Here is a 57,671-nt window from a genome sequence, read left to right on the forward strand (position 1 = left end):
TGTCACCCAGCAGGCTGGTCTGGCATGGCGTCGGCGGTGGGCCGGGCAGCAACGCCAACGTTTCGCGGAAGCACAGGGTCGAGCTGCTGTCAGCCTTGGCGAATACTTCGGTGCGCACGCCCGCCGAGGTCCGGCGATAGGTCGCGCGATCAAGTTCGACATGGGTCTGCTGACGATTGTCGAGGACCTTGCCGGCGACGGTGAACAGGGCAGTCTGAATCGAGCCTGCACCCGAGGGACCGTCGATCCGTACGAAGTTGGTATTGAACGGGCTGCCGGTCACCGCTTCAGTGAGGTTCGGGTCACCGACGAAGGTTTCGACGTTGCCTGTGTCCGGGTTCACTTCGGTGTACGGGCCGTTGATGCTGCGCAGGAACGGCCCGATGGCGCCGTTAAGCGCGCCGCTGAAATTGCCGGGAGCGCCGATGCCGACGTCCTTGGTGATGTTGATCGCCCGTCGGCCTGGCGTTGTGACAGTCACCGTTTCCACGCCATAGGGGTGGGTGATGGTGTAGGTGCCGGCAACCGGGACGTTCACCCGGATACGGATCCGCGCGAAGCTTTGCTGATCACCGTCCACCGGGTTTCCCGAGGCAAATGCGGCTTCTACCCCGGCGACATAGGCGTCCATACCGAAACCGGCGCCGTTGTTCGGGATGTTGGTTTCCGCCAGGAACCAGAAGGCTTCCGGTGGCCAGTTGTCGGGAAACACCATCGGCAGAGTGTCATCGAACACGCCCGGTTCCGGCAGCAGGGTGCACATGTATGCCGGCGGGGTACTGACCGGCACCCGCGAACTGGCGGCGCGGGACTGGCAGAGCTCCATCGACAGTTGATTGTTGTCCTGGTACCACATCGGGAATTTCCCGGTGGCGAAGGTGTAGGGGCCGGGATCGACGGCGGCCAGTTGCGCGAACGCACTGCCGGTCAGCGAGATTGTCAGCCCGAGCGCGTTGAGCGCGAAGCGTGGCCACTTGTTCATGATGCCTCCTGATGCGGATCTGGGCATGTGAGCGTTCATTGCACGATGACCACTTCTTCGGTATCGCTGCCGCCGTTGGACGACGTCACCCGGACCCTGGCCGGTGGAATCGGCGTGATCCCGGTGGACAGGGTTTTCACTGCGCCGTCACCGCCAAGGGCTCCAATGGCGGCGCCGGTGCCGGAGGTGGCGGTGAGCACCGGTGGCGAGGTTTCGTCACTGGTCGAGGCCACCACGGTCAGTTGCCCGGAGCTCAGGCTGTACTCGGCGCGCTGGATCACCACCAGGTCGGTCAGGGGCATGGGCAGAGTGGTCGGTGAACTGGTGGCGATCGCCAGGTGGTTGTCGGCGGTCACTTGCAGCACGGTCGGCAAGGTCGGGTTGACCTGCGATTGCGCGTACCAGCTGCCGGTGCTGTCGGCTTCTGTCATGTTCACCACGGGTGTGCTGCTGGTGATGGCAGCGGTGCCCGGCGCTGGGGGCGCCTGGACGAACACGTCTTGCTGGGCCACCGGCGCACTGTCGCCGGGTTTGCGCGAGTAGGTGCTGCGCTGTGCAATCAGCGGGGTTGGCCGTACCACCGTCGACAACTTGCCGGACACGGCGAAGGTCGTGGTGCGCAGGTCAATGCCCCCCGGGCCTTCGATCCGCACGTAGTTGGTGTTGAACGGGCTGCCGGTCACCGCTTCGTTGAGGTTCGGGTCGCCGACAAACTGCTCGGCCGCACCGGTCAATGGGTTGGTTTCGGTGTAAGGCCCGTTGACGCTGCGCAGGAACGGCCCGACGTCACCCTTGAGCGCGCCGTCGTAGGTTTTCGGGCTGCCGATGCCGATGTCGCGGGTCATGTTGATCGCGCGACGACCGGGGGTGTCCACGTTGAACACTTCGACGCCGTACGGGTGAGTGATCACGTAGGTGCCGGCGGTGGGCACATCGACCCGGATGCGGATGCGCGCGAAGCTGATCTGGTCGCCCTCTACCGGATCACCGCCACTGAACGCCGCTTCGACGGCCGAGCCATAGGACAGGTTGATGCCCCGGGCCGCATCGACCACGGTGCCGTCGGCGGTGAACCAGAACGCTTCGTCGGGAAAATTGCCCGGGAAGACGATCGGCTGGGTGTCATCGAATACTCCCGGCGCGGGGATCAGCGAGCACATGTACGAAGGGGCACCGGGCGTACTCGGCACCCGCGAGCTGAGCGCTTTGGACAGGCACAGGTCCAGGGTGCGTCCGTGGGTGTCCTGATACCAACTGGCAAATCCGCCGGTCGCCGGGGCATAGGGTCCGGGATCGACGGCGAACAGAGCGGCCTGGGCAATGCCCTGGGCCAGGGCGCTCACGACCAGGACGGTCGCGGTTTTGGACAGTAAAGGGTGCATGAGTTAATCCCTCTATCGAAGTGCCTGCCCCTTGGGGGTGGGTCAGTTGCAGAGGGGCTTTACAACTTCCATACCAACGGCCGGGCAATGGGCGGGAGAGGCCCGTGGTGCAAGGGTTGGCGAGTGAGGGTGGGGATTTTTTGCAGTACGGCCATCGGGCGACAGTCCCCAGGATTGGGGGGTGTGGGGATCCATCGGCAACCCGGATTTGCAGATCGGTGATCGTGGGGCCGTTCAACCCCCGCATCCGGGCAATCACCCAACCGTGGGCTATAAACTTATAGGGACGTATCGGGAAGTCGCCGCCATGAACATGTATTCAAAATCGCTACCGGTCGAGGAGAGCAGTCTGCGGCTGGGCTCGCGCAAGCAGCCGTTCAATCTGCTGCGCTGGTTTTCGTTGATCAGCATGGCGGTGATCGGCACGGTGGCCGTGGCGCTCGGCACGGTGTCCACGCGTTTCGTGATCGAGGAAAGCGTGCAGCGTGATGCGTTGCTGACGGCGCAATTCATTCAGGCCATCGCTTCGGCGGAAGTGCGTCACGTCTCGATCCCCAATATCCGCACCATGGGCGACTTGCTGGACCCGCGCCAGGACCGGGACTTTCCCGACGTCGACCCGGCGGCCCGAGCCAGCGCCCGGGGCGAGTTTCTCGATCACATCGAGCATCTGCCGGACGTGATCCTCGCCAACGTTTACGCGCCGGATCGCCTGGTGATCTGGTCGACCAACCCTGCGCTGGTCAACACCCGTATCCATGCCGATGAAGACCTCGATCGTGCGTTCAACGAGAAGATTCCGGTGTCGGCCAGTTACCACAACGTCGACAAGGGCCGTGAAGAACAGAAGTTCGTGGTGCCGCCGGATTACATCTTCATCGAGAACTACATTCCATTGTTCGACGCCGATGGCAAGAACGTCACGGCGATGGTCGAGATCTACAAGGAACCCAAAGACCTGATCGCCCGCATGGGTCGCGGTCTGGCGCTGATCTGGCTGGCCACCGCGCTGGGCGGCGGCCTGATTTATCTGGGGTTGTACTGGATCGTGCGACGGGCGGCGATCCTGCTGGCGGTGCAACAGAAACAACTGATTGCCAATGAAACCTTTGTCGCACTGGGCGAGATGTCCTCGGCGGTGGCGCACAGCCTGCGCAACCCGTTGGCGACCATCCGTTCCAGCGCCGAACTGGCCCTGGAATTCGACGCGGGGCCGGCGCAGAAGAACATCAAGGACATCATCGGTCAGGTCGATCGAATGTCGAAATGGGTGCGCGAACTGCTGCAGTCGCTGCGACCGCTCAATGACGAGCCGGAGCCGGTAAACCTGGTGGCGGCGTTGCACGAAAGTCTGGTCGCGTTCGAACAGCAGATCGCCAAAAATGCGGTAAACGTGGTGTTTCATCCGCAACAAACGCCGATGGTGTTGAGCCAACCGGTGCAACTGACGCAAATCCTCAACAGCCTGCTGGCCAACGCACTGGAGGCCATGGACAAGGGCGGCACGTTGACCATTACCCTCGAACCCACAAACAACGGCGGCGTCAGCGTCATGCTCAGTGACACCGGCAAAGGCATGAACGAAGAACAGCGCAGCATGGCGTTCCGGCCGTTCTTCACCACCAAGCAGGGTGGGCTCGGCGTAGGGCTGGTGCTGGTCAAACGGATCATGGAGCGCTTCGGTGGCGGCGTGACCCTGCACAGCCGCGAAGGTGAGGGCACCACCGTTCGTCTGGCGTTTCAGCTCATTCAGTAAGCTGGGGTGAACTTTCCCCCAGTAGCGGGTGTCAGGCCCCGGTCACTGGGGAGTGGGAAATCCAACAGCGTCTGTAACAGCTTGTTTCAACGGGGATTAATACTTTGGCGAGCTAATTGCAAAACACCATCACCCCTTCCTTAGATGAGGCGGCTGGTGATGGACAGAACAACGCGTGACCCCAAAAAGCTGTTTCTTCTGACGCCTTTGAGCGTCTTTCTGATGTTGGCTCTGGGCAATATGGCCGGGGTCCGAGCGAGCCCGATCGACGACGAAAACCAGCCGGAAGCCTCCGACCCGTCGGCATACTATGACGAGCCGGCCGATGAACCGGCGGCCCTCAACGCCATCCTGACCATGCCCGAGGCCAACGAAAATTCTTTCGATCTGCCTGACGGGGTGAAAGGGACGCGCAACACCACGCGTTCGGAAAACATCCTGCCGCCGACCGTGCAGACAAGTTTCAATTACCCCACCAACGGCAAACCGAGCCCGTTGTTTGGCGCGCAGCCGTTCACCCAGCAACTCGTACTGTTCGAAGAGTTCGGCCCGGAAAAACTCGACCCGACCACCCCGGCCGCGCCGCTGGGCTTTCCGCCCGCCGCCATCGGACCGGCACCGGCCCAGGACCCGAACAGCGTTGCCCGCAGCGCCCCCCCTGGTGCCGCGCTGGACGCGTTCCTGCGGCAACCCGGGCTGACGCCGTTCCCGAGCCAGTTCTCCAACGTGGTCGACCGCAACCCGTGGCAGTCGCAAATCGAATTGTTCCTCAACCGTCACATCGGCTCCTCCGCCGAAGGCCGTCCACCGGGAAAAGGCTGGGCTCATCAGCGCTGGAACGAGTTCTACCCGCAAGTCGCCTACAAGACTGTGCAGACCGGCGCGCGTCTGAATGGCGGCCTGCGTGACAGCCGGCAGATGCACGGTTATGCCGTCGGTGAGTTCGGCCCTGGCGGTCTGTACCACAACGTCGCCGGCGTGCCGGCGACGGATGGCACGGCCAAGGGCGTCGATGCACGTTTCCACCCGGCGATGCCGGTGCAAAACCACAACTCGGTGTGGACCTTCGACGGCACGCTGCCGCCAAAACTGCTGATGGTGCGCTACGGGCAACCGGTGATGATGCGTCACTACAACGGCTTGCCGATCGATCCGTCGGCCAACCGTGGTTTCGGCCTGCACACGATCACTACCCACGAGCACAATGGCCACGCGCCGGCGGAAAGCGACGGCTATGCCAACGCGTTTTTCTTCCCCGGTCAGTATTACGACTATCGCTGGCCGATCCAGCTCGCCGGTTACGACAGCATCAACACCAAGGCTGAAGACCCACGCGCGGCGTTCCCGTGCGCGCCGGGGGAAACCCTGTGGGTCAACGACCTGCAGCCTGCGAAAAAGACCTGTGACCACGGCACCATCAAGATTCGTGGCGACTGGCGCGAAACCATGAGCACCCACTGGTTCCACGACCACATGCTCGATTTCACCGCGCAGAACGTCTACAAGGGCAACGCGGCGATGATGAACTACTACAGCGCCCTGGATCGCGGCAACGAATCGGTAAACGACGGGGTGAACCTGCGTTTCCCCAGCGGCAGCGCCTTGCCGTGGGGCAACCGCGACTACGACGTCAACCTGGTGTTCGCCGATAAGGCCTGGGATCAGGAAGGCCAGTTGTGGTTCAACCCGTTCAACACCGACGGATTCATCGGCGATCAGGTGCTGGTCAACTGGCAGTGGAAACCGACCCTCGACGTGCGTGCACGCAGCTATCGGTTCCGCATCCTCAACGGTTCGGTGTCGCGCTACTTCAAGCTCGCGCTGGTACGGGAAATCAAAGGCACCAGCGGTGAATTCCAAGGGCCGAAAAACTCCGGTGTTTCCTACAGCCGCGTGCCGTTCCACATGATTGCCAACGACGGCAACATCATGGAACACAGCGTGCCGTTCGACGGCTCGATGGACCTGGATGCCGACGGCGACAAGCAAAACCACAACGCGATCCTGCCAACTCAAGGCATCGCCGAGCGCTTCGATATCATCGTCAACTTCTCGAAAAACGGCATCAAACCGGGCGACAAGCTGTTCTTCGTCAACCTCCAGGCCCAGGACGACGGCAAAGGCCCGAAAGAGGTGATTCCGTTGGCCGATGTGCTGTCCGAGAAATACCTGGCGGTCATCAAACAAACCAGCAAGGGTCCGCAATGGGATCGCGGCGATCCGGTGGTTGGCAAGGTGTTGCAGCTCAACGTCAAGGCCTACACCGGCCAGGACCTGGCCATGGATCCGGCAGCCTACGAACCGGCCAAACCGGGCAAGGCTGAAGGCATGGTGATGATCCCGCTGAAGATCCACCGCGACAACGCTGCCGACAAGGCGCTGCTGGCCAACGCCCGTCACCGCACCTTCACCTTCGGCCGCAGCGACGGCACCGATGAAGCACCGTGGACGGTCAAGACCGATGGCGGCTTCGGCTTCCACATGGACCCACGCCGGTTGAACGCGTCAACGAAACTGGCCAGCGGCCCGACCGATGCAGGCACTGCCGGATTCGGCACTCTGGAAGTGTGGAACATCAAGCTTGGCGGCAAGGGCTGGAGCCATCCGGTGCACGTGCACTTCGAGGAAGGGATCATCCTCAGCCGTGGCGGCAAGGCCCCGCCTGAGTGGGAAAAGTGGGCGCGAAAGGACGTCTATCGCATCGGCTCCGAAGCCGACGGGCTGGACAGCGTGGAAATGGCGATCAACTTTCGCGAGTTCGCCGGGACGTACATGGAGCACTGCCACAACACTCAGCATGAGGACAACTCGATGCTGCTGCGTTGGGACCTTGAGAAGCCCGGACAACTGCAGTTGATGCCGACGCCGCTGCCGAGCTGGGATGGCGTGCGCTACGTCAACTCCGCCGCACTGCCGACCTTCCGCACGGGCGATGGTTTCGGTCCGCAAGTGACTGTGAAGCCATGAGCAGGGAGGGAGCCGACATGACACAGCCAACGCCGCGCTCCCGCGCCCTGGGCATGCACTTGATCCTGGTGCTGGTCACCTGCCTGCTCGGCAGTCAGGTGCTCATCGCCCATCAAGCGCTGCCCGAAGGCGCCAGCGAATCCGCCACCCCGTGGGGTGGCGACTATTTCCCCAACACCCTGCTGACCGATCAGGACGGCCGGCAGGTGCGTTTTTTCGATGACCTGATCAAAGACAAAGTGGTGGTGATCAACTTCATCTTCACTTCCTGCAGCGACTCCTGCCCGCTGGAAACCGCACGCCTGCGCCAAGTGCAGAAACTGCTGGGGGACCGGGTCGGCCAGGACATCTTTTTCTACTCGATCAGCATTGATCCTTTGAGCGACACCCCCGAAGTGCTCAAGGCCTATTCACAACGCTTCAAGGTCGGCCCCGGCTGGAAATTCCTCACCGGCGAATTCGAAGACGTCACCGACTTGCGCAAGAAACTCGGGCTGTTCATTGAGGGCGTCGACAACGGTCGCACCAAGGATCACAACCTGAGCCTGATCGTCGGCAATCAGAGCACCGGGCGCTGGATGAAGGCCTCGCCGTTCGAAAATCCGTGGATCCTCGCCGATCAACTGGCCAACACCTTGCAGAACTGGAAGCAGCCGAGCATCGAGCAAAGTTACGCCAATGCGCCGCAGATTCGTCCGCCGAGCAACGGCGAAGAACTGTTCCGCACCCGTTGCGCCTCCTGCCACAGTCTTGGCCCGCAGGACGGTGAAGGCATCGGCATGCGCAACATCGGCCCGGACCTGATCGGCGTGACCCGTCAGCGTGACCCGGCCTGGCTCAACCGCTGGATCCGCGAACCGGATCGGGTACTGGCGGAGAAGGACCCGATCGCACTGCAACTGTTCGAACAATACGAGCGGATTCCGATGCCCAACCTGCGCCTCGACGAACAGTCGGCGCAGTCGATCATCGACTTTCTGCGCGATGAAACCGAGCGCCAGCACCCGACCACGCAGCCCTTGGCTGACGGGGCGTTGGCGCCAACCCGTGCGGCCGCGAGCAGCGAAACGGTGAGCCGTATGCGCTAGCGACCAAATAGTGACTTTGAGTCCTGTATTGCGGTGATAGCCACCTACACTCATTCGAGAGGTGGCTGTAACCGGTTCGATACAAAAAAACGCCAGGGCACCCCCATGCAACGACTGGAAGAACAACAAACACCGGCGCCAAACGTCGCGGCGGCCGCCATCAAGGGTTGGGGCGCGCAGTTCAATCTGCTGCGCTGGTTCTCGCTGGCGAGTTTTTTCATCATTGCCGCGGTGGCGCTGGGGCTGGGTTATATCTCCACGCGCTTCGTAGTCACCGAAAGCGTCGAACGCGATGCGTTGCTGACGGCGCAATTCGTCCAGGCCATCGGCGATGCGGAAATGCGCCATGCCGGCATCACGCCGCTGCGCACCATGGGGGAAATGCTCGACCCGCGTCAGGACGAAAACTTTCCCGACGTCGATCCGCTGGCCCATGGCGCGGCCCGGGCCGAGTTTCTCGATCACGTCGAACACTTGCCGGATGTGCTGCTGGCGACGGTCTATGCCCTGGATCGGTCGGTGATCTGGTCGACCAACCCGGAACTCATCGGCGTCAAGTTCGAGGACGATGACGAGCTGGACGAGTCGTTCGAAATGAAAGTCCCGGTGTCCTCCAGCTATCACAAGATCGACGACGAGAAACCCGAGCAGAAACTGTCGCGGGAACCCAAGTATCTGTTCATCGAGAACTACATCCCGATGTTCAATGCCGACAAAAGCAAAGTCATCGCCATGGTCGAGATCTACAAGGAACCGGCGGATCTGGTGGATCGCATCGACCGCGGGTTTGCCTCGATCTGGGCGGCGACGATTCTCGGCGGGGCGGCGATTTACCTGGGCCTGTTCTGGATCGTGCGGCGTGCCTCGACCTTGCTGCACAGCCAGCAACAGCAACTGATCAGCAACGAAACCTTCGTTGCGTTGGGGGAGATGTCCTCGGCGGTGGCCCACAGCCTGCGCAATCCGCTGGCAACCATTCGCTCCAGCGCCGAACTGGCTCAGGAAGTGGCCAGCCAGAGCGCCCAGCGCAACATCGGCGACATCATCAGTCAGGTGGACCGCATGTCGCGCTGGGTTCGGGAGTTGCTGGTTTCGCTGCGGCCGATGAGTGACGACGGCGAGGCGCTCGAGCTGCGCACCGCCGTGGAAGATTCCCTCGGCGCGTTCGAGGCGCTGATCCGGCGCAACGGTGTCGAGGTGCGATTCAACCTGCAGGACTGCCCGCCGGTGGTCAGCCACAAGGTGCTGCTGACGCAGATTCTCAATAGCCTGTTCGCCAACGCCCTGGAAGCCATGCCCAAGGGCGGCGTGCTGAGTGTCGAGATTGATGTACCCCACGCCGGCCAGGTCTGCATGACGGTGGGGGACACCGGCAAAGGCATGAACGCGCAGCAGCAACAACTGGTGTTCAAACCATTTTTCACCACCAAGCAGGGCGGCCTCGGGGTTGGCCTGGCACTGGTCAAAAGAATCATGGAGCGTTTTCAGGGCTCGGTCGTGCTGACCAGTCGCGAGCAGGAAGGAACCCGCGTCAGTCTCAACTTTAAAGTGGCATCGGGAGGGGAATATGGAACACAGCATTCTGCTGGTCGAGGATGACGAGCTGTTGGCCGACAATATTCAGACCTACCTGGAGCGCAAAGACTTCGAGGTGACGGTTTGCCATTCGGCTGAAGACGCGCTGGGGCAACTGGAAAGCTTCATGCCGGACATCGTGCTGACCGACAACTCGCTGCCGGGCATGAGCGGTCACGATCTGATCCAGAAGCTGCGCATCAGCGCGCCGGATCTGAAAGTGATCATGATGACCGGTTACGGCAACGTCGAAGATGCGGTGGTCGCGATGAAGGAGGGCGCCTTTCATTACGTCACCAAACCGGTCGCGTTGCCGGAACTCAAGCTGCTGCTGGACAAGGCCCTGGCCACCGAACGGATGGAACGCACGCTGTCGTTTTATCAGGAGCGCGAGGCGCAAAAGTCCGGGGTGCAGGCGCTGATTGGCGAATCAGAGCCGATGTTGCATCTGAAGAACACCATCGGCCAGTTGCTCGAAGCCGAACGCCGGATGACCAACGGCGATCTGCCGCCGGTGCTGGTGGAAGGCGAGACCGGCACCGGCAAGGAACTGGTGGCGCGTGCGCTGCATTTCGACGGTGCGCGCAGCAAAGGCCCGTTCATTGAATTCAACTGCGCGTCGATTCCTGCCAACCTGGTGGAATCGGAGCTGTTCGGCCACGAGAAAGGTGCGTTCACCGATGCCAAGGATCGCCGCGTCGGGCTGGTGGAAGCGGCGGACGGCGGTACGCTGTTTCTCGATGAAATCGGCGAAATGGATCTGGTGCTGCAGGCCAAATTGCTGAAGCTGCTGGAGGACCGAACCATTCGCCGGGTCGGCTCGGTGAAAGAGCGCAAGGTCAACCTGCGGGTGATCAGCGCCACCAACTGCAACCTCGAACAGATGGTGCAGCAGGGCAAGTTTCGCCGCGACCTGTTCTTCCGCCTGCGGATCATCTCGATCAAGGTGCCGCGCCTGTATGCCCGGGGCGATGACGCGTTGTTGCTGGCCCGGCATTTTCTCGCCAGCCACGGCAAGCGCTACGGCAAGCCGAATCTGCATTTCAGCCAGCAGGCCGAAGAGTTGCTGCTCAATTACACCTGGCCGGGCAACGTGCGCGAACTGCGCAACATGCTCGAACAGACCGTGCTGCTGGCACCGAGCGACACCATCGCCGCGCACCAGTTGAACGTGTGCATGAGCCTGGTGGACGAACCGTCGCTGCATCAGCATCACGAGGTGCCGCACTTCGAGCCGCGTCCGGCGAGCAACACCGAGTCGATGAATCTGCCGGAAGTCGAGCGCGACATGGTGCGCAAGATGCTCGACAAGACCGACTGGAACGTCACCAAGTCCGCCCGCTTGTTGGGCCTGAGCCGCGACATGCTGCGCTATCGCATCGAGAAGCTTGGCCTGGCGCGACCGGACAAGCGTCAGTGGTAGACCGCATTACTCCGGGGATTCGGCGGACTCAGGCACTCCAGCAGGCACGTCGGGTCCAGCACCTCGTCATTGACGTAGATGCCGCGTTCGGCGTCGTACGTGCGGATAAACACCCGCACCGTCGCATCGGCCACGGTCGGCAGTTGTGAGTCATGGAACACGTGGCGATCCGGGATGACGATGAAATCCCGCGGCGGTGTGTCATCGAACGCGCGCGGCGGCTGTGCATTCAGCGACGGCGGAGCGGGGTGGGCGAAGGGCTGGTCCGCCCCGTAGTAATTGAAGTTGCTGTCGAGGGCTTGCGCCTGTGTGGCGGCGAGCAGACAGGCGGATAACAGCAGCCGGTTGAACGTTTGCATGGCGGCACCTGTGGAGGCGGTATTCCCCAAGGTTATTAACTATAGCCGACCGTTGGCTTACAAGTTCGCAACAACCTGGATTATCGGGCTCAACTAGACTCGGGCCGCTCAATCAAGAGCATCGTCCGGAGTGCGCCATGGAAGTGCCAAACAACAAAGACGCTATCGAAAGCAATCGTCAGGCGTGGAACGATTCGGCCCGTCACCATCAGGTATCGGCTGAGTGGAAGGCCTTGCTGAGCGAGGTCACCCAGACCGGTTTTTCCTGCCTCGACGAAACCCTGCGCGGGTTGCTGGAGCAGGTTGGCGTCGATGGAAAAGACGTCGTGCAACTGTGCTGTAACAACGGCCGCGAGAGCCTCTCGCTGTTCGCGCTGGGTGCGCGCAGTGTCGTCGGGGTCGATCAATCGGCGGAGTTTCTTGAACAGGCCCGTGTGCTGAACGGCCGTTCGCCACACCAGGCCGAATTCATCGAAGCCGATATTCATCACTTGCCCGAATCACTGCGCGGTCGTTTCGACGTGGCGCTGATCACCATCGGCGCCCTCAACTGGATGCCCGACATCGGCGAATTCTTCCGCCACGTCGCCTCGACCCTCAAGCCGGGCGGGCAATTGGTGATCTACGAAACCCACCCGTTCCTGGAAATGGTCGATCCCGACGCCGAGGATCCGTTTCGCCTCGCGACCTCGTACTTTCGCCGCGAGCCGTTCGTGCAGCAGGAACCGATCGTCTACATCGGCAAGGTCGAGCAGCAGGTCGCACCGTCGTACTGGTTCGTGCACAACCTCGGCGCCATCTTCACCGCCGCCCTCGACGCCGGCCTCGGCATCGTGCACTTCAAGGAATACCCGCATTCGAACCGCGAAGAGGCGTATGACCAGTACCTGAACCGCGAGGCGCAGATGCCGATGTGTTTTACGTGGGTGGGGGTGAAAAACTGAAGTCCGAATTGAGCGCACGAAGGCGGCCGAATGGCCGCCTTCATCATTTCAGGCCTGCGCAGCCGCGGTCACCACCGGCCGCCCCGGTTTGCGCAGCGGTTCCAGTCTCGAACCCTCATATCGCGTCTCGCGGAAGAACCGCCACTTTCCAAACAACCCATAGACGTGGGTGACGCGGCCCTGTTCGTGATAGCCCATGCGAATGTGCAGCTTCAGCGCCGGGATGTTGTGGGTTTCGCAGACGTCCACCACCTTGTGGCAACCCTGGGCGGCCATGGCTTGCCAGAGGGTGACTTGTACGTCCACCGACAGGCTGCTGCCGAAGTAGGCGCGGGTCATTTCGCCGCCGAATTCGAAGAACTCGCCGGGCTGGACCGGGAAGTTGCAGCCGTAGTAGTGACGGTCGTGATAATCCCGGGTGCTGCCCCAGATGAAGGCCACTGCGTGGCCGTTGGCGTCCAGGTACATGTGCCCGGTGTGGCCTTCGCTGGCGAGTTCGGCCATGGTCTGCACACGGTCACCGAAATGCTTGCCGAACGCGCTGGCATTCTGTGGCGTGATGTCGACTTTGCGCAGGCCTTCGTAAGGGCGCAGCTTGTGTGGCGGCACCGGGCTGATCAGGTCGCGCTCCATCCACAGCAGTTCCCAATGGAAGAACACGTAGCGTTTCCACAAGGTGGAAAACGTGCGGCCCAGGCCTTTTTGCTTGATGCGTTCACGCAGCTTTTCGATGACGCTCATGATGCCCTCCGTGGCCGAAGCCCGGGTGTTTTGTAGTTGGCTTTTGTGGGTATAGATCAAGCTGGCAAGTACATTTCAAAGTGCCATCTCCGAAAGTGTTGCCAGTTGTGTAACTCAATCGAGTGCCGCGGCACCGCGTAGAAAATCCTTGTTCAAATCGGCGTAGGAAACCCGTGGAATCCCCGGCAGCCGGCGCTCTAGCACGCGACTCAGGGACTCTCCGGGTTGTAGATAGGCGTCACCGAAATCAGCGCCGAGCTGATTCGGGTGGGCGACGATTTCCAGCACACCGTCGGTCGGTGCAGGCGCGTTGCGCAGGTCCACCGGGGTGCAGACGTAATCCGCCGTCACACCGGCCAGCCCTTGCAGACGACGGTTGAGCAAACCCTTGAAGAGGCGCTTCGGCAGGCTGAGGTTCTGTCCCAGGTTGCGTGCCAGTCGTACCGGCACACCTTGATGAGCGGCGAAGCGCGCGACGATCTCGCCGATCGGCCAGATGTTGTGCACGTGCTGATGTGAGTCGATATGGCTCGGGCGCACGCCGTGATCCACGCAACGTTGCCACTGCACCTGTAATTCCTCCTGCACCGCCTCGCGATCTGTTCGGCCGAGCCACAGGCTGTGCCGTGGCAGGCTGAGGTCGAATACGCCTTGGCTGTCGCAGAAAGTGCGACAAGCGAGAATCGCCTGACTCAATGGCCGGCCATACGTCAGGTTGAAGTGCAGGCCGACCCGACCTTCCAGTAAGTGATGACGAGCCATCGCGCAGGCCGCTTCGAAGGCTGGCATGTTGGCCATGGCCGTGGCGGAACTGATGACCCCGGCCTGGAACGCGCTGAAGATCACTGCGTTTTCGTTCGGGCTCAGGCCGAAATCGTCAGCGTTGACTATGACTTGGCGAGGCATGTTCGCCCTCCGTGGTGGGGTGGGTTGCCGGTTTTACGACGGACGCCGGTTTTGTCGTTACCTGCCGTGCGCGCCACTGCTGTAGCTTCGGTTTTAGCCGCTGCCAGAGGCGTAATCCCAGCCCCAGCAAAACACCGCTAGGCCGCCAGGAATAGAAACTCCAGCGCCAGTGTTCCAGTTGTCCGGTCATGCGTTCGTGCAATTGATGGCTGGAGTTTTCCAGGCTGACCCGCGAGGCGTCTATCCAGCGCCAGTGATCGTCCAGACCCCAGCGAATCCATTCCTCCAGCAACACCCGACCGCTGCCCAGATCGGCGTATTGCGGCAGAAAGGCGAGGTTGTAATCGTAGAGCCGGCCCTGTTCGAGCAAACCGAGCCGGTAGCTGATGCAACGACCGTCCAGCTCCAGCGTGACCACGCGCACCAGACCTTGGGCGGCGAGGGCGGTGAAGGCGCTTTCGATGCAGCGGCGGCTGCGTTCGTTGGCGAAAATGCCGACCCCTTCGTCGCCTTTCCAGCTCACCGCTTCAACTTCACTGATGGCCTGCAACAGTGGGCCCATGGTCAGGGCATCGGGAATGATCCGACGCACGACAGCGCCGCACGCAGCAATGCGTTTGCGCGCACGGCGCAGTTTGTAGCGCGGATCACCGGAGACTTCCTGAAGATCGGCGTCACTGATCAGGTGCACCGGCACCCGACAGCTCAAGCGTCGCTCACCAGTCGAGCTGTGCGCCATCCATTCGGTGAGGGCGCTTTCTTCGCCCACCGGTTCAGACAGTTCGTTGAGTTGCAGCAACGCGTGAGGGATGCGCTGGCGGATGAGCAACAGCGCCTGGCGCAGGCTGTCGGCATCAAGCACGGACAGCAGCGCCAGGCGATCTGCCAGCGGATAGCCGAGGTGATGCACCACGGCAAACGGTAGCCCGCCAAAGCGTTCACGACCGGCCACCAGCGGCAGGCACAGGCGCAATTCGTCCGCTTCCCAGCCCAGCAGAATGTGCAGATGCTCGTTCGCATCGAGTGTCTGCTCTGCCGCGATCAACCAGCCGAGGCTGTTGAACGGCGTGTGATCCGTCACCCGCAGGCGCAGCGCTTCATAAGCCGCTGCCGGGAAGTCAGGGGCGCACAACGAGGTGCGCCATTCGAATCGCGCCATAGGCTCAGGTCGCCGTTGCTGTGACAGAGGGACGGGAAGTTTTGCGCAACGCATCCAGCCGCGAGCCGCTGTAGCGGGTTTCGCGGTAGAAGCGCCAGCGAGCGAACAGGGTGTACACGTTCATGATCCGGCCCTGTTCGGTGTAGCCCATGCGCAGGTGCAGCTTGAGCGCCGGGATGTTGTGGAATTCGCAGACATCCACGACCTTGTCGCAGCCCTGGGCAGCCATGGCTTTCCACAGCTCCAGTTGCAGGTCCACCGACAGTTCGGTGCCCCAATAGGAACGGGTCAGCTCACCGCCGAATTCGAAGAACTCGCCGGGTTTCACCGGGAACATGCAGCCGTAATAGTGGCGGTCGAAATAGTCCCGGGCGCTGCCCCAGATGAAGGCCACCGCATCGCCGTGATCGTCAAGGTGCATGTGCCCGGTGTGACCTTCGTTGGCCAGCTCCGCCATGGTGCCGACGCGGTCACCAAAGTAGCGGGCGAAGGCGCTGGCGTTGTCGGGGGTGATCTTCACCACGCGCAGCGGCGGATACGGTTTGAGGCTGTGGGGCGGCACCGGGCTGACGAGGTCGCGCTCCATCCACAGCAGTTCCTGATGGGAAAAGACGTAGTGCTTCCACACCTTGGCCAGCGTGGCACGCAGGCCTTTTTGTTTAATGTGTTCGCTGATTTTTTTCACAACGTTCATGGTCGGTACTCCTGATGACGTGGCATCGCGCGGCAAGTGGCCTGCGCGGCAGGACATCAACGGGCGGATCATCAAGTGCGCCAGCTCAGGGAAAACAGGGTCTGCCCCGGCAACTCGAAGCGCACGCGCCCGTCCTGGCAACGGAACGGCGCGTCGCGGCTGCGGTTGTCGGCGCCGAAGTAGCGCAGGGCGCCGTTGTTCAACGGGCACTTGGCCCCCGCCAGATCGACACGCTGCAACCGCGTGCCCTTGTTCACACCCAGCAAGCCGCGCTGATCGTCGCCGGCCATCGCCAGCACATCGACTTCGAAGGCATCGTTTTCCAGCCACAACACCTTGTGCAGCCAGTGTTGCTGGATGAACTGCTGGGCCAGGCCCACCGGTTTCAGTTCGAAGTGTTGTTCATCCGCCGAGACGCGCAACATGCCTTTGGGGTATTCCGGTTCATCGGCGGCCTGGAACCAGTTGAGCATGGTCAGCAAGCCGTCCTGGGAGGCGTTGATCACCACCGAGGCCCACCACAATGAGGTGAAGTGGGTTTCCTGATCGTAGGGGCTCAGGCTTGAGCCGCTGGAGAGATTGGTCTGATCCAGCAGCAAGGCCTTGCGCGGCTGGCCCTTGGCATCGAGGCCCACCAGATCGGCAGCGCGGCGCACGCTGTCGCGGTAGACGCGAGTGGCGAGCAGGTCGCGGATCATCCATTCGTGCCAGGCCAGTGCATCGACCTGATCGGCGGATTGACCCAGCAGGCGCCGGGCCCAGTCGATGCCGCGTTTGCTCGCCGCGTTGTCGGCGAACGGGCCGTTGACCAGCCGCGAACTGGCCGGCATCGCGATGCGCACACCGGCCCGGGCGTTGGCCGGATCGCTGCGCACCTGGCGCGCCATGCTGGTGAAGATCGAGCGGTATTGCTCGTAGCTCGAATAATTGAGATTGGGCTCGTCGGCAAAGCCGATGTAGTGCGTGCCTTTGCCGCCAAGCAGGCGAGTGCTCGCAAGCCAGGCGTCGAGGCCGCCGTTGCTTTGCACGTCGGCGCGCAAATCGGCTTGACGCTGGCTGCCGGCAAGCAAAGTGATGTCCTGACGAATGCCGAAACGGTCCTGATAGACCTGGCGAAACGCATCTTCGAACTGCGGTTTTTTTGCCGTCACATCGACGAAGCTGTAGTAGCTGGCGGCCGTCGGCTTCAATGCATCGAGCGCCGCATGACTGGCGGGCGGCGGCATCACGTAGGGCAGGGCGATGCCCAGGTCGGGCGTGCGGCCGAGGACTTTGTCGTGCAGGGTCAGGCGGGTCTGGCCATCGTCTTCGCGCAGCGGTTTGAGCTGCTGCGGGTTCTGCGCGAACAGATTGGCCGTACCGTCGAGCCAGAACGCCGCTTTGCCGCTGCCTTGCAGACGCAGGCGCCAGACTTGTTCGCGGTCACTGACCGGCAACGCGACCTGATCGTATTGCCAATAGGCGCGATAAGGTTTCAGCGCCAGCGACAGCTGTTGGTTATCTCCGACCCGCTGCGCTTGCAGGGCGTTGACGCCACCGTGGAATTTGCCCGCGAGCACCGCGTGTTCACCCGGCGCAATCTTGAAAAACAGCTCATCGCCGTCACGGGTTTGCGCGCTGAAATGCACCTTGGCCGGGGCGAACAATGCGACGGTGTTTTCGTCGTGTTCGACCCGGTAATTACGAAAGCTGTAGCCGGGGATTTCCAGCTGATAACTCGCCGCGCCCGGTGCCAACGGCCAGCTCTGGCTGCCACGGGTTTCGCTGGCCTTGATGAAGCGCTCACCCTGCAATTTGCCTTGGCCGTCGAGCAGGTACAGGTGCTCTTCGTTGGCGTCCGCCTGCCACGCCGGCGCCCAGCGCACGGTCACGGTGTCGGGGCGATCCGCTTGCAGGTACAGGCTACCGTCGCGAATGTCACCCCAGCGCATCGACGCCGCGAAGGTGTCCAGCGACAGGCCGAGACCGAGCAGCAGGGCCAGGCTTTTCATGCGGATTTCCGTTGTAAAAAGCGACGCTGCAACATCAGCCACATCGGTGCGATGTCGGCGGGCAGGATGATCAGGGTTTGCCAGAGCGGTACGCTGCTCAGCCGGCAGTACAACACCAGCATTGCTACGGTCACTGCCAGATAGGCAATCGACGACGCCGCCGCTGCACCGACAATCCCGTAAGCCGGGATCAGCACCACGTTCAGCGCGAGGTTGAGCAAGGCACCGAGGCCCATCAGCAGCGATACGGTGCCGGGGCGATTCTTGCCCAGCAGGTCCAGCCGCAGAATGCTCGCATAGCACAGGCCCAGCAGACCCGGCAGCAACGCCAGCAGCGCCGGATACGCCGGTTGATAGGCGACGCCGAACAGGGTCACGATCAGCCATTCGCCGATCACGGCCATGATCAGGCAGGCGCCGAGCATCACCGTGGCGGTCAGGCGCAGGGCCAGCGGAGTGACCTTGTCCATGCCTTCGTCCTGTTGCAGCAGGCGTTTCATCAGCGGTGTGGTCACGGCTTCCGGGACGATCAACAGCAGTTCGGCGGCGGCGCTGGCCATGGTGTAATGACCGAGCGCGGTACTGCCGAGCAGGGCGCCGATGAACAGGTAATCGGAGCGCAGGATGACTTGCTGGAACAGCAGATCCGGATGGCTGCGGGCGCTGTAGCGCAGCAGTTCGTTCTGGCTGGCGCGGTCCCATTGCAGCTGCAATGGCTGCGCACGTTTGAGCCAGACCCAACCGGCCAGCACCACCAGGCTGATTCCCGCCAGCCAGCTGATCAACGCCGCTTCCAGGGCCGCTTCCTTCCACATCCAGAACAGCGCGAGAAACAACAACAGCGGCGCCAGGGACTCCACCAGACGCAAGGCGTTGAACGCGACCACGCCGCCGGACGCATTGTGCAACGTCAGCAAGCCGCTCTTAAGCACAGTCAACGGCACCGCCAGCAGCAACAGCCAGGCCAGAAGACCGAGTTGTACGGTGACGTCCAGTTCACTGCCGAACTCACGCACCAGCGCCACCACCAGCAACGTCAACAACCCCGCCAGCAAGCAGCCGAAGACCAGCACCTGAGCCAGCAGCAAGCCCATCGGCCGCTGCTTGGCGGCCTGGTAACCGACAGCGGAATTCAAGCCTCCGCTGGTGGCCGCGCTGATCAGGTCGGGCAGGGTGCTGAGTAGGGCGAACAGCCCGCGTTCACTGGGGCCGAGGATTCGCGCCAGTAATACGTTCCTCAGCAGGCGCAGGGCAATCATCGCCAGTTTGGTGCCCATGCTCAGCGCCAAGTGCTTGAGGTAACTGCTTCGACTCATGGTCGCGCCCCGCGAAAGATCCGCCACGACAGTAGTTCCGGGTTACGCGCGGTACGCTGGCTGACGCCGAAACGCGGCAGGTTCAGCGGATCCCCCGCGCCGCGATAGATCCCGGTGCCGGTGCCGAGGGCGAACGGATAATCGTGGCTGGCAATCTGCTCGCGCACCCGTGCGTCGTTGTCGCCGTTGGGGTAGCAGTACACCGGCAATGGCCGGTTGCAACCGTTGTTCAGGGCGTCGCGGCTGCGGCTGATTTCTTCGCTCAGGCGTACGTCGTCGAGTTGGGTCAGGATCGCGTGACTCGCACCGTGAGGACCGAAACGCACCAGCCCCGAAGCTTCCATCGCCCGTACTTGATGCCAGTCCAGCGCCTGGGGCAGTGACTCTGGCGGGCATTCGTTGGTCAGGCGTTCGAGGATCGAAGGGTCGCTGCTCTTCAAGCCTTGCAGATAGTGCAGCAACGTCAGGCTGCGACGATCCACGTCGATGTCGTCCATCAGCACCGGCAATGGGTGGTGGAGCGCCTGCAGGCAGTCGATCAGGTGCATGCGCGGTTTTTCGCCGTGGCTGCCCCACAGGGTTTCACCGATGCTTTCCCACCAGAAGCGCTGGCGGCTGCCGATGAAATCCGTGGAGAGGAAAATGCTCGCCGGCACCTGATGTTTTTGCAGCAGCGGGAAGGCGTTGGCGGCGTTGTCGCGCCAGCCATCATCGAAGGTCAGCGCCACTTGCGGGCGCTCGCGGCGCAGGGCGTTGGGCTGGAGTATTTCCATCAGCGGCACACAATCGAAGTGCCTGCGCAGCCACACCAGCAGATGCTCGAAGGCTTTCGGGCCGACGCACAGTTCGTTGCGATGCGGCAGGTCGGCGGCGCGGTCGTTGGACAGCACCCGGTGCAACATCAGGATCACGCCTGCGCCGTGCAATTGGTTTCGCCCCACGGGCGAGTTGAGATAGAGCCAGCCACTGGTGCGTTTTATCAGTTGTTTGATCGCCATGGCTTGAGCCCTCTCAACGGTTTTGGTCAGGGTTCCACTGGGCGTAACGCTGGCCGCGCAAGAACTGCCACAGGCCGATGCTCATGCCCGCCAACGTCACCAGCAGGAATGCCGCAAGGCGGAACGGTTTGGGTAAGCGGTGTTGCGAATCCAGCAGACCGGCAATCGCAATGGCGTAGCCGATCAGTTGCGCGATCAGACTCAGGCGATAGAAACCATGGTCGTCCCACAGCCAGAAATTGCTCAGCAACAGAGGCAGCAAAAGAATCGGCGCCAACCGCCGAATCAGCTTGTGGCTGATCAGCGCAATCGAATACAGCCCGTGCTTGAGCGGATTGAGCAGTTCGCTGCGCTGGGCCAGGCTTTGCAGGCCGCCAACGGTGACCCGCTGGCGCCGGCGGAATTGTTTGTCCGCTTCATCGACGCCGTGGTCGATCACTTGTGCTTCGGGTACGTAGACGATGCGTTTGTATTTCACCGGCGCGCAGGTGCTGATGAAGAAGTCATCGTTGACCTCGGCCGGCACGTCCTCGAACAGTTCCCGGCGCAGGGCGAGCAACGCGCCGTCGGCGGAGACCATGCAACCGGTGCGGTTCTCGACCCGGCGCAGCCAGCCTTCGTAATGCCGGTACAGGCTGTCGCCGACACTCAAACCACCACCGGTGACCGGAATCACCATGTGCCCGGCGCAGGCGCCGACCTGCGGATCGCTGAGCGGCGCGAGCAGGTAGCCGAGGGTTTCCCGCGACCATTGGTTGTCGGCATCGGTGAACACCAGAATGTCGCCCGTGGCCAGGGCCACACCGGCATTGAGTGTCGCGGCCTTGCCCTGACGCGGCAGGTCGAGCACGGTGATCCGTGGGTCTACGACCTTTTGCGCGCAAGCCACCGTGTCGTCGCTGGAACCGTCGCTGGCCAGAATGATTTGCAGGGTGGCCGGCTGATAATCCTGGGACAGCAGCGAACGCAGCTTGTGTTCGATATGCCGCGCCTCGTTGTGCGCAGCAATCACGATGCTGATATTCAGCGGCGGCGCCGGGCTGTGACGCCACGCCGGGAACAGCGGCGCCAGCAGCGTCAGTAGCAGGGGGTAGCCGACGTAGGCGTACACCGGCAGCAACAGGCACATCCAGAAAATGAACTCAGCCACGGGCAGGCCTCCTGGCGTTCCAATGACACAGACTGAGAATGAACGCCGCGCCGGCCAGGTGCAGGCGTACCCAATGCAGCCCCCACAGTTGCAGGGTCAGGCCGATATCGTGCTGGCGGTGACTCTGACGGATGCTGAGCACCAGCGCCGGGATCGTGGTGATGGTCACCATGACGGCGGCGTGGTGGGGGAAACCATTGAGCAGCGCGGAAATCGCCAGCAGGTCCAGCAGCCACGCCGCCAGCGACAAAAGCGGAAAGCGCAGCAGGCGCAAACTCAAACCGTGAGTGCGCAGCAGTTGCAGATGACTGCCCTGACGCCACATTTCCTTGCCCATCCATTCGCGCCAGTTCATTTCGTAGCCCCAGTGCAGGGCCACGGACTCGTTGACCGACAGCAGCCGCGCGCCCTGTTTGCTCTGGCGCAGGGTGAACTCCTTGTCTTCGCCGGTGCGCAGGGATTCGTTGAACCCGCCGACCTTGTCGAACCAGCGCCGATGCATCAGCAGGTTGGAGCTGGGCAACCAGTCCACGGCATGGGCGGTATGGCTGGTCGGGCGCAGGGTGCGGCGTTGCCAGGCCACGGCGTACCACGGTGCAGAGGCGGGGGTGTGCAGGTCCAGCCCGAACACGTCGGCGTGGCCTTCGGCTTCGAGGGCGAACAACCCGGTCAGCCAGTCTTCGGGCATCTCGATGTCGGCATCGATGAACGCCAGCCAGTCACCGGTGGCGACGGCGGTGCCGCGATTGCGCAGGGCGCCGATCAATACGCCCGGCACCACCAGCACTTGCGCGCCGAACTGGCGGGCGATCTGCGGGCCGTCATCGCTGGAGCCGTTATCGACCACGATCAGTTCGCACTCGACATTGGCCGCATGGGCGGCTTTTTGCGCCGCCAGCAGGGTGCGGCCGATGTGGCGGCCCTCGTTGTACATCGGGATGACGACACTGATCCGGCTCATGCCCCGGTCTCCACCAACGGTGCTTGCTCGGCCTTCAGGCGCAGGACGCTGGTGAGCGCGAGCATGATCCACACGTACTTCTGGTTCGGTGCACTGAGGAACATCAGGAACAGGGTCAGCGACAGGATACCCACCCCCAGGTGGGTCATCATGTCGGCCTGCTCCCAGTCGCGGCGCCGCATCCAGGCGCGGCGTGCGCGGATCAGGTTGTACAGACCCAGCGCGAGCATGCCGACGAACAGGAGGCCAGCGGGAATCCCCAGTTCGCTGAAGATTTCCAGGTAGGTGTTGTGGGCCCGACGGTACAGGTCACCGATCTTGCGGTTGGCGGAAAACGCCTTGGCGTAACCGGTGGTGGCGTAATGCAGGGGAAAGGTGCCGGGGCCGGAGCCGAGCAACGGGTTCTCGCGGATCATCTGGCTGCCGACCACGATGTACGAAGCGCGGCGGCCCAGGGATTCGTCATCGTGGCCCCGGGCGCCGGCACTGAGCACGCTCAGCGACTGGATACGCGCCAGATAGCCGGCAGGCATCGCATAGATCGCCAGTGGAATCACAATCGCCGCGCCGAGCATGGCGAAGCCCAGATGCCGTGGGCGGATGCGTGTCAGTTGCGCGCGGTAATGCCAGCAACCGATCACCAGACTCAACGCCAGCACCACCAACCCGGAGCGCGATTCGGTCTTGGTCATGCCGCCGAGCAGCAGCAGGCAGCAACCGCCCCAGAACAAACGGTGCAACAGGTTCGGGCTGCGAATGATCAGCAGCAGGCCCAGCGGCACGGCAAAGGCGATCAGCATGGCAAAGGCGTTCGGGTCTTCGAGCAGACCGGCGGCGCGGCCCTGATCCTGGAATTTGGTCGAAAACATCGCCATTGCACAGGTGGCGCTGACGGCCAGTGTCACCAGACGGGCGAACAGGTCGAGGTTCAACTCGCGACCGATCAGCAAGGTGATGACGAACAGGATCAGACCGACGCTGAGTTCACGCAGATGACCCAGGGACATGCCCATGTCATCGGTGTTGAGCAGACTCAGGAAGTACAGAACCATGAACCAGATCAGGTAACGCCAGATGTTGCTGCGCAGGCGCTCCGCCGGAATCTGGTGCATCGCCAGTTGCAGCATTAGGATCACTGCCAGCGACGCGCCGATCAGCTTGCTGCCCGACAGCGAGCTGTCCTTGAAGAAACCCTCGAACGGCACCAGCGCGGCGATGCCGAGCAGGCCCCAGGTCGGCTTACGGTAGAGCAGGGCGAACCCCACCAGACCAAGCACCGCTCCCGGCGCAAGATAGGGCCAGGGACTGGCCAGCAAGGCGATGCAGACCAGACCCAGCAAGCTGACGATCGAGAGCGGGAAAATCATGCGCGTGCCTCCCGTGCCGTGCGGATGTACAACTGCGACCAGCGTTCGGCCAGGGCCTTGAGGTCGTAGCGGTCCTGTTGCGTGCGTTTTGCGTTGTCGCGCAGCTTGCGCGCCAGAGCGGGTTGGCTCAGCAGCGTGTCGAGCTGGCGGGCGAGGGCGCTGCTGTCGGCCGGCGCGGCGAGCAGGCCGTTGTGCCGGTGTTCCAGCACATCGGGAATCCCGCCGACCGCGAACGCCACCACTGGCACCCCGATCTGCATGGCCTCCAGCAGAATCATCGGCGTGCCCTCGGTGCGCGAGCTGATCACCAGCGCGTCGAGTTGCTGCCACCAGTGACGCATGTCGGTCTGATAACCCGGCAGACGAATGCGCTTTTGCAGCCCGGCGGCGTCGATTCGCGCCTCAAGTGCCTCACGCTCCGGGCCGTCACCGAGCATCACCGCGTCGAGTTGCGGATGCTGATGACACAGCGGGATCAACGCATCGAGAAACAGATCCGGACCTTTTTCGCTGCTCAATCGTCCGACGTACCCGGCGAGCCAGCGCTGATGATCGACCTCCGGCATCCGTTCAGCGACTGCCGCCGGCAGACCGTTGGGGATCACCTGCAGCTTTTCCGCACGGACGCTGGCCTGGCGGTGCAGTACCGCAATGCTTTCGGCCACACAGACCACCCGGTCCACCGACGCGGTGCGGCACAGTTGCAGGCTCAGCCAGGTGTAGAACTTCTGCTTGCGGCTGCGCGGGGTGAAGCCGTGCTGGGTAATCACCAGCGGCAGGCGCAACAACGTGGCGCCGACCCAGCCGAACAGCAAGCCTTTGAAATTGTGGGTGTTGATCAACGGACGTTCCGCCCGGCGCTGACGCAGATGCCCGAGCAATGCGCCGAGCCCGGCACAACCTTGGGCATCGACACCCGCCGCGCGAAAGCGCTCGATCAGTGCCGGCGGCGCATCGAGAAACAGCACCTGATGCTGCCCCGGTGTCGCCAGACAATGATCCAGCAACATCCGCTCGGCCCCATAGAAGCCACCACTGCTGAGCAAATGAATGATCGGCAGGGCGGCGTTCGGGGAGGACGGGGTGCTCAATTGCGCACCCAGTGCACGAAGCTTGGCACGGTCCAGTTCTTGTGTGGGTTACCCGGTTGAGTGCTCTGGTCGTTGATCACCAGCAGCACCGGCAGGCCCAGCTCGTGGCTGATTTGTGCCGGATGTTTGAAGCGGTGATCGAAGAACTCGCGCACATAGACCAGGGCAATCGCCAGCAGCAGACCGGTGAACAGGCCAAACGGGATGATCAGCAGCGGTTTGGGGAACGCCGCTTCGGTCGGCTCGAACGGCGGGCTCAGGACGCGGGCGTTGGACAGGTCGTCGTTCAGCGCCCGGGTGGTGCTGCTTTCGGCGAAGCGTTGGGCGTAGGTTGAGAACGCGGCGTGCAGGGCGTCGATTTCGGTGTCCATCTGCCGCAGTTTGCTTTGGGTCTGCTGCAGGTCATGGATGCGCGCCTTGAATTCGGCGATGCGCGCGGTTTTCTGATCGATCACCTGCTGAACCACGGCCAGGTCGTTGGTACGTTCCTGGATGCGGTTGCTCACCACTTTGAGGAACTGTTGACGGGTGCGGGCGATCTGTTCGCGGGTCAGCAGCATTGGCTCGCTGCCGGGCTGGAAGACCGCCAGATCATTCATGTAGCGGCTGACCTGAGTGGTCAGTTGCTCGCCCAGCTGTTTGATCTCCCGATCCTCGAATGCCACGTTGTCGACGGTGGTGGTGAAGGTGTAGGGGAAGGTGTAGTCATTGAGCTTGTTGTTGCTGGCGGCGGCCAGGCTGGTTTTCAGGTATTCCAGCCAGCGCTGGCTTTGCAGCAGGCGATCCTGATACAGGTTCAGCGCCTGTTCTTCGGTGTTGATCGCGTTCAGGCGGAAGGTGATTTCTTCCTTCGGATCCGCCGCGCCGACACGTTCCAGCAAGGCCTGGCGATTGGCTTCCAGACCGTCGAGGCGCACTTGATAAAGATGCTTTTTGGTCTCGTAGAAGGACTGCGGCAGGTCGATCGATTGCAGCGCCTGACGGCTGACCAGATAGTTCTGCAGCAGGGCGGCGACGAAGGTCGTGCCTTGGTGCGGATCCGGGAAGCTGTAGACGATCGAGATCACGTTGGAGCCGGGCAGGGTCTCGATCTTCAGGCTGTCGATGGCCTGTTGCGTCAGCCCGTCGAGCACGGTGTCACGCACCGGATCGGTCTCCAGCCCCAGCAGGTTGCGCAGCGGGTTGATCAGGTACTGACGCAGCGGCGAGGTGATGTAGCGCCGGAACGGATCGCCGATCAGCCGGGCAAACATCCCGGGGGGCGGGGTGTATTCACCCTTGTCCCGCAGTTCGCTGATGGTCTGACGGATCAGCGCCGGCGAACGCAGGATGTTGCTCTCGGTTTCCATGTCCGCCAGTGACGGCGGGATGAACGTGGCGTTGTCCACGGTCAGCGACGTGGTGGCGTCGCCCTGGGAGAGTTTTTTCGACTGCACGATCACCTGGGCGGTGATATCGAAGCTCTGTTTGAGCACCATCGGCAGCACCAGCGCGATCACTGCAAAGATCAGGAAGACACGCTTCACCAGCCGTTTGTTGGCGAAGAAGATCCTGAAGAACTCATGCAGGTAGTTTTCCTTTGGATTCATGTCAGGTCACCCGAGAGTCAGTTGTTGTTGCTGCCCTTGTTGTCGACGCGGTAGCCGAAGCTGAACCCCACGCCCTGGAACAGCACCACGTCGGCCAGCTGCCGTGCCAGATCACCGGCACTCGCCAGTTTGGTCTTCGGCACATAGAGCATGTCGTCAGGTTGCAGGTAGGCGATTTGCGAGGCGTCGCCGGCCAGCGCTTTCTCGACGTCGTAGCGCACGGCCTGCACCTGATTGCCGTTGCGCCGCATGATCATCACCGAGTCCAGACGCGCCTTGACGTTGGTACCTCGGGCCAGCGTCAGTGCTTCGAGCACAGAAACCGGCCGGCGAATCGGATAGGAACCTGGCTGACCGACTTCACCCAGCACATAGATCTCGTTACCGGCGGTGGACTTGAGCAACACGTCCACGGTCATCCTTCCCGGCAGTTGCGCATAGCGTTTGTTGAGGAAGGTTTCCAGTTGATTGACGGTCATGCCTTGCAGCGGCACGGCACCGATTTCCGGGAAGCTCGCGTAGCCGTCAGTGCCCACGGTGATCTCGCGGCTCATGCCGGTGGCCGGGTGGTTGAGGGCGCTTTTCAGGTTCTGCTCGTTGGTCAGCGGACTGATGATCTGCACAGTCAGCTGGTTGCGATTGGGCTGGAACAACTGTTTGCGCTGATAGGCACGCTGGATTTCATCCCGGGCCTCATCGCTGGTCAGCCCGGCGATTTTCACCGAAGTGTTGGCCCCCGGCAGATTGATGGTGCCGTCCGGCAGCACCAGTTGATTGCCGTTGAGCTGGCTGGCAGCGGTGAAGTTCAGGCCGATCTGGTCACCCGACTGCACGCGGTAAGCGTCCGAGCCGCTGGTGCTGATGTGGAAGATCACGTCCAGCACATCCTGCGGGCGCAGGGTCTGCTCGACCTTCGGCATGTCGGTGGCCTGGGCGTTGGCCGGGGTGGCGGTGAGGATATTCACCGGCATGGTCTGGGTTTCGGAGTTGCTGGAGCAACCTGCAAGCGGCAGCATCAGCAGAACCAGTATCTTGGCGTTCATGGCGTCATCCCTCGCGTTTGCTTACAGGTTTTTGTACAGCCATTTGGGCATGTAGTACTTGCGCCGGTTGAACACGCTGCCGACCACTTTCGCCCCGGCCTGGGTCAGCCGCTGCACGGCCGCCTGGGCGACCTCCCAGCGGGTATCCTCGGCACGTACCACGAACACCACGCCGTCGACCTGAGTGCTGATGACCAGCGTGTCGGCCGCCGAATACACCGCATCGCCATCGATGACCACGAAGCGGTACTGGCTGCCCAACTGATCGAGCAACGGGCTCAGACGCTCGGCGGTCAGGTGCTCCATGGTGCGGATCGGCCGGCCGTTGGGCAGCACGTGAAACGGCAGGCTCGACACCTGCACCACGCAGTCCTGCAACAGCGGCGGGTTGTCGGGGTTGAACAGCAGGTCGCGCAGGCCGCGCTCCTTGCCCAGGTTCAGTTGCTGGGTGAGGTTGTTCGCCGACTGACTGGCATCGACGTACAGCACCAGTCCGCTGCTCATCTGTGCCAGTTGGCTGGCCATGGCCAGGGCGCTGGTGGTGGTGCCGGCGCCGGGGTTGGCGGCGGTCAGGAACAGGATCCGCAGATCCAGGTCCAGCACGGTCGACGTCAGGTTCGACTCGCTGGGGCTGGCAATGCTCAGGTTTTTGTTGGTTGAACCGTCCATTAGCTTGCTCCGTGGCCGCTGAATACTTTGAAAGGGGTTTTCAACAGGATCTTCAAATCAAGCAACAGGCTCTGCTCGGCGATGTAGCTGAGGTCCAACTCAACGCGCTGGTCGAAGTCGATATTGCTGCGCCCGGAGATCTGCCACAGGCCGGTCATGCCGGGGTAGATCGCCAGACGGGCGAGGTGTTTGTCCTTGTAGCGGTAGGCGTTGAACGAGGTCGGACGAGGGCCGACCAGGCGCATGTCGCCGGTCACCACATTGATCAGGTTGGGCAGTTCGTCGAGGCTGGTGCGCCGCAGGAAACCGCCGATCCGGGTGATGCGCGGGTCCTGATCGATCTTGAAGTCGATCGCGTCGGCACCGTGTTTGTTGAGGTGGCGTAGCGACTCTTTCAGTTCTTCGGCGTTGGCGACCATGGTGCGAAATTTGTACATGCCGAACTTGCGTCCGCGGTAGCCGGTGCGTTTCTGCACGAACATCACCGGGCCTTTGCTGGTGAACTTGATGGCGAGCGCCAAACCGATCAGCAGCGGCGAAATCATCACCAGGATGACCAACGCGCCGAAGCAGGCCAGCACCCGGTTGGTGCGGGACAATTGCCACGGACGGCCGCCCTCGCGACCGGTCACCCAGCCCTGGCCCTGGCGGTGAATCGCCGCATCGAGGCGCATTCGATGTTCCGGATCCATGCGTTTGTCACGAACCAGATGTTGGATCGGTACACCTTTCTCATGTCCAGTCATGGAGTCCTCCGCTGATGGTCAGCCGCGAGCGGCGCGTGGGCGATAGGCAGTGGGGTAGTAGTCGCGATACCAGGCGATGAAACGCCCCAGTCCTTCATCCAGCTCTATCCGGGGCTGGAACCCGGTGGCCTGGGCCAGATCGTCGGTGTCGGCACAGGTGTTGAGCACGTCGCCCGGTTGCAGGGGCAGCAGCTCGACAATGGCTTTCTGGCCGAGGTGTTTTTCCATCAGGGCCAGGTAGGTTTTCAGCTCCACCGGATGGTGGCCGCCGATGTTGAACAGGCACCACGGCGCCATGCTGCTGCCCGCGTCGGGGTGCTCGCGGTCCCATTCCGGATGGGTATGCGGCGGATGGACCGTGAGGCGGGCAATGCTCTCGACGATGTCGTCGATATAGGTGAAATCACGCTGGTGCAGGCCATAGTTGAAAAGCTTCAACGGCAGGCCTTCGGTGATGGCCCGGGCGAACTGGATCGGCGACATGTCCGGCCGGCCCCAGGGCCCGTACACCGTGAAAAAGCGCAGCCCGGTGCAGGGAATGCCGAACAGGTAGCTGTAGCTGTGAGCCATCAGCTCATTGGCTTTTTTGGTCGCGGCGTACAGTGACAACGGGTGATTGACGTCGTCATGCACCGTGTACGGCGTGTGCTGATTGGCGCCGTACACTGAACTCGACGAGGCATAGATCAAATGCTCGACCGGATGATGCCGGCAGCTTTCCAGAATGTTCAGGAAACCACTGAGATTGCTGTTCAGATAGGCCTGTGGATTTTCCAGCGAATAACGCACCCCGGCCTGCGCCGCCAGGTGGATCACCACTTGCGGGCACTCGCGGACAAACAGCGCATCGACAGCGGCGGCGTCGGCCAGGTCGACTCTGGCAATCTGGAAGTCACCGACCTGGCCACGCACCCAGCGCACACGATCATGCTTGAGCTGTGGGTCGTAATAGGTGTTGAAATTGTCCAGGCCGACGACCTGATGCCCGTCGCGCATCAACCGCAACACGCAATGAGCGCCAATGAACCCGGCCGCACCGGTGACGAGGATTTTCATGACCGCAACCCGTCAGGCGCGATATGCCGCAGACCGATGCCGCTGTAGTGCAGGCCGGCGGCAGCCACTTGTTCCGGGTTGTAGAGATTGCGTCCGTCGATGATCACCTTCGAGCGCAGCTTGTCGGCCAGCAGTTCGAAGTCCACCACGCGAAAGTTCTTCCACTCCGTGCAGATCACCAGTGCGTCGGCGTCTTCCAGAGTGTCGTCGCGAGTGGCGCACAGGTGCAGGTCATCACGGTAACCATAAATGCGCCGGCATTCGGACATGGCTTCCGGATCGTAGGCCTGCACGCTGGCGCCTTCGGCCCACAGGGCATCCATCAGATAACGGCTGGGGGCTTCGCGCATGTCATCGGTGTTCGGCTTGAACGCCAGGCCCCAGACGGCGATGGATTTGCCGGCCAGGCCCTGCGGGAACTGCGCCTTGAGTTTGCTGAACAGGATGTGCCGCTGCGTATCGTTGACGTCGGTGACACTGCGCAGCAATTTCAGCGGCATGCCGTTGTGTTCGGCAGTGTGCAGCAGGGCGCGCAGATCCTTGGGAAAGCACGAGCCACCGAAGCCGCAGCCGGGGTAGATGAAGTGATAGCCGATGCGCGGGTCCGAGCCGATGCCTTTACGCACGGCTTCGATGTCAGCGCCCAGCAGCTCGGTGAGGTTGGCCAGTTCGTTCATGAAGCTGATGCGAGTGGCGAGCATCGCGTTGGCCGCGTACTTGGTCAGCTCGGCGCTGCGGTTGTCCATGAACATCAGTTTTTCGTGGTTGCGGCAGAACGGCGCGTAGAGTTCGCTCAACTGTTCCCTGGCTTCAGGGTCCAGGGTGCCGACGATGATCCGGTCGGGGCGCATACAGTCGGCGAGGGCGCTGCCCTCCTTGAGAAATTCCGGGTTGGAGACGATCCGCACGTTGAGGCCGCTTTTGCCGCGCCGGCGCAATTCGTTGTTGGCGGTGTCGAGTACCTGATCCGCCGTGCCGACCGGCACTGTGGACTTGATGATCAGGGTGCGATCGGCCTCCATGAAGCTTGCGATCTGCCGCGCCACGTTGAGCACATGACTGAGGTCGGCGGAACCGTCCTCGTCAGCCGGCGTACCCACGGCGATGAAGATCAGTTCGGCGTGTTCAACGGCATCGCTGGCCTGGGTGGTGAACAACAAGCGCCCGGCCTTGATGTTGTCTTCCAAAGTTGCCGACAGACCCGGTTCACTGATAGGCGGAACTGCCTGTTGCAGTTGTTTAATCTTGTTCGGGTCTATATCGACACACAGTACTCGATGTCCGACATCGGCAAGTGCCGCAGCTTGTATCAGGCCAACATAGCCCGTACCAAATACGCTCACGTCCATATTGGCGTGCCTCGTAAGACGGTGGAGGAAGATCGAATTGGAACTGTCAAAAGGGGTATAGCGCAGGGTGGGAAAAGCGTGTCAGCAAAATGACATGTTGCATGTGTATAACACCCCCGTTTTTGGGGGCTAATAGCCATCAAGTACTTGCTGTATCTGGATTTGTCCCGTCCTTGACATGTTTTTCAGAATTCAAAGAAAACGATAAACGGTCGTAGGCCACAAAATTCAAGGGCTGTAGAGACTTGGGTGTGTCAGTAATGAGTCAATGTTTTTTTGACGCTTTTGTCCAAAGTCCGACAATTCTTGCGCTTTGATAGCGCGGTGCTAGTGTCAGAAATTGACCGACAATTCATTGACCATGCCCCGTCGGCAGTGCCCCGGAACCGCCATGTTTCGATATTTGAAAGAACTGCTTTTAGTTATTTATCTACTGCTTTATTCCGATTATTACCTTGAGCGTTTAAATGCCATGGGTATCGGCCCGGCAGTACTTCTTTTTGGCGCGATGTTTTTGGCGCTGACTTTCTCATTATTACTAACGGCCTATATAAGGCAGACTTTCATTCGGCACTTGTTCGCATTGGCGATGTTTGTTTCGGCGGTGTTTTTTGATGTTTATACCCGGGTCACCGCCGATTACCTGACGTACAGCAGTTTTGTCTCTCTGGTGTATTCGGGTGGCTTCATTCAGGAAGCGGCGTACCAGTACCGGGACGCGATCGTCCACGGGCTACTCAACGGACTTTTACTGTTGATCGGCATCGGCCTGCGGCCGCGTCATTCGATTCCGGTTCCCAATGCGCTGCGAGTCGCGGCGCCAGTGGCGGGTGTATTGCTGCTTAGCGCCGTGCTGTTCGTTCGGGCCGGAGAGGGCGCGCGCGGGTTGCCGATCATGTACACGCCTTTGGCCTACCTCAACCTGTTTGGCTACGAGGCGCTGCACAACACCGTCGGCCCCCGTGAGCCGGTGACCCTGGCGCGCAACGGCCCGGCAGTGAGCCACGACATCGTGCTGATCATCGACGAAAGCATTTCCGGCAATTACCTGGACATCAACGCGCCGTTCGGCGTGCACAGCAACCTCAAGCAGGCGCATCCGGGTGTCGAGATCTTCAACTACGGCTATGCGGTGTCCATCGCCAATTGCAGCGCTGACACCAACGTCACCCTGCGCTACGGCGGCACCCGTACCGATTACATGCGCATCAACACTACGTTGCCGTCGATCTGGCAGTACGCGAAAAAGGCCGGCCTGCGCACCGTCTACATCGACGCCCAGCGCACCGGCGGCAATCTGCAGAACCTGATGACCGACACCGAGAAAAAGGACATCGACGAGTTTGTGCAATTCGACCAGACCAGCGTCCGCGACCGCGACATGGCCGCCGCTGCCAAGCTGATCGAACTGCTCAACGATGACAAACCGGAGCTGGTGGTGATCAACAAGGTCGGCGCGCATTTCCCGGTGCACGACAAATACCCCGATGCTTTCATGGCCTACCGCCCGACCTTGCCGCGCGGCCAGTTCACTGAAGTCGCCGACACTGGCAAACGTGATGGTTTCAACGGCCAGCCCGATGACTGGGTGCTGTACCGCAACGCCTACAAAAACACCATGCTGTGGAATGTCGGCGAGTTTTTCTCGCGAGTGTTTGCCCAGGCCAACCTGAACAACGCGCTGCTGATCTACACCTCAGATCACGGCCAGGACCTGCACGAGCGTGGCAACCCGGGGCTCAACACCCATTGCGGCGGCGACCCGGTGGAAGAAGAGGGATTGGTGCCGCTGGTGGTGATTCAGGGCGATCAATTGCACACGCTCGACTGGTCGGCACAACTGGTGGCCAATAAGGATCGCTCCAGTCACTACAACATTTTCCCGACCCTGCTGCAGTTGATGGGTTACGACCTGGCGGGGATCGAGTCGGTCTACGGCAAACCGCTTAGCGTGCCGACGACGGATGATTTCACCTTCAACTACCGCTTCAACGCGCGGTTGGGGGCCAAGCCCGAGTGGAAACACGTTGATCTGAACAGCATCGTGACGCCGGGTGAGGCGCCGACCAGTGTTGCAGCAGGGCAGTAACCCATCGGTATCCGCTATCCTTGGCCCACACGGATCGATCGGATGGCGACATGCTGCAGGTTCTAAACGTCTTCAAGAGCTATCTCACTCCGCAAGGCCCGTTGCCCGTGTTGCAGGGCATCGACCTGACGCTCAACCCCGGCAGCAGCCTGGCGCTGATGGGCGAGTCGGGCAGCGGCAAAAGCACACTGCTGCACCTGATCGCCGGCCTGGATAAAGTCGACAGCGGCAGCATCCGCAGCGGCGAATATCGACTCGACGAAATGAGCGAAGCGCAACTGGCCAACTGGCGGCGCACGGAAATCGGTCTGGTGTTTCAGCAATACAACCTGATCGGCAGCCTGCGCATCGAAGACAACCTGGCGTTTCAGGCGCGATTGGCCGGGCGCCATGACCCACGTTGGCAGAACCATCTGGTGCAGCGTCTGGGGCTGGGCGATCTGCTAAAGCGCTATCCCGAACAACTCTCCGGTGGCCAGCAACAACGAGTCGCGCTCGGTCGGGCGTTGGCGTCGCGGCCCAAATTATTGCTGGCCGACGAACCCACCGGCAGCCTCGACGAAGCGACCAGCAACGAGGTGCTGCGGCTGTTGCTGGAATTGCTCGACGACACGCCGACCACCTTGCTGATGGTCACTCACAGCCAACGCGTGGCCGCGCGACTGGCGGAGCGGGTGGTGTTGTCCAATGGTCGACTGACGTGAGGGTTTTCCGGCAAACACTGATCGCCTTGCTCAGTCACTGGCGACGACACCCGGTGCAGTTCTTCAGCGTGCTCACCGGGTTGTGGCTGGCCACCAGCCTGCTGACCGGTGTCGAGGCGCTCAACAGTCAGGCGCGGGACAGTTACGCGCGAGCCAGCCAGATGATCGGCGGCGAACCCCAGGCCAGCCTGAGCACGCCGAATGGCGCGACGTTTTCCCAGCAGTGGTTTGTCGATTTGCGCCGGCAAGGCTGGCCGGTTTCGCCAGTGTTGCAAGGGCGTTTGATCCTCAAAGGCCATGAGTCCCAACGCCTGCAATTGATGGGCATTGAGCCGGTGTCGCTGCCGGCCGACAGCGCGGTGGCGGGGCAGGCGATGCCGATCGAGCGTATCGTCGAATTCTTCAGCCAGCCGGGCAGCACCTGGATTTCCCCCGACACCTTGCAAGCGTTGAATCTGACCGAGGGTGCGACACCGCAAACCGAAACCGGCCAGACGTTGCCGCCGCTGCGGGCGCAAAAAGACATGGCGCCCGGCGTGCTGCTGGTGGATATCGGCGTTGCCCAGCGCTTGCTCGAACAACCCGATCAACTGTCGCGCCTGCTGTTGCCCAAGGATTTTCACGCCGACGTACCGGCCGCGCTCAAAGGCCAGTTGCAGCTCAAGAGCAGCGGCGAAGAAAACAATCTGACGCGGCTGACCGAAAGCTTTCACCTCAACCTCGATGCGCTTGGGTTTCTTTCGTTTGTCGTCGGCCTGTTCATCGTGCATGCCGCCATTGGCCTCGCACTGGAACAGCGTCGCGGGTTGCTGCGCACGTTGTGCGCCTGCGGTGTCAGTGCGCGAATGTTGATCACTTGCCTGATCGTCGAACTCGGAGCGCTGGCGCTGATCGGCGGACTGTTCGGTGTCGTCAGCGGCTACTGGCTGGCCAGTGTGCTGCTGCCGGATGTCGCCGCCAGTCTGCGCGGGTTGTACGGCGCGGAAGTGGCGGGGCAGTTGCGTTTGAGCCCCTGGTGGTGGTTCAGCGGTATCGGCTTGAGCCTGCTCGGCGCATTGCTGGCCGGGGCCAACAGTCTGCTGCGGGCGGCGCGTCTGCCGTTGCTGGCGGTGGCTGATCCGCAAGCCTGGCATGAACAGCATGCGCGCTGGTTGCGCCGGCAGGGTTGGGTGGCTGGGGTGTTTGCGGCGATTGCGTTGATTGCGCTGGTGTTGGGCGACAGTCTCGCCAGCGGATTTGTGTTGATGGCCGGGTTGTTGCTCGGCGCCGCGCTGGCGCTGCCGGTGGTACTCAGTGCGCTGTTGAACGGCTTGCTTGGGCGCCGTCGTTCGGTGCTGGGGCAGTGGTTTCTCGCCGACTGCCGACAGCAACTGCCGGCACTGAGTCTGGCCTTGATGGCGTTGCTGCTGGCGATGGCTGCCAACATCGGCGCCGGCAGCATGACCGCCGGTTTTCGCCAGACCTTCAACGACTGGCTCGAACAACGGCTCACCGCCGAGCTCTATCTGAATCCGAGTAATCCGGCCCAGGCCCGCGAGCTGTACAGCTGGCTCAAGCAACAGCCGAGTGTCACGGCGATCCTGCCCAACTGGCAGGTGTCGGTGACGCTGCAAGGCTGGCCGACGGAGGTGTTCGGCATCATCGACCATCCGCACTATCGCCAGCACTGGCCGCTGCTCGAAGCCCGAGGCAACGCCCCGTGGGCTTTGCTGGCCACGGACGACGCGGTGATGCTCAGCGAGCAACTCGCACGCCGGCTCAAGGTGCGGCCGGGGGATCACCTGACGATTCCGACGCCGGGCCTGTCGTGGTCGCCGCGCATCGTCGGGATCTACGCCGACTACGGCAATCCCAAGGGCCATGTGCTGGTCAACAGCAATCACCTGTTACGCAGCTGGCCGCAATTGACGCCAAACCGTTTCAACCTGCGGATCGAACCGGCAAAGATTCCGGCATTGCTCAGCGCCTTGCAGGCACGCTTTCAGCTCGATGACAGCCGCATCGTCGATCAGGCGCGGCTCAAGGGCTGGTCGGTGCAGGTTTTTGAGCGGACCTTTGCAGCGACGGCTGCGCTCAACAGCCTGACGCTGGCGGTCGCCGGTGTGGCGTTGTTCATCAGTCTGCTGACCCAGAGCCAGAGCCGTCTCGGCCAACTGGCGCCGCTGTGGGCATTGGGCGTTACGCGCCGGCAGTTGATGCTGCTCAATCTCGGTCAGACCTGGCTGCTGGCGGTGCTGACACTGTTGCTGGCCTTGCCGTTGGGCATCGGGCTGGCGTGGTGCCTGGATGCGGTGATCAACGTACAGGCTTTCGGCTGGCGCCTGCCGTTGCGGATATTTCCGTGGCAATTGCTGCAACTAATGGGGCTGGCGCTGCTGGCGACATTGCTGGCTTCGGCGTGGCCGCTGTATTCGCTGTACCGCACGCAACCGGCGGATCTGCTGAGGACGTTTGCCCATGAGGATTAGGTTCGTTGTGGTGTTTCTGGCGCTGTTGCTCAGTGGCTGCGACAACCCGGCACCAGAGCAGAAAGGCTTCGCCGGGATGGGCGCTCAGGCGCAGGCCTTCACACCGGTGGTGCCGGGGCGGGTGTTCAGCTTTCCGACGGATCACGGTGTCCATGACGGTTTTCGCATCGAGTGGTGGTACGTGACCGCCAATCTCAAGGATGCCCAAGGCAATGATTTCGGCGTGCAATGGACACTGTTTCGCAGCGCGTTGAACCCCTCGCCGGAGCAACCGGGCTGGGCCAATCAAACGATCTGGCTCGGCCATGCGGCGGTGACGTCGGCCAGCGTCCATCACGCCGCCGAACGTTATGCCCGTGGCGGCGTCGGGCAGGCCGGGGTGCGTGCGGTACCGTTCGAGGCGTGGATCGATGACTGGCGTTTCGTCAGTCAGGCGAGCGATCCGCTGGGGGACATGCAGCTCAGCGCAAAGGACAAAAACTTCAGCTACCAACTGCGCCTGACCTCCAGCCGCCCGCTGGTGCTGCAAGGCGATCACGGCTTCAGTCAGAAATCCGAACAGGGCCAGGCGTCCTATTACTACAGCCAGCCGTTTTTCCTGGCCAGCGGCACCCTGGAAATCGATGGTCAGACCTACACCGTCAACGGCCCGGCCTGGCTCGACCGCGAGTGGAGCAGCCAGCCGCTGACCGCTAATCAGACGGGTTGGGACTGGTTCTCCCTGCATCTGGACGACGGCGCGCACGTCATGCTCTACCGCATGCGCCAGAAGGAGGGCGCGCCGTACCTCACCGGCACCTGGATTGACGCCGATGGCCAGACCGAAACGCTGCACGCCGACCAGATCAAACTGACCCCGCAGGACACCGCGAAGGTTGCTGGCCGCTCGATGCCGGTGCGCTGGTCGATCGGGATTCCGGAAAAGAATCTGCAGATCACCCTCGATGCAATCAACCCCAATGCCTGGATGGGGCTGCGCATCCCTTACTGGGAAGGGCCGGTGCAGTTGAGCGGCAGTCAGGGCGGGCGCGGTTATCTGGAGATGACCGGGTACTGATTCACCCCTGTGCGGGAGCGACGGTGGATCAGCGTCTATGCTCCTTGGCACGCACGGCGCTGAATACGCCGTGTGCTGCCATTCATCACAGGGAAAGTACCGCTTATGAAGCTCCAAGCACTGACGCACGCCATCGCACTTGCCACTGTCCTGTCCGCTTCCACGGCATTCGCTGCCGATATTCCGTTGTCGGCGACGGTCGAGAAAGATCAGGTCACCACCAAAGTACTGGCGGTTGATCCGGCCAATCATCAGGTTGTCCTTGAAGGCGAAGAAGGTCGCCAGGTGCATGTTCAGCTCAGCGACAAGGCGAAAAACCTCGCCAACCTCAAGGTTGGCGACAAGGTCGACATTCAAGTCACCCGTTCCGTGGCGGCTTTCCTGGACACCGACGTGGATAAAGGTCTGCCTGGCTCCACCGAGCGTACCGGCGAGCTGCGCAACGCCGTGGGCAGCAGCAACCCTGGCGGCGAGGCATTCCGCCAGATCCAGGTACAACTGAAAATCACCAAAATTGATTTGAAGAAAAACCAGGTCACCCTGGAAAACCCTTCGGGCCAATCGAAAACCCTCAACGTCGAGAAGCCTGAAATCCAAGCCAAGCTGAAAGATCTGAAAGTCGGACAGAGTGTCGTGGTCACTTACACCGATGTATTAAAAGTGACCAGTGAACATGAAAGCTGAGTATTAACTCTACAGATTGACTGTTCTTGTACAAATAGTTGTATGAGAACAGTCATATGAAATTTTTGAGTGAGAGAATTCTGAAAGTTTGTCGGGAAATATCGATGATCAATATTCGTTAACGTTTTAGTACATAAAATTCATTTTCAATTAGCACGACATATCCGCCAACTTCCATTAAAATCCTTCCCGTTCGCCCAGTGTCAGGGCTCTTTACCGGTGCATGGATTGCCAGGCCATTACACTGGGCGGACACCTCCTCCGGAGAGAGGACTAAAGAATTTGGATAAAAGAAGGGCGACTGTGAAGTCGCCCTTTTTATTGTCTTCAGGATTTCGCCGGCCGCATGCCTTGCTGCATCTGAATACGCTTGAGTGTTTGCTGGTACATGGTGGTGCGGCGGTGGTTTTTCGCGTAGCCACCGGCAGCCGCCACGGTGCCGGCCTGGATGTGATCCAGGTAGCGGAAGATCGTCCGCGGCGAAAGGAATCTGATGCCGTAGCCAAGGCTGCTTAATCGATCCTGCAGCGTGTATCCCGGGACCCGGTCGTCCATCGAAAAATGCAGACCATGAGCCTTGATCAACCGTGCATTCCACAAGGTGCAGAAGCTTTTCAGGTGGGTTTCCCGGTAGGGTTTGGGTTCCCGGGAGCGCAGGCCCAACTGCAGTTTCGCCCGCCGGAAATAGTGTTTGAAATAACGCGAAGACAAGCGCCAGGTGTCTCTTAAAACACCCCGGTCAAGCTGTTCTACACAACCGACTGCTGCTGTATCCAAAGATTGCATGCACTCTTTCATCATCATTGAAAAGACAGTGCTGTCGAAAACGAAAGTATCGGTGTGCAGTAAAAACAGGTAATCGGTTTCAACCTTTTCAAGTGCCAGATCGAGTGCCTTGCCGTGAGCGATATGCCCGGCTTCTTTGCAAGGGGAAGGGCGCTCGATCAAGTTGATCCAGTCCAGAGAGCGCAAGTAAGCCAGGCTTTCGTCGGCAGAATCGTTGTCCACCACCCACACCGGAATCTGCTGTTCCTTGACGTATTCCTGGAGAAACTCCAGGCACATCCGGGTTATTTCCGGGGTTTTGTAATTGACCAATACAAGACTGAACGCGGGCTGTTGTGCCGAGGGGAAATCAAACTCTCTCATGATCCAGGCTCACATTGAATGGAATGGCTTTGTGTGCGGCAATCAACGCTCGCACCCGCTGCTTCGTGGCCCGGATGGTAGGGACGCAACCTTAGTTCAAACTTAATTTCGAAACGCTCGGCGTCGGTCGACTTGTAACGGCTTGCGACGCCAGCGCGAGCAGCGCACACGGCGATATTCCACGGTAAGATGCGCCGCTCTTTTCAGATCAAGGAAGACAACGGCCCGCGCCGTTCGCCCCGGATGAAACCACTTTCCCTCTACCACCCGGCCCTCTACCGGCTGCGCGTGTGGCAAAAAAGACTGTTCCGCCACATCGCCTGGCACTGCTCGAGCAAACGCTACGCACAACCTGCCGCGACGCCTGAGCGCTTGCCGTATCGCTATCTCAAACACACCTCAAAACTGATCCGCAAACTCGGCGACTCCGACCTGGCGCTGCAACACAACAAAGTCATCAACCTCAAACTCGCCGTCGCCGCCATCGACGGCGTCACCATCGCCCCCGGCGAATATTTCTCCTTCTGCCGCCTCGTCGGCCGCCCGACCCGCCAACGCGGCTACGTCGAAGGCATGGAACTGTCCTTCGGCCAGGCCCGCACCGGCATCGGCGGCGGCATCTGCCAACTCAGCAACCTCATCCACTGGATGGCCATTCATTCACCCCTGGTCGTCATCGAACGCGCCAACCACAGCTTCGACCCTTTCCCGGACGACGGCCGCGTCCTGCCGTTCGGCTCCGGCGCGGCGATCTTCTACAACTACATCGACCTGGTACTGCACAACCCGACGGATCGCAGCTTTCAGTTGAAGTTGAAGGTGGGGGAGACGCAACTGGAGGGGGAATTGTTGTGTGATCGGGAGCGGGAGTTTCGGTATCACGTGTTTGAGGTCGGGCATCGGTTTGTGCGGGAGGGGGAGAGGGTGTATCGGGAGAATGAGATTTGGCGGGAGGTGAGGGAGAAGGGGCAGCTGGGGGCGTTGGTGGAGAGGGAGCGGTTGTATGGGAATCGGGTGGTGGTTAAGTATGAGGTTTTGGAGGGGGTGATTGAGGGGGGATAGTGGTGATGTCGCTTTAGTCATTTGGTTTGCTTCATGTGTCGGAAGCGTTTGTCGATTCTAGCTTTCCAGGTTTTTTAATATGTTCTCTAGCGCGATTTTCAGCTCTGCTCAGTTTTTGGATTTTTCACAATGAGTAGGATTTTGCGAGTCTTGATTGCGGATTAGAGAGATTACAAAGGAACCGCGTGTGCTGAATTCTGGATACCATCCGATATCGAGTATTTGGCTGCATGGGAAGATCGATTGGACAAAAGGGGAAAGATGTATTTTCAATTTTAATCAGCAAAAATAAGAAAAAAATAGATCTGTCCCCTTTGGATTAGAAAAATAAATAAGTTTCCTCTGGTTATAGGCCTCGTTGGTGAACTCAGTTACGAAAGTAGAGCTCGTCGATCTGCCGTCGTCGAATCGATAAATACTCTTCCCAGATTTTCGGAAAGTCTTCGTCGCGGGTAAGGGGGAAGGTCAGGTAAATGTGTTTACCACTAACGCTAATATACTGCCTCGTCCGTTTGAATGCGGGTTGCTCGTGAACTGATACACTCTCATCATAACCATCGTGGCGCTGCTGGATGCTGATCCGGTGCGGAGCAATCATTCCTCGTGAAAAGTCGATGACCCAACTGCTGTCCACGGCAGTGGTGAGGTAACCGTACACGCCATTGTCGGATAAGCGAATACACGATCTAGCGTGTACGCCCTCATCATCGTTTACCAGTACGATTTGGTCGTTGAAATAATTGATGCGGCTTTGATTGGGACCTGTTAGCAGAAGACCCCAACCCTCTGCTCCCATATGGAACTCGCCTGTATTGTTAAATTCTGCAATCCAGTCATTCGATAGGATGATTTTGTGTCTGCTCATGTTGAGTGCTTTAGTTGCTTTAGTTGGTTAAAAAAAAGGCGATTTATTTCTTCAAAGGAAAATGAATCTGTCTTTTTAGTTATTTAGTTCTGTGAAAGGTAGATTTGTTAACTTTGGTTGTGTTAGAGGTTGGTGATGTTGCTGGGCCTCCACTGTTGATAAGTATTTTGATCCGACGATTGAAGAGTTCAAGCTCTTCAGGAATGTTGTGGGTCTCAACTGATTTTTTGAGAAAGGACATTGTTGCCGAGACTATTTGTTTTTCATTATTGTCAGCGTCTCGGATCAGATCGAATCCATCCTTCGAAAGATGGGGGTGCTTGGTTCTTAAGTAGTAATAGCAGCCGATGTTCTCAAGAAGGTCGTGTGCATCGGCTATCGTAAGTTCTACAGTGCTTAGATACGAGCTAAATGCGTTTTTCAGTACATTTGTGGAGTTATTCAGTGATTTTAAAAATACGCTCGAATCCTGCCAGTTTCTGATATGTAGCTGAGTTCCCCAGTCGGGGTCTCTCGTGAAATACTCTCCTTTGCCCCTAAAATAATCTGGGAACTCGTGTTTGCTTAGTGCAATTTCAAAGTTGCTCGTCATTGTGCGTACTTAGTTTTTCATATGAAAAGGGGGAAGATTTATTTTTGCTAAAGAAAATAAATCTATTCCCTTTGGATTAGGTTTGTCGCTACTCTTTGTATGTGAATGTGCCTCTGAAAGTGATTTCTTTGCCTCGGATTACGCGGGCTGGTGGATTGCCTTGAAAAGTGAAGTCGTATATTGCAATAAGAGTGTCTATCGTTTGATTGGTAGGCTGAATATTCTTTGATTTTATGTCTGAGGATATATCGGAGTCGTAAGAAAAGCCTTTAATTGCGCTCTCGAGAGAGTTGGTGTTTTCGACTTTGTCGGCTTCGATAAAATCATTATCTATAAAGCCAAGTGAAAACGCATTTGTGAACTCGCATCCAAGCGAGTCTCCATCTTCTGAATATGCCGGCAACATTATTTCCTGGAGTGTTGACGGCTCCCAACCAGTTTTTGCAGTCCAGATTGAGACTGTTTTTGTTTCTACCATTTTTTGTGCCTTAATTTTTGAGACCTGAAGGAAGGGAGTCAACGCCACCGTCTAGTCTTCTGCCAGCCCATTCATTGAGTCCTTGGCGGAACTCGCCATAATCTTTCGAGTTGTCAATTACTTTAAGTATTTCATTGTGTGCTTTTGTAGACCCTTTGCCTCCATGATGACCAGTAGGGTTTACAAATTTCACGTCACTAATTGCGGTCCGTAGCTCATATATCTGTTCAGCACTCATGAAAAGGGGACGGATTTATTTTCTTTAACGAAAAAATAAATCCGTCCCCTTTAGTTGCCGTTTGATGATTATAGCGGATATTCACAGTGCCATGGTGTAGTGAAAAGCTCTGGGTTGATATCGAGTTTTTCAAGTAGAGTGTTGATCTCATCCTCGGAGTTCATGGCTTCTATTTTTTCGATAGTAATATCGCGATCATCTATACCGTCGCTTGTTTCAAGTGTTTCGGTCGGGATTGTAAAAATTACAGCAGTGTACCGGGAGTTTTTTGATTGTTGGATGAAATCGTAGTATTGGTTTGGGTCGTTGGTGAAGGAGTATTTGTAAATGGCATACACTGAAATCCATTTTCTTATTGATGATTCTTCGGATTCTAGCTCTTGCGCAATGTTGTCGTAGCTTGTCCCGTTAAGCCCATGCCATACACTTCGTGGGATATGTTTTTGCGCTTTCATTTTTTTCCCTCGAACGTGAGAAGGGGGGATTTATTTTCTTTCGCGAATGATAAATCTGTCCCCTTTGATTTCAAAAAAATCTCCCCATTGTTGGCTGTCTTTTGGATTTCTATGACTGTATTATTTCAATGATGCCGGTTTTTGATTTTATATTGGTTTCCATTAGCGCTTTGTCTGGTCTTGGTTTGTTGTCTATTAGTTGTAGAAACCAGTTTGCGTCGAGTATTTCAAATATTCTATCCCCGCGTGGTTCTCTAGCAATTGCTTCGGGTAAGACAATTCCATTGAATCCATAGCCGTTGCCTTCAATGAAAAGGAATGAATTGGTCTCGTAACAATATCCAATAATTTTGGGCCACTCAGGGCTGTTTGGTATCTCAGGTTCGAAATCCTTTTTGCCAATCACGTAAAAATTTTGCATTATTCCAATGAAAGGGGACAGATTTATTTTTTTTATTGTCTTTAGCGGAAAATAAATCTGTCCCCTTTTTACTTTCAATTTTATCCCTTTGTTTGGTTTATGACTTGAAAGGGAAGGTTTCTCCGGTTATTGCTATTCCCGCTGTGGTTGTGCTGATGCTGGTTATATTATTTATTACTAGCTTTAGATTGTTGGTGTTTGGGAATAGTGAAAATAATAGATCGAAGTATAGGTAATTTTTGATTAGCTCAGTGGCTTGTTTTGGACTTTTTTTGACTAGTTCTAAAAAGTCTGGGTATTGCAGCTCTTCAAGTTCAGGTATTTCTGGGAAGCCTTGTTTTGCGTCGTCAATTTTACACTGTTCAATAAATGAGTTGGCGCATTTTATAAAGCTGACAGGTAATTCGTTAAACTCAGCTGTTAACTCGTAATTTTTTGTTTGTAAGTTTGTCGATTCGCCAAATCCTAGACTTCGATATCCGACAGAACATGGATTGATTACCTCACCTTCTGATGTGAATTTCATGGGGTTGTCCCTGGTGGAAGTAAAGTGATTGTTCCATCTTTTTCCAATGTAATAGACCCAGATGGCTTGTACTCTTGTCCAGCTTTCGGATCAAGACCTGATCGAGTTCCTGAACGTTGGAAAAATTCTTCTGGTGATTTTATTTCTTCAATATTAGCGGTTTTGTTTCCTGGCACGATTCGAGTTTTCTCAAGAGAAAGGAAAGCCTCTTGGCCCTCAAATTTTCCTTCTAGTGCTTTCACATGCTTGCCAGCTTGGTTGGCATTGAGGTGGCCGAAACCAACATCTAAATCGCTACCTGGCAAGTTGTCACCTCGTACCCTACTTCCGCCAATGACTACTGAGGTTCCCTTTTTATAAGAGTCTTCAAGAATCATTTGAGCTTGCTCCTTGGGTAGGCCAGGAAGGTGCTCCTGCAAGAATGCTGCTTGTTCTTCTGGCCCAGAGGTTTTGATAACTGTTTTTTCAGGGTATTTGTTAAATACCGACTTTTCAGTCCACTTCTTAGGCGGTTCAGCATCCGGGCATTGGCCCGGCTTAGAGTGCAGACCCAACGGATCCACCCACCCCGTAGGGTTAGGCACGTACTGGTAGTTGTTCAACCCACCCGCAAGTTTGATCGGATCCGGCGTCAAAAACCGTCCAGTCCCCGGATTGTAGTAGCGGTGCCGGTTGTAATGTAACCCTGTCTCCGCATCAAAATACTGACCCTGGAATCGCAACGGATTGTCGATTTCGCTGACATCCAGTGCAGCGAGGTTGCCGTACGCACGGTACTTCGCCGACCACATGATCTCGCCACTGTAGTCAGTGAGTTCCTGCGGCGTGCCTAGATGATCGAGTTGGTAGTAGAACGGCGTCGCCTTGCGCGGGCCTTCGCCGTCAAGCATTGCCAGCGGGCGGAAGCTGCCGGGTTCGTAGATGTAGGTGCGATAGCGGTTGTCACCGCTTTCGGCGATAAGGCGTTCGCCTTGCCACAAGAATTCGGTTGTGTGGCCGTCGACGGTTTTCTCGATGCGGCGACCGAAAGCGTCGTACTTATAGGACGCGGTGCTGCCACCCGGTAGGCTCGCGCCGATCAGTCGATGCTGGCAGTCATAGCGGTATTCGGTGACGAGCTTCTGCCCGGTGCCACGGCGTTCGCGAATCAGGTTGCCAAAGGCGTCGTAGTCGTAATGGCGATCACCCTGCATCATCAGGCGGTTGCCTTTGACGTTGGCGAGGTTGGCTGTGCCTTCGTTGTTCTGGCCGAGCAGGTTGCCGGCCGGGTCGTGGGCGAAGCTTTCCGGTATCGCGCCACGCACGCTGATCAAGCGATCAAGCGGGTCGTAGTGGTAGCTGCGGTTGCCTTTGCGGCTGTCGTCGATGCCGGCGAGGTTGCCGTTTGCGTCGTAGTTGTAGCGGCGCTGGAACAGGTTTTTCTCGCGTTGGCTGACGCTATGGGCCTGCAAGCGGCCCTGTTCGTCATATTGATATTGGCTGAGCAACAGGCCTTGCTGCCGTTGCTGTTCGCGACCACCGCTAAACTGGTGAGACGTCAGGCGCGAACCGTTGAGGTCGATGCCGCTGAGCATACCGCCGGGTTGGTGGCGGTAGTCGAGTTTGCTGCCATCGGGTAAGCGACAGTGCTTGAGCTGGCCAACGCTGTCGTACTCATAACGCAAGGTGCCCCAGCCCTGGTGTTCGGTGACGAGGCGGTTTTGCAGGTCGTATTCGTAGGCGAGTGGCCAGTGTCCGTCGTCGACGTTGACCAGGCGGCCGAGGGCGTCGTAGCTGTAATGGATTTCTTCGCCGTCGGGAAGGGTCTTCACCAGCAACCGGCCCGCGGTGTCTCGTTGGTACTCAGTTACCAACTCGCTACCGTCTTCACCGAATTCGGTTTTCTTCAGCAACTGGCCATTGAGGTCGTATTCGTATGCCGTGCGACGACCGTCGAAGCCGGTTTCCTGCTGGATCAGGCCATTCGGGAAGTAGTCGAGGTGGTAATGCTCGCCGCGCTCGTTTTCGATCTCGGTCAGCAACAGGCGCGAGTTGTCGTAGCGGTAACGCAGCTGGCTGCCATCCGGGTTGATGCGACGGCTGACAAGGTGCAGTTTATCGGCGTATTCGAAACGGGTGACGCGGCCGAGTTCGTCGCGTTCGGCAGTGACATTGCCGTAGGCGTTGTAGGTAAACGCGCGCGTTGCGCCGCCCGGCAAGATAATTTGTGCGAGGCGGTTGGCGGTATCCCACTGATATTGGGTGATGGCACCAGATTCCTCTTGCCGAGTAATCTGCCGGCCCAACGCATCGTAGCGGTATTTGCGTTGACCACCATCGGGCAGGCGTTCCTCAAGCAATTGACCGAGGTTGTTCCAGCCCAGTTGGTGGCGGCTGCCATCCGGGTGACGGATCTCCAGCAGACGTCCTTGACGGTCGTAGCTGTAGAACGTCGAATTTCCATCCGGGTCGATTTGCTGAGTGACATCACCCTGTCTGTTGCGTTGATACTTCCAGCTGGCTTTGCCACGGTGAACATCGCTGACGAATCCGTTGCTGTATTCGTACGTGGTGGCTTCATCTTCAGGAGGGATGACAGCGGTCATCAATCCATCATCGTCATACCGGTATTCAATTACGGCGCCGAGCGGATCTTTTTCTGCGACCAATTGGCCTTTGTCGTTATAGGCCTTGAGGTGCTCGGCACCATCCGGATCGATCTTGCTGATCAATCGCGCCTGATCGTCGTGGGTGTAAACCTCTTCGCTGCCATCGGCGTTGGTAACGGTCACGCTGCCTTTGTCATCCCAGGCGTAGCGCGCGTCCATCTGCGAGAAGTTTGCCCAGTGGTGGATGCATCGAGCCAGTTTGCCTTCGTTCTCCCACTCCCAGAAGAAGCTCGCGCCGCCGGCCAGTTGCCGCTCCAGAATCACGTGTTGATCGTTGTAGCGATAACTCTCGGCTTCCCCCGCGGCGTTCTTTGCTTCAATCAACCGGTGTTGCGCGTCATAGGTGTAGGTGACCAGCGTCTGGACGGTGTTCCAGGCATCCTCAAGATTGTCCGCCGGCAGAAACTGCTGATAGTCCACAGCCACAATATGTTTGCGGTCGTAGCGTAAAAGCAGGGCACGACCTGCGCCGTTGTCGAGGCGTTTGATGCGCCCGTGGATGTCTCGTGTGACGTGCAGGCGATTGCCATAGCTGTCGCTGATGGCAATCAGGGTTGCGCCTTTGCTGTTGAAGCGGAAGTGGTAGAACGATGGGCGTTTGCCTGCTTGGGCCAGTACCAGTTCGGACGGGTCATCGCCGAGGAAAATGGCTGCACGCGAGAGGCTGTTAGTGATCGCCGGGCGTTGCTCGCTTGGATGCGGGAACGGTGTGGAGCGGTTTTCGTGGTCGGTCCAGATGACCTCATCGCCCACGATTTCGATGCGGTGGGCAAGGGCGTGACTCCAGCCGTAGCCCAGGCCACAGTCGATTTCCACGGCGCTGGTTCTGTACAGGCGCGTCCATTCAAACGGCAGCAAGCCATCAAGTTGGCCATCTGTCAGCGTCAGCAGCTCTTCACCGGTGACCATCGAAACCGGGCATCCGTTGGTGCAGGTTTCCGAGGCGGGTTCGGCACTCTTTTCCGCAGGCGACTTTGCCTGTTTGGAAGCGTCGTCACCGACTTTGCCTTTACCCAGTTTTGCGTTCTTTTTCCCGTCGAAGCGCAACTGAGAGACGCCGTTTCTCACCTTGGCTGTCACCCCACGCGCCGCAACAGCGGTGTACTTCTCGACATACTCCATAAAGCCATTGATGATCTTGAACAGCGACTTCACGAAGCTGGTGACAGCATTGATGACAAGCTCACCGTACTTCTTCAGTCGTGCGGCGAGGTAGATAACCCCTGTGCCTTCAGCCGCAATGGTCAGTACCACGCCAATCACGATATCGATCGCGATGCCGACGACAATGGCCGTGGTCATCTTCGCAACGTCGCCGGCCATTTTCATTGGCGGCAAGCCTGCCAACCAGATTACGGCACTGCGTACCAGCAGGAACAAAGCGGCTTCGTCGCTGGCCAGCAACATGGCTTTTTTCATGATGTCTGGCGAGCTTTCGGCGACTTTGATCAGGTCCTGGACGCCGGCACCGAGATCTTTTGCAAACTTCTTGGGGTCTTGCAGAATGTCGAGCACCAGACTGATGCCATCCCACACGCCTTTGATGGCTTCCCAGCCACCCTCAAGAATGCCGTTGCCGATCGCCATCGCAGTCCCCGAAGCCGACAGGTTCGACCACTGGGGCTTGAACCCGGCCCACTCCTTGCGCAGGAAACCTTCAAGGTCTGCTGTTACGCCGCTGTAGGAACTGAACAGAGCGTCGATCTGTGCAGGTGTCACTTCGTTGTGAACACGGATTTTGTAGAATTTGCCGGGTACTCCGCCGGTCCAGCTGGCCTTGCCTTGCTGATCGAGTTTGACCTTGCTGACTGCACCACCTTCCATTGCGACGATCTCGACTTCGATATCGCCGATGGGAATGTCATAAACCGATTCGAATTTACTTTCGATCAGCAGCGGTCCCTTCAACGGGCATTGAGCCACGTTCGAAGAGAAGTCGCCGTCGGTCATGCTCACCGACTTACTGGTGTTGCCAACCTTGATCACTCGCTCCATGCCCAAAAGGGAAGGCAGGTCGGCTGCCCGACTGGCCTTGTCGGCGGCTCTCGCGTACCAGGTTTTGGTCTGTTCCTGATACAGCTTCAAACTGTCCTTGAAGGTGTTCAGTTGGTTGTCAACAAAGGCAACGCGATCCATCAGCCTTGCTCCAGAATCAGGTGGTTTAACAGTGCTTCTTTAAGGTTGTCCGGAGCATCCGGGCGACGCACGAAACGGGTGATTTTCAGTTTCAGGTTGTTCTCGGGCCATGCGCTGTAGAGATCCGGGCGTGCTTCTTCGAGCCATTGCATCAAGTTGCCGACCAGCGTCGTGTGATCCTCTTTCGCCAACTGATCCAGCAACTTCTTCGGCACCTCCCACCACGGCCAATCCCTCGCCTTCGGCACCACCCTCGGTCCGACTTCCAGGCTCCGCCCATTGATCAGATACCGCTCAAACACTGGCAGAACCTCCCCAGCGCTCTCACCCAACCCATCAAGAATCGGATAGATATGCCGCCCATCCCAGAACCGGAAAAACACCTCGGTCCCGTCCGGCATCTTCACCTGGGTCAGGCTGCGCAGGTGTTCGAAGACTTCGTTGGGCTCCGAGCGGGAGACCGCCAGCCAGCCCCAGTCGAGGGCGTCGGTTTCGGTGATCCAGGGCAGGAAAGCCGAGTTGGCCTTGAGTTCGGCGACGTAAGGCATCACCGGTTGCCAGGTGGCGTAGGGTGTTCCGCCCCAGACGGGGATGGCCTGGACGGTGGGTTCGCTTTGGTAGAGGGTCTTGAGTGCGTCGGCATCACTGGCGGCGCTGACGACCAAGTACAGACGTTCGTCTTTCTGCAGCGGCTGTTGTGCCAGCCAATCCTTGGGTGTCAGTCGATTAGATGGCACAGGCACCTGCCTTGCATTTTTCACACTCTTCGCAGAACGGCGCATTACGCTTGAGGGTGTTGATTTGCGCCGGCGTCAGTACGGCGCCAGCCTTGTCGGCATCCGCCTGTTTCAGCACGCCAGGCATCAACGGCGCCGCCCCGGTCCCGCTTCCCGGCCCACCGCCGGAGTTGATGTTGATCGCCGGCCCGCTCATGGTCACGCCGCTGCCATCGATCTTGATGAAGCTGCCACCGCCGACCAACGTCAGCTCAGCGCCAGCCTCCAGCACCACTTTCATGCCGCTGCTCAGGTGAATTTCCTGGCCGGCGTCGATGAACTGCCCGGTGCCGATCTTGATGTGCTGGTTCACGCCCACGGTCAGGTGGTCGTTGGCGCGGGCTTCGACTTTGCGGTCTGCGTAGACGGTGTGGTGTTCTTCGGCCTTGAATTCCGTGTAGCTGTTCTTTTCCACGACGTCGTGGCGTTCGTTGCCGACGCGGATTTTCTGGTCGTGTTCGATGTTTTCGTCCCAGTCGCGCTGGGCGTGGAGGAAGATCTGTTCCTGGCCTTTCTTGTCTTCGATGCGCAGTTCGTTGAAGCCACCGCCACCCATGGAACTCAGGGTCTTGAAGGTGGTGCGGGTCTTGTTCGCCGGCAGCGCGTAGGGGACGGTGTTTTCCTTGTGGTACAGGCAGCCGCTGATCAGCGGCTGGTCGGGATCACCTTCGAGGAAGGTGACCAGCACTTCCATGCCGATGCGCGGGATGGCGATGCCGCCGTACTGGGCGCCGGCCCAGGCGCTGGAGACGCGCAGCCAGCAGCTGGTCTTGTCGTCGGCCTGGCCTTCACGGTCCCAGTGGAACTGGACTTTGACGCGTCCGTATTCGTCGCAGTGGATTTCCTGGCCTTTCGGCCCGGTGACCACGGCGCTCTGGCTGCCGAGGATGCGCGGTTTCGGGTGGTGCAGGGGCGGGCGGTTCGGCACGTCCCATGGGGTGGCCTGGAAACGGTTGCGGTAACCCTGATGGAAATCGTCTTTGAGCGCGGTGGTGTCACTGGTCACCGACTCTTCCAGCACTTGCGGCTGCTTGCCTTCGTGGTGGACTTCGGTGAGCAGCCACAGGTCGTTCCACTTCGCTTTCGGGTGTTCTTTCAGCGCGAGGAAATGGCCGCTGACCAGCAGCGGCTGGTCGCTCTTGCCTTCGGCAAGCTGGAAGTCGCTGCGATGGCGCTCGAGGGCGCGTTTGGCCAGGTGTTTGCCGCGCTCGCGGTCGACGAAACGGCCGGGGTAATCGTAATCCTCGAGGTCGGGCAGGGCGTCGCCACGGTTTTCGCTTTCGAGGGTGATGCGCGGTTTTTCGAAGTCGTAATCGCGGCGGGTCGTGCGGCTGGTGCGGGTTTCCAGGCGCAGATCGAAGCGCTTGATCACCGGGTCGCTGGCGACCATCCCGGAGTCCTGCTGATAGGCCACCGGCGCCAGTTTGTGGAACACCGTCTGGTCATCGCCGAACACCAGTTTGTGGGCCGTGGCGCTGTGCTGGAAGTGGTAGTGAATGCCTTCTTCTTCGCACAGGCGCTGGATGAAATGCAGGTCCGATTCGTCGTACTGCACGCAGTAGATACGATCGGGGTAGATCGACCCGGTCTGGAACTCATAGGCGTTGCCCTGGATGCCATGTTCTTCGAGGACCTTGCCGATGATCTTCGGCACGCTGAGGTTCTGGAAGATCCGCTGGTTGATCCGGTGCGCGAGGTACGCCAGTTGCGGGCGCAGGGTCACGGAATAGCGCGTCAGGCGCTTGCCGGAATCGCCTTGCGCGGCGCGGTAAATCAGGCCGTGGATGCCGCTGCCGTCGGGCGACAGCTGCAAAAAGGCCGGTTTGTGCAGCAGGGTTTCGAGGTCCAGCGACGGCTGCTCACTGACCAGCTCCACCTCGAACACAAAAGGCTGGCTGATGGCTTCCCGACCGGTGAGGGTAAACACCTGAACGTCGTTGGAAAGCCCTTCGATGGTCAGGGCAAAGTGAGTTTCATTGGCCGGCGCGAACATCCCTTGTTCCTCGTGCTGTACAGCGGCGTTCGTCGATGACCGCCAGGCGGATCAACGCACGCGAAATTCTGGAGGGCGTAAACAACATCGACCAGCAGAGCTGGCCGATGCTTGAAACGATCAGCCGTAATTAAACGACTGGAGCACGCCAGTCATCGGAACCCGAAGTACCGGATACTTCGTGGGTCCAGGTGATTTTGCGGTAGGTGAACTGCACTTCTTCCAGGTGGGTGAAGTGCGAGTTGCCTGGATCCTGGCAGTTGTGCATTTTGTTGTTGATGGCGACGATGATCGCGTCTTCCAGTTTGGTGGTGTAGTAGTGCTCTTGAGTACCTTGAGCCGAAGTGCGGTACCACTGGATAACGATTTCGCTCATACGCTCGCCGGAGGTCAGAGCGGCTTGCAGCAGAGGCGAAGCCTTGTCGTAGACCTTGGTGATGATCACTGGCTTGTGAACGCGCTGACCGGTTGGCTGACCGGATTGCGGGTCACGCGGGATGATCACGTCGTGGCTGAACGCCTGAACCATGACCTGGTCTTCGTGACCTTCCTGGTAGGTGTTGCCAACGGAGTCGGCAGTGAAGGCGCCGGCAGTGATCAGGCCTTGTTTTTCGCCGGTAACCGACATGTACGCTGGTGTTGCCATGGGATGCTCTCCTTGCGGATAAAGTTAGGGTGCCCGGGAGGCGAAATCGCCCGGTGGGTGCCTGACTGTTATCAAGGAGCGTGCCAACATTTTCGAAGCCTCGTAAAACCGGGGGGATGGCGCTGGCAGTCATCGGATTTCGCGAAAAAGGGCAGCGTTTCAGGCGAAAAGTGCGCAAGAAGTTGCGCAGTACTGCGCAACTTCTTGCGCACTTGGCTGGAGGCCATGAGCGGCGTGGCTTGCAGCGGTTTTAAGGGGTGTTTTATTACGTACAACTGCGCAACTTCTTGCGCAGTATGGCCAAACGCCGCTTCGTCGCCTTACCGAGTCAGCACGGTGAGGCATTCTTCTATCGAACGCTGCTGCGTTTCGGCATACAACCTCAATTCATCGATGGTCGAACGCCCCAAAGCTTGTTCGAACGCCTGACGATTGGAGTGCTCGCCATAGCGCGTCTGCGCCGCATCCCCCAGGTTCGACTGAAAAATCCCCGCCGCACTGACCGGCAGGAAATCTTCGTACACCAGAGGCTCGGCTTTCACGTACCCATCGCGTAACAGCGCTTGCAGCGAAACATCAGCCGGACGACCCGCCGCAAGCGCTTTGTCTGTCAGGAAATAACGGAAGTACGCCAATTCCTGCTCGCGCATGCCCTCGAGGCTGTCAGGGAATTCGCTGAAATGCCGGGTCATCAGCGTGTTGTAGCGTGAGGCGTTGGCCTCGTTGGGGAAATCGCCCAATTCATCTCGGGCGGCATTCAACAGGCGGTCGTACAACGCCCGGCCCTTGGGTGTCAGCGCCGCACCTCGTTGTTCGATCTCGCCGAAGCGAGCGCTGTGGCTGCCGCGGGTTTCTGTCTGGTCAGTGAAGGCGATCGGCTCGTCCAGCGCCTTGAAACTGGTCTGGCGCAGGAGGATCGGATGCTGCCGGCGTGGCGGCCCTTCAATCACCGCTTTGGGCGTGATGCCATGCAGCGGCATCTGCGCCTGAACGATGTCGATGTCCAGGGTACGCGGTGTCAGGTGGTTGATGTGCGGGCCTTTGAACGCGACGACATCGGCGATCAGGCGATGCTGGGCGCTGAGGGTCTGGTACTGCGCGGCTGTGACGGTAGCGCTGTGGTGCCAGCGAAAAGTCTCCAATGCTTGCAGGACAAATTCCCCGGCTTCGGATTCGTTCAATCCGCCAGCAGATTCGGCCTGCTCGATCAGACGCAGCGCGGTTGGGGTGAAGATCGAGCGCTGATCCAGCACTGATTGCGCGAAGGTTCGCAGCTCGGGATCTTCGATCAACTCCAGTCGAAGCAACGAAGTGAACACCCGGAACGGGCTGACTTGCAGCGCATCTTCATGCACCGCACGGAATGCCGTGGAATGCACCGGCACCCCGGCGGGCGTCAGGTCGTAATAACCCACCGGTTGCATGCCCATCACCGCGAACAGGCGGGCGAGGGTGGCCAGTTCGGCGGCGGTGCCGACGCGGATCGCGCCATGGCGCTCCATGTCCAGCCGTTCGATTTCGCCGGTGCTGTGCAGTTGACTGGCGATCTGCGGCTCGCGTGCCAGCACTTCGCTGTTGGTCTGTTCCACCAGTTCCATCAGGGCGCCATACAGCGGCACTTCTTCGCGGTACATGTCGGACATCGCTTTGGAGAAGCGTTGGCGGATCAGGTCGGGGCTGACGAAAGGCTGCACGGTCATGAAAAAAATTCCTGGCACGGTCACGTAAAGGATGGAGGAAAAGATCGCAGCCTTCGCTGACGCGGGCAAACGAAGAATCCTACGAACTTCATTCTGCCAACGACTGACCGTTTACCTGTCCTGACGCGAATTCTCCCCCAGGAACTCCCGATACAAACGTGCCGTGTTCGACGGCTGCTCGACCATCGGCATGTGACCGACGCCGTCCCACACATCGACCCGCAGATTGGAGATGCCCTTGCTCCACACCGGCACACTGCTGACATCGATCAACCGGTCCTTGCGGCCCCAGAGCAACAGCGCCGGGCATTTGATGTCCGGCAACTTCGGTTCCATCGGCGGACTTGCGCGAAAGTCCCGGAAGATCTCTTCCAGTTCGTCACGTTGTTGCTCGTAGCGCTGGGCAATGGCGTCGAGCACCAGGCCGGGCACCCACGGCGGCGAGGCCATGGTCATCGCATAGAAGTGTCGGAATTCTTCCCGGGAATTGATCAGAAACGGATTGTGCCCACGAGCCAGGTGACGCTCCATGTCGCTGGCCTCGGGCGCGGTGACGCCGGCCGGGTCGATCAGCGCCACCGAAGCAATGCGATCGGGGTAAGTCGCCGCCAGCCACGCGGCGATGTAACCGCCCATGGAGTTGCCGATCACGTGGACCTTCTCGACGCCGCAGACGTCGAGCAGTTGGATCATGCGTTTGGCCTGAACCGGAATGTCGTAGCCGCCACCGGCCTTGAAGCCGGTTTCGCCGTGACCGGCCAGGTCCGGGATGATCACCCGGTACTGCCCGACAAAGTGCCGGGCGAAGCGCAACCACAGGTTCTTTTCGGCGCTGTAGCCGTGCAGCATCAGAATGCTGCTCGACGCTTCATAAGGCCCGCCTTGCCAGGTCGAAACCGTCATTTCGGCGATCGGTACTTCAATCTTGTGCAATCGGTACAGTTTCGCCTCCAAAGCTGCGCTCAGGTCGTAGAGCCAGTGACCGACCGCCGGGTAGCTCAACCAGCTCCAGGCCACGAAAACTGCGAGGGCGACAAACAGCAAAAGCATCGTGGGTCTTCCTTGTTCAAGACAGAATGTGGTCGGCCGGTTTCAGCGCCCGGGTCAAGCGGTGGTAGCTGAAACTGAAGCCGGGAAACATCGCGATCACATGACCGCTCCTGCTTTGATACCAACTGTGGCAGCCACCGGTTTTCCAGACCGTGCGCTCCATTTCCCGATGAATCATCTGAGTGTAGGTACGTTCTGCTTCGGGGCGAACTTCGATGCTGCGCAGACCTTTGGCCTGCACGGTACGGATGCAGTCGAGGATGTAGTTCATCTGCGATTCGATGATGAACAGCGCCGAGGTGTGACCGATGCCGGTGTTCGGCCCGGTGACGATAAACAGGTTGGGAAAGTCCGGCAGGCTGGTGCCGAGGTAGGCGCGTGGGTACTGCGCCCAGACATCGCGCAGTTTTACGCCGTTTTTTCCGCTGACCGGATAGGAAATCACGCCATCGGTGGCGTCGTAACCGGTCGACCAGACGATCAGGTCGACATCGATGTGCTGGCCATCCGTGGTGACGATGCCGGTTTCATCGAGCGCGGCGATACCTTGTTCGCGGCTGTGCAGCGTGACGTTGGGCCTGGTCAGAGCCGGGTAATAGGTGTTGGAAAGCAATACCCTTTTGCAGCCGATGGTGAAGTCCGGTGTCAGTTTTCGCTGCAGTTCAGGATCGGTCACCTGGCGTTTGAGAAATTTCAGCGCCTGGTTCTGCACCATGTGAATCGCCGGTTTCGAATATTTGAAGGCGATGATCCGGGTTTCGAACTGCCAGTAGATCAGCCAGCGCAGCAACTTCCAGGCCGGTTTCAGCCCGAGCAGCCAGCGCTGGAATCGTCCGAACTGGCGGTCGGGGCGCGGCAATACCCAATGGGGTGTGCGCTGAAAGACGTGCAAGCGCGCGACAGCCGGTGCAATAGTCGGGATCACCTGCACGGCACTGGCGCCGCTACCGACAATCGCTACGCGTTTACCGTGATAGTCGTAGCTGTGATCCCAATTGTTTGTATGAAAGGTCTTGCCTTGAAAGCGATCCCGACCGGGGAAGGGCGGCACGACCGGTTGACTCAGCGGCCCGGTGGCATTGATCACGAACTGCGCGTAATAGGTGCCCTTGGCGCCGGTGTGTACGGCCCAGCGTTTTTCGTTTTCATCCCATTCGATGCGCTCGACATTGGCTTGCAGCTCCACCCGCTCGCGCAGGCCGAAACGCTCGATGACGTGTTCGGTGTAGCGATGCAGTTCGGCCTGTCCGGCGAACATCTGTGTCCACGGGTAGGGCGCAAACGACAGTGAATACAGGGGCGACGGCACATCGACCGCCGCGCCGGGGTAGGTGTTCTGGCACCAGGTGCCGCCGAAAAAGTCCCGCCGCTCCAGCAAGCGAAAATCGTCGATGCCGGCCTTGAGCAAGTTGATCGCCGCGCACTGGCCGCCAAATCCGCTGCCGATGATCAACACTTGATAGGTCTGCATGGGCCTCCTTCTTAGAGTCTTTTTTCCATTTTCTTCCTTTCATGTATAGCCAATCATTTGCCTGCCGTGTGCTGGAAATGACGGGGTATTCGGCCGCTGACCGGTGATGGCTATTTAACGTCTCCCTGTTAGACTCCGAGCACATCCTTTTGCGGTGTACTCGAGGCCCTTATGGGAAGAACGGGAGGAAAGGGACTTTCACTGGCCAGGAGGCTTTACACATCGCGAACCCTCGGGTTGGTCCTGGGGCTTTTGTGCGTGAGCGTGGCGATGTACCCGCTCGATCCGCCGGCGTGGGTCTGGGCGCTGATGCTGTTCAACGGCCTGGTCTGGTCGCACCTCGCTTATCAATGGGCCCGACGGGCGAAGGTTCCGTACCATGCCGAACACCGCAATCTGTTGATCGACGCCTTTCTCGGTGGCTTCTGGGTCGCTGCCATGCATTTCAATCCCTTGCCCAGTGCCACGACCATTTCAATGATGGCGATGAACAACGTCGCCATCGGCGGCCTGCGTTTTCTGCTGGCCGGTGCGGCGGCGCAGTTGCTTGGCGTCGGCGTCGGGCTGGTGGTGTTTGCCCCGGCATTCATCCCCGCGACCTCGCCGGCGCAGCTCTATGCCTGCCTGCCGTTGTTGATGCTGTATCCGCTGGCGCTGGGCTGGATCTGCTTCCGCCAGGCTTACACTCTCGGCCTGCACAAGCGTGAATTGCTGGCGTTGAGCCGCACCGACAGCCTGACCGGTCTGCTCAATCACGGCGCCTGGAAGGATCAACTGGAAGTCGAATTCCAGCGCTGCAAACGCCAGCAGACAGGCGCAGCGATTGCGCTGATCGACATCGACCACTTCAAGGCGATCAACGACACCTATGGCCATGTGGCCGGCGATATCGTCCTGCGTCAGTTGAGCAGGATGCTCAAGCAGAACCTGCGCATGGTCGATGTGGCGGGGCGCTACGGCGGTGACGAGTTTTGCGTGATCCTGCCGGACTTGCCGCTGTTCAACGCGGCGCAGGCCATGGAAGCCTTGCGTGAGCGTTTTTCCTTTCTGGTCTACGAACAGAGCCCGGCGCTGAAAGTCAGCCTGAGCATTGGCCTGGCGGCACTCGATCCGGCTCACGGCGATGCAACGCGCTGGCTGAATGATGCCGATGAAGCGCTC

46 protein-coding genes (2 of these 46 running past the window's edge) are annotated in these 57,671 nt (G+C 59.6%); 13 read left to right on the forward strand and 33 right to left on the reverse strand.

The window, feature by feature from the left end; all coding sequences use genetic code 11:
• Together NH234_RS11810 and NH234_RS11815 are read right to left on the reverse strand one after the other, a co-directional pair.
• Positions 1-982: the 5' portion of an Ig-like domain-containing protein gene (locus NH234_RS11810; protein WP_367256609.1), read on the reverse strand. 1,253 nt of this gene lie to the left of the window's left edge; only the first 982 of its 2,235 coding nucleotides appear in the window; the start codon lies at positions 980-982; its stop codon lies off the left edge, out of view.
• Between the two features lie 35 nt (positions 983-1,017).
• Complete coding sequence (locus tag NH234_RS11815) at positions 1,018-2,364, reverse strand: hypothetical protein (RefSeq protein WP_085733220.1); 1,347 nt, start codon at positions 2,362-2,364, stop codon at positions 1,018-1,020.
• A 307-nt stretch (positions 2,365-2,671) separates the two neighbouring features.
• Here NH234_RS11815 and NH234_RS11820 point away from each other — a divergent pair, with 307 nt between their 5' ends.
• The 5 genes from NH234_RS11820 (at position 2,672) to NH234_RS11840 (ending at position 11,173) form a co-directional block, all read left to right on the forward strand.
• The gene (locus tag NH234_RS11820) at positions 2,672-4,120 is read left to right on the forward strand and encodes a sensor histidine kinase (protein ID WP_367256611.1); all 1,449 of its coding nucleotides are present in this window, start codon (positions 2,672-2,674) and stop codon (positions 4,118-4,120) included.
• Positions 4,121-4,279: 159 nt separating this feature from the next.
• A complete protein-coding gene (locus NH234_RS11825; RefSeq protein ID WP_085733218.1) occupies positions 4,280-7,087 on the forward strand; it encodes a multicopper oxidase domain-containing protein in 2,808 nt (935 codons plus the stop codon).
• Positions 7,084-8,175, forward strand: a complete 1,092-nt coding sequence (locus tag NH234_RS11830) for an SCO family protein (protein ID WP_085733217.1) — start codon at positions 7,084-7,086, stop codon at positions 8,173-8,175. Before NH234_RS11825 ends, NH234_RS11830 begins: the two co-directional genes overlap by 4 nt.
• A gap of 105 nt (positions 8,176-8,280) precedes the next feature.
• On the forward strand, positions 8,281-9,774 hold the full coding sequence (locus NH234_RS11835) for an ATP-binding protein (protein ID WP_085733216.1): 1,494 nt from the start codon (positions 8,281-8,283) through the stop codon (positions 9,772-9,774).
• Positions 9,743-11,173, forward strand: a complete 1,431-nt coding sequence (locus NH234_RS11840; RefSeq protein WP_367256613.1) for a sigma-54-dependent transcriptional regulator — start codon at positions 9,743-9,745, stop codon at positions 11,171-11,173. Before NH234_RS11835 ends, NH234_RS11840 begins: the two co-directional genes overlap by 32 nt.
• Here the strand turns inward: NH234_RS11840 and NH234_RS11845 are convergent.
• Positions 11,164-11,532, reverse strand: coding sequence for a hypothetical protein (locus tag NH234_RS11845; RefSeq protein ID WP_085733214.1), 369 nt, complete (start codon positions 11,530-11,532; stop codon positions 11,164-11,166). The two genes, NH234_RS11840 and NH234_RS11845, sit on opposite strands and share 10 nt — an antisense overlap.
• A 137-nt stretch (positions 11,533-11,669) precedes the next feature.
• Between NH234_RS11845 and NH234_RS11850 the strand changes: the two genes are divergently transcribed.
• Entirely contained in the window at positions 11,670-12,476 is an 807-nt protein-coding gene (locus NH234_RS11850; RefSeq protein ID WP_367256615.1) for a class I SAM-dependent methyltransferase, read from the forward strand.
• Positions 12,477-12,524: 48 nt separating this feature from the next.
• On the opposite strand, the gene NH234_RS11855 is transcribed toward NH234_RS11850, so the two are convergent.
• The 17 genes from NH234_RS11855 to NH234_RS11935 form a co-directional block, all read right to left on the reverse strand.
• Positions 12,525-13,217, reverse strand: a complete 693-nt coding sequence (locus NH234_RS11855) for an N-acetyltransferase family protein (protein ID WP_367256617.1) — start codon at positions 13,215-13,217, stop codon at positions 12,525-12,527.
• A 114-nt stretch (positions 13,218-13,331) separates the two neighbouring features.
• Complete coding sequence (locus NH234_RS11860; protein WP_367256619.1) at positions 13,332-14,123, reverse strand: ChbG/HpnK family deacetylase; 792 nt, start codon at positions 14,121-14,123, stop codon at positions 13,332-13,334.
• Positions 14,095-15,282: a GNAT family N-acetyltransferase gene (locus NH234_RS11865; protein ID WP_367256620.1), complete on the reverse strand. Its 1,188-nt coding sequence runs from the start codon at positions 15,280-15,282 to the stop codon at positions 14,095-14,097. Before NH234_RS11865 ends, NH234_RS11860 begins: the two co-directional genes overlap by 29 nt.
• Positions 15,283-15,286: 4 nt before the next feature.
• Positions 15,287-15,976, reverse strand: coding sequence for an N-acetyltransferase (locus NH234_RS11870; protein WP_367256622.1), 690 nt, complete (start codon positions 15,974-15,976; stop codon positions 15,287-15,289).
• Between the two features lie 71 nt (positions 15,977-16,047).
• Positions 16,048-17,967: a hypothetical protein gene (locus NH234_RS11875; RefSeq protein WP_367256624.1), complete on the reverse strand. Its 1,920-nt coding sequence runs from the start codon at positions 17,965-17,967 to the stop codon at positions 16,048-16,050.
• The gene (locus tag NH234_RS11880) at positions 17,964-19,283 is read right to left on the reverse strand and encodes a lipopolysaccharide biosynthesis protein (RefSeq protein ID WP_367256626.1); all 1,320 of its coding nucleotides are present in this window, start codon (positions 19,281-19,283) and stop codon (positions 17,964-17,966) included. The genes NH234_RS11875 and NH234_RS11880 overlap by 4 nt, the downstream gene beginning before the upstream one ends.
• Positions 19,280-20,281, reverse strand: a complete 1,002-nt coding sequence (locus tag NH234_RS11885; protein ID WP_367256627.1) for a polysaccharide deacetylase family protein — start codon at positions 20,279-20,281, stop codon at positions 19,280-19,282. The genes NH234_RS11880 and NH234_RS11885 overlap by 4 nt, the downstream gene beginning before the upstream one ends.
• Positions 20,282-20,294: 13 nt before the next feature.
• A complete protein-coding gene (locus NH234_RS11890) occupies positions 20,295-21,431 on the reverse strand; it encodes a glycosyltransferase (RefSeq protein ID WP_367256629.1) in 1,137 nt (378 codons plus the stop codon).
• Positions 21,424-22,392, reverse strand: a complete 969-nt coding sequence (locus NH234_RS11895; protein WP_367256631.1) for a glycosyltransferase — start codon at positions 22,390-22,392, stop codon at positions 21,424-21,426. Before NH234_RS11895 ends, NH234_RS11890 begins: the two co-directional genes overlap by 8 nt.
• On the reverse strand, positions 22,389-23,759 hold the full coding sequence (locus NH234_RS11900; RefSeq protein ID WP_367256633.1) for an O-antigen ligase family protein: 1,371 nt from the start codon (positions 23,757-23,759) through the stop codon (positions 22,389-22,391). The genes NH234_RS11895 and NH234_RS11900 overlap by 4 nt, the downstream gene beginning before the upstream one ends.
• Positions 23,756-24,850, reverse strand: a complete 1,095-nt coding sequence (locus NH234_RS11905) for a glycosyltransferase family 4 protein (RefSeq protein ID WP_085733204.1) — start codon at positions 24,848-24,850, stop codon at positions 23,756-23,758. Before NH234_RS11905 ends, NH234_RS11900 begins: the two co-directional genes overlap by 4 nt.
• Positions 24,847-26,439 carry a Wzz/FepE/Etk N-terminal domain-containing protein gene (locus NH234_RS11910; protein ID WP_085733203.1) on the reverse strand — a complete coding sequence of 531 codons (1,593 nt, stop codon included), beginning with the start codon at positions 26,437-26,439 and terminating at the stop codon, positions 24,847-24,849. Before NH234_RS11910 ends, NH234_RS11905 begins: the two co-directional genes overlap by 4 nt.
• Positions 26,440-26,456: 17 nt before the next feature.
• On the reverse strand, positions 26,457-27,482 hold the full coding sequence (locus NH234_RS11915) for a polysaccharide biosynthesis/export family protein (protein ID WP_085733202.1): 1,026 nt from the start codon (positions 27,480-27,482) through the stop codon (positions 26,457-26,459).
• A gap of 21 nt (positions 27,483-27,503) precedes the next feature.
• Positions 27,504-28,151, reverse strand: a complete 648-nt coding sequence (locus NH234_RS11920; protein ID WP_085733201.1) for a CpsD/CapB family tyrosine-protein kinase — start codon at positions 28,149-28,151, stop codon at positions 27,504-27,506.
• Positions 28,151-28,897, reverse strand: a complete 747-nt coding sequence (locus NH234_RS11925; protein ID WP_085712111.1) for a sugar transferase — start codon at positions 28,895-28,897, stop codon at positions 28,151-28,153. The genes NH234_RS11920 and NH234_RS11925 overlap by 1 nt, the downstream gene beginning before the upstream one ends.
• A gap of 18 nt (positions 28,898-28,915) precedes the next feature.
• Complete coding sequence (locus NH234_RS11930; protein ID WP_085733200.1) at positions 28,916-29,953, reverse strand: NAD-dependent epimerase/dehydratase family protein; 1,038 nt, start codon at positions 29,951-29,953, stop codon at positions 28,916-28,918.
• Entirely contained in the window at positions 29,950-31,302 is a 1,353-nt protein-coding gene (locus NH234_RS11935) for a UDP-glucose/GDP-mannose dehydrogenase family protein (protein WP_085733199.1), read from the reverse strand. The genes NH234_RS11930 and NH234_RS11935 overlap by 4 nt, the downstream gene beginning before the upstream one ends.
• Before the next feature lie 391 nt (positions 31,303-31,693).
• On the opposite strand from NH234_RS11935, the gene NH234_RS11940 reads away from it, so the two are divergent.
• The 5 genes from NH234_RS11940 to NH234_RS11960 all read left to right on the forward strand — a co-directional run bounded on the left by NH234_RS11940 (position 31,694) and on the right by NH234_RS11960 (position 38,304).
• On the forward strand, positions 31,694-33,391 hold the full coding sequence (locus NH234_RS11940; protein ID WP_367256636.1) for a sulfatase-like hydrolase/transferase: 1,698 nt from the start codon (positions 31,694-31,696) through the stop codon (positions 33,389-33,391).
• A 50-nt stretch (positions 33,392-33,441) separates the two neighbouring features.
• Positions 33,442-34,095 carry an ABC transporter ATP-binding protein gene (locus NH234_RS11945; RefSeq protein ID WP_085733197.1) on the forward strand — a complete coding sequence of 218 codons (654 nt, stop codon included), beginning with the start codon at positions 33,442-33,444 and terminating at the stop codon, positions 34,093-34,095.
• Positions 34,092-36,563, forward strand: coding sequence for an FtsX-like permease family protein (locus NH234_RS11950; RefSeq protein ID WP_367256638.1), 2,472 nt, complete (start codon positions 34,092-34,094; stop codon positions 36,561-36,563). Before NH234_RS11945 ends, NH234_RS11950 begins: the two co-directional genes overlap by 4 nt.
• Positions 36,553-37,620, forward strand: coding sequence for a lipocalin-like domain-containing protein (locus NH234_RS11955; RefSeq protein WP_367256640.1), 1,068 nt, complete (start codon positions 36,553-36,555; stop codon positions 37,618-37,620). Before NH234_RS11950 ends, NH234_RS11955 begins: the two co-directional genes overlap by 11 nt.
• 105 nt (positions 37,621-37,725) lie before the next feature.
• Entirely contained in the window at positions 37,726-38,304 is a 579-nt protein-coding gene (locus NH234_RS11960) for a hypothetical protein (protein ID WP_085733194.1), read from the forward strand.
• 327 nt (positions 38,305-38,631) lie between these two features.
• Here NH234_RS11960 and NH234_RS11965 read toward each other — a convergent pair whose 3' ends face one another.
• On the reverse strand, positions 38,632-39,453 hold the full coding sequence (locus tag NH234_RS11965) for a glycosyltransferase (protein ID WP_085733193.1): 822 nt from the start codon (positions 39,451-39,453) through the stop codon (positions 38,632-38,634).
• 243 nt (positions 39,454-39,696) lie between these two features.
• Between NH234_RS11965 and NH234_RS11970 the strand changes: the two genes are divergently transcribed.
• Positions 39,697-40,515, forward strand: coding sequence for a VanW family protein (locus NH234_RS11970; RefSeq protein ID WP_367257162.1), 819 nt, complete (start codon positions 39,697-39,699; stop codon positions 40,513-40,515).
• Between the two features lie 367 nt (positions 40,516-40,882).
• Here the strand turns inward: NH234_RS11970 and NH234_RS11975 are convergent, their stop codons facing one another.
• From NH234_RS11975 to NH234_RS12030, 12 genes are all read right to left on the reverse strand, one after another.
• The gene (locus NH234_RS11975) at positions 40,883-41,380 is read right to left on the reverse strand and encodes a hypothetical protein (protein ID WP_085733191.1); all 498 of its coding nucleotides are present in this window, start codon (positions 41,378-41,380) and stop codon (positions 40,883-40,885) included.
• 79 nt (positions 41,381-41,459) lie between these two features.
• Positions 41,460-41,972 carry a hypothetical protein gene (locus NH234_RS11980; RefSeq protein ID WP_367256643.1) on the reverse strand — a complete coding sequence of 171 codons (513 nt, stop codon included), beginning with the start codon at positions 41,970-41,972 and terminating at the stop codon, positions 41,460-41,462.
• A gap of 88 nt (positions 41,973-42,060) precedes the next feature.
• Positions 42,061-42,498, reverse strand: a complete 438-nt coding sequence (locus tag NH234_RS11985) for an immunity 22 family protein (RefSeq protein WP_256579663.1) — start codon at positions 42,496-42,498, stop codon at positions 42,061-42,063.
• A 258-nt stretch (positions 42,499-42,756) separates the two neighbouring features.
• Positions 42,757-43,143: a hypothetical protein gene (locus NH234_RS11990; protein WP_085733187.1), complete on the reverse strand. Its 387-nt coding sequence runs from the start codon at positions 43,141-43,143 to the stop codon at positions 42,757-42,759.
• A gap of 518 nt (positions 43,144-43,661) precedes the next feature.
• Complete coding sequence (locus NH234_RS11995) at positions 43,662-44,090, reverse strand: hypothetical protein (RefSeq protein ID WP_367256646.1); 429 nt, start codon at positions 44,088-44,090, stop codon at positions 43,662-43,664.
• Positions 44,087-48,874, reverse strand: coding sequence for an RHS repeat-associated core domain-containing protein (locus NH234_RS12000; protein WP_367256648.1), 4,788 nt, complete (start codon positions 48,872-48,874; stop codon positions 44,087-44,089). Before NH234_RS12000 ends, NH234_RS11995 begins: the two co-directional genes overlap by 4 nt.
• Positions 48,874-49,611, reverse strand: a complete 738-nt coding sequence (locus NH234_RS12005) for a DUF4123 domain-containing protein (protein ID WP_367256650.1) — start codon at positions 49,609-49,611, stop codon at positions 48,874-48,876. Before NH234_RS12005 ends, NH234_RS12000 begins: the two co-directional genes overlap by 1 nt.
• Positions 49,601-51,643 carry a type VI secretion system tip protein TssI/VgrG gene (gene tssI, locus NH234_RS12010; protein ID WP_367256652.1) on the reverse strand — a complete coding sequence of 681 codons (2,043 nt, stop codon included), beginning with the start codon at positions 51,641-51,643 and terminating at the stop codon, positions 49,601-49,603. Before tssI ends, NH234_RS12005 begins: the two co-directional genes overlap by 11 nt.
• A 130-nt stretch (positions 51,644-51,773) precedes the next feature.
• A complete protein-coding gene (locus tag NH234_RS12015; RefSeq protein WP_003226246.1) occupies positions 51,774-52,289 on the reverse strand; it encodes an Hcp family type VI secretion system effector in 516 nt (171 codons plus the stop codon).
• Between the two features lie 320 nt (positions 52,290-52,609).
• Positions 52,610-53,989, reverse strand: coding sequence for a VOC family protein (locus NH234_RS12020; protein WP_367256654.1), 1,380 nt, complete (start codon positions 53,987-53,989; stop codon positions 52,610-52,612).
• 111 nt (positions 53,990-54,100) lie between these two features.
• Positions 54,101-55,039 carry an alpha/beta fold hydrolase gene (locus NH234_RS12025; protein WP_085733181.1) on the reverse strand — a complete coding sequence of 313 codons (939 nt, stop codon included), beginning with the start codon at positions 55,037-55,039 and terminating at the stop codon, positions 54,101-54,103.
• 16 nt (positions 55,040-55,055) lie between these two features.
• Positions 55,056-56,510 carry an NAD(P)/FAD-dependent oxidoreductase gene (locus NH234_RS12030; protein ID WP_085733180.1) on the reverse strand — a complete coding sequence of 485 codons (1,455 nt, stop codon included), beginning with the start codon at positions 56,508-56,510 and terminating at the stop codon, positions 55,056-55,058.
• 171 nt (positions 56,511-56,681) lie between these two features.
• On the opposite strand from NH234_RS12030, the gene NH234_RS12035 reads away from it, so the two are divergent.
• Positions 56,682-57,671: the 5' portion of a diguanylate cyclase gene (locus tag NH234_RS12035; protein ID WP_367256656.1), read on the forward strand. 84 nt of this gene lie beyond the right edge of the window; the window shows 990 of its 1,074 coding nt (coding positions 1-990); it begins with the start codon at positions 56,682-56,684; its stop codon lies beyond the right edge, outside the window.

The organism is Pseudomonas sp. stari2 (assembly GCF_040760005.1).
In the GTDB taxonomy this organism is placed as follows: domain Bacteria; phylum Pseudomonadota; class Gammaproteobacteria; order Pseudomonadales; family Pseudomonadaceae; genus Aquipseudomonas.

What these genes read in the sequence shown, in the direction of transcription:
- NH234_RS11825 (WP_085733218.1), top strand. Translation starts at nt 4,280, where the DNA reads ATGGACAGAACAACGCGTGACCCCAAAAAGCTGTTTCTTCTGACGCCT.
- NH234_RS11835 (WP_085733216.1), top strand. Translation starts at nt 8,281, where the DNA reads ATGCAACGACTGGAAGAACAACAAACACCGGCGCCAAACGTCGCGGCG.
- NH234_RS11895 (WP_367256631.1), bottom strand. Translation starts at nt 22,392, where the DNA reads ATGAGCCGGATCAGTGTCGTCATCCCGATGTACAACGAGGGCCGCCAC.
- NH234_RS11980 (WP_367256643.1), bottom strand. Translation starts at nt 41,972, where the DNA reads ATGACGAGCAACTTTGAAATTGCACTAAGCAAACACGAGTTCCCAGAT.
- NH234_RS11830 (WP_085733217.1), top strand. Translation starts at nt 7,084, where the DNA reads ATGAGCAGGGAGGGAGCCGACATGACACAGCCAACGCCGCGCTCCCGC.
- NH234_RS11960 (WP_085733194.1), top strand. Translation starts at nt 37,726, where the DNA reads ATGAAGCTCCAAGCACTGACGCACGCCATCGCACTTGCCACTGTCCTG.
- NH234_RS11995 (WP_367256646.1), bottom strand. Translation starts at nt 44,090, where the DNA reads ATGAAATTCACATCAGAAGGTGAGGTAATCAATCCATGTTCTGTCGGA.
- NH234_RS11935 (WP_085733199.1), bottom strand. Translation starts at nt 31,302, where the DNA reads ATGGACGTGAGCGTATTTGGTACGGGCTATGTTGGCCTGATACAAGCT.
- NH234_RS11945 (WP_085733197.1), top strand. Translation starts at nt 33,442, where the DNA reads ATGCTGCAGGTTCTAAACGTCTTCAAGAGCTATCTCACTCCGCAAGGC.
- NH234_RS11915 (WP_085733202.1), bottom strand. Translation starts at nt 27,482, where the DNA reads ATGAACGCCAAGATACTGGTTCTGCTGATGCTGCCGCTTGCAGGTTGC.
- NH234_RS11850 (WP_367256615.1), top strand. Translation starts at nt 11,670, where the DNA reads ATGGAAGTGCCAAACAACAAAGACGCTATCGAAAGCAATCGTCAGGCG.
- NH234_RS12015 (WP_003226246.1), bottom strand. Translation starts at nt 52,289, where the DNA reads ATGGCAACACCAGCGTACATGTCGGTTACCGGCGAAAAACAAGGCCTG.
- NH234_RS11925 (WP_085712111.1), bottom strand. Translation starts at nt 28,897, where the DNA reads ATGACTGGACATGAGAAAGGTGTACCGATCCAACATCTGGTTCGTGAC.
- NH234_RS11885 (WP_367256627.1), bottom strand. Translation starts at nt 20,281, where the DNA reads ATGGCGATCAAACAACTGATAAAACGCACCAGTGGCTGGCTCTATCTC.
- NH234_RS12030 (WP_085733180.1), bottom strand. Translation starts at nt 56,510, where the DNA reads ATGCAGACCTATCAAGTGTTGATCATCGGCAGCGGATTTGGCGGCCAG.
- NH234_RS11820 (WP_367256611.1), top strand. Translation starts at nt 2,672, where the DNA reads ATGAACATGTATTCAAAATCGCTACCGGTCGAGGAGAGCAGTCTGCGG.
- NH234_RS11940 (WP_367256636.1), top strand. Translation starts at nt 31,694, where the DNA reads ATGTTTCGATATTTGAAAGAACTGCTTTTAGTTATTTATCTACTGCTT.
- NH234_RS12025 (WP_085733181.1), bottom strand. Translation starts at nt 55,039, where the DNA reads ATGCTTTTGCTGTTTGTCGCCCTCGCAGTTTTCGTGGCCTGGAGCTGG.
- NH234_RS12020 (WP_367256654.1), bottom strand. Translation starts at nt 53,989, where the DNA reads ATGACCGTGCAGCCTTTCGTCAGCCCCGACCTGATCCGCCAACGCTTC.
- NH234_RS11965 (WP_085733193.1), bottom strand. Translation starts at nt 39,453, where the DNA reads ATGAGAGAGTTTGATTTCCCCTCGGCACAACAGCCCGCGTTCAGTCTT.
- NH234_RS11910 (WP_085733203.1), bottom strand. Translation starts at nt 26,439, where the DNA reads ATGAATCCAAAGGAAAACTACCTGCATGAGTTCTTCAGGATCTTCTTC.
- NH234_RS11990 (WP_085733187.1), bottom strand. Translation starts at nt 43,143, where the DNA reads ATGAAAGCGCAAAAACATATCCCACGAAGTGTATGGCATGGGCTTAAC.
- tssI (WP_367256652.1), bottom strand. Translation starts at nt 51,643, where the DNA reads ATGTTCGCGCCGGCCAATGAAACTCACTTTGCCCTGACCATCGAAGGG.
- NH234_RS11970 (WP_367257162.1), top strand. Translation starts at nt 39,697, where the DNA reads ATGAAACCACTTTCCCTCTACCACCCGGCCCTCTACCGGCTGCGCGTG.
- NH234_RS11900 (WP_367256633.1), bottom strand. Translation starts at nt 23,759, where the DNA reads ATGATTTTCCCGCTCTCGATCGTCAGCTTGCTGGGTCTGGTCTGCATC.
- NH234_RS11975 (WP_085733191.1), bottom strand. Translation starts at nt 41,380, where the DNA reads ATGAGCAGACACAAAATCATCCTATCGAATGACTGGATTGCAGAATTT.
- NH234_RS11840 (WP_367256613.1), top strand. Translation starts at nt 9,743, where the DNA reads ATGGAACACAGCATTCTGCTGGTCGAGGATGACGAGCTGTTGGCCGAC.
- NH234_RS11855 (WP_367256617.1), bottom strand. Translation starts at nt 13,217, where the DNA reads ATGAGCGTCATCGAAAAGCTGCGTGAACGCATCAAGCAAAAAGGCCTG.
- NH234_RS11845 (WP_085733214.1), bottom strand. Translation starts at nt 11,532, where the DNA reads ATGCAAACGTTCAACCGGCTGCTGTTATCCGCCTGTCTGCTCGCCGCC.
- NH234_RS11860 (WP_367256619.1), bottom strand. Translation starts at nt 14,123, where the DNA reads ATGCCTCGCCAAGTCATAGTCAACGCTGACGATTTCGGCCTGAGCCCG.
- NH234_RS11870 (WP_367256622.1), bottom strand. Translation starts at nt 15,976, where the DNA reads ATGAACGTTGTGAAAAAAATCAGCGAACACATTAAACAAAAAGGCCTG.
- NH234_RS12000 (WP_367256648.1), bottom strand. Translation starts at nt 48,874, where the DNA reads ATGGATCGCGTTGCCTTTGTTGACAACCAACTGAACACCTTCAAGGAC.
- NH234_RS11880 (WP_367256626.1), bottom strand. Translation starts at nt 19,283, where the DNA reads ATGAGTCGAAGCAGTTACCTCAAGCACTTGGCGCTGAGCATGGGCACC.
- NH234_RS11930 (WP_085733200.1), bottom strand. Translation starts at nt 29,953, where the DNA reads ATGAAAATCCTCGTCACCGGTGCGGCCGGGTTCATTGGCGCTCATTGC.
- NH234_RS11875 (WP_367256624.1), bottom strand. Translation starts at nt 17,967, where the DNA reads ATGAAAAGCCTGGCCCTGCTGCTCGGTCTCGGCCTGTCGCTGGACACC.
- NH234_RS11865 (WP_367256620.1), bottom strand. Translation starts at nt 15,282, where the DNA reads ATGGCGCGATTCGAATGGCGCACCTCGTTGTGCGCCCCTGACTTCCCG.
- NH234_RS11920 (WP_085733201.1), bottom strand. Translation starts at nt 28,151, where the DNA reads ATGGACGGTTCAACCAACAAAAACCTGAGCATTGCCAGCCCCAGCGAG.
- NH234_RS11955 (WP_367256640.1), top strand. Translation starts at nt 36,553, where the DNA reads ATGAGGATTAGGTTCGTTGTGGTGTTTCTGGCGCTGTTGCTCAGTGGC.
- NH234_RS11815 (WP_085733220.1), bottom strand. Translation starts at nt 2,364, where the DNA reads ATGCACCCTTTACTGTCCAAAACCGCGACCGTCCTGGTCGTGAGCGCC.